The sequence below is a fragment of the Streptomyces sp. NPDC101225 genome, assembly GCF_044767585.1.
GTDB lineage: Bacteria > Actinomycetota > Actinomycetes > Streptomycetales > Streptomycetaceae > Streptomyces.
On sequence record NZ_JBIWOE010000009.1, the window covers coordinates 1 to 56,748 of the forward strand.

Sequence of the window (56,748 nt, forward strand, 5' to 3'; positions counted from 1 at the left end):
CAGCCCCGCGCGGATCTCGTCCTCGGTGCGCCAGGCACGCTCGTTCTCCAGCATCAGCGCGGAGATCGACAGGCCCGTCTCCCGGGTCAGCCGCAGCAGCTCGTCGCCGGTGCGGAAGGGGTACTTGAGCACCGTGTCGTCGAGCTTGATGCGGTCCGCGCCGACCGCGTCCTCGTCGACGACGAAGCCGCCGCCGACCGAGTAGTACGTCTTGGACAGCAGCTCCGCGCCGTCCGCGTCGGTGGCCCACAGCGTCATGCCGTTGGCGTGGTAGGGCAGCGCCTTGCGGCGGTGCAGCTTGAGGTCGTCGTCGAAGGAGAACGGGATCTCGTGCTCACCGAGCAGCCGGATGCGCCGCTCCGTCTTGATCTGCTCGACCCTCTCGTCGGCCCCCTCCACGTCCACCGTGCGAGGCGAGGCGCCCTCCAGGCCCAGGAGCACCGCCTTGGGGGTGCCGTGGCCGTGGCCGGTCGCGCCCAGGGAGCCGTAGAGCTCGCAGCGCACCGCGGCGACCGAGCCGAGCAGCTCCTCGTTGCGCAGCCTGCGGGCGAACATGCGGGCCGCGCGCATCGGGCCCACCGTGTGGGAACTGGACGGGCCTATGCCGATCGAGAACAGATCGAACACCGAGATGGCCACGGGAAATCCTCCTGAGAGGGCGGGGGCACACGGCGTCGGGTGCCCCCGCCATGGAACTACTTGTTCAGACCCGGGTAGAGCGGGTGCTTGTCGGCGAGCGCCCTGACCCTGGCCTTCAGCGCCTCGGCGTCGGCCTCCCGGAAGGGGGCCGGTGCCTTCAGCGCCTCGGCGATCACGTCCGCGACCTCGGCGAAGTCCTCCGCGGTGAAGCCGCGGGTGGCCAGCGCCGGGGTGCCGATCCGCAGACCCGAGGTCACCATCGGCGGGCGCGGGTCGTTCGGCACGGCGTTGCGGTTGACCGTGATCCCGACCTCGTGCAGCCGGTCCTCGGCCTGCTGCCCGTCCAGCTCGGACTCGCGCAGGTCGACCAGGATCAGGTGCACGTCGGTGCCGCCGGACAGCACGTTCACCCCGGCCGCACGGGCGTCCGGGGCGGTCAGCCGCTCGGCCAGGATGCGCGCGCCCTCCACCGTACGCCGCTGGCGCTCCTTGAACTCCTCGCCCGCGGCCACCTTGAAGGACACCGCCTTCGCGGCGATCACGTGCTCCAGCGGGCCGCCCTGGAAGCCGGGGAAGACCGAGGAGTTGAGCTTCTTCGCGAAGTCCTTCCTCGCCAGGATGATGCCGCCGCGCGGCCCGCCCAGGGTCTTGTGCGTGGTGGAGGTGACCACGTCGGCGTGGGGCACCGGGTTGGGGTGCAGCCCGGCGGCGACCAGGCCGGCGAAGTGCGCCATGTCCACCCACAGGTAGGCGCCCACCTCGTCGGCGACCCGGCGGAACGCGGCGAAGTCCAGCTGCCGCGGGTACGCCGACCAGCCGGCGATGATCACCTTCGGCCGGTGCTCCTTGGCCAGCCGCTCCAGCTCGGCCATGTCGACCAGGCCGGTGGCCGCGTCCACGTGGTAGGCGACCACGTTGAACTGCTTGCCGGAGAAGTTCAGCCGCATCCCGTGGGTGAGGTGCCCGCCGTGGGCCAGGTCCAGGCCGAGGATGGTGTCCCCGGGCTGGGCGAGCGCGAACAGCGCCGCCTGGTTGGCGGAGGCGCCGGAGTGGGGCTGCACGTTGGCGTACTCGGCGCCGAACAGCTCCTTGATCCGGTCGATGGCGATCTGCTCGGCGACGTCGACGTGCTCGCAGCCGCCGTAGTAGCGCCGGCCCGGGTAGCCCTCGGCGTACTTGTTGGTCAGGACCGAGCCCTGGGCCTCCATGACGGCCAGCGGCGCGAAGTTCTCGGAGGCGATCATCTCCAGGGTCGACTGCTGGCGCACCAGCTCGGCGTCGACCGCGGCGGCGATCTCCGGGTCCAGCTCGTGCAGGGACGTGTTCAGGACAGACATGCGTCTACGGCTCCTCAGCCGGCGTTCTGGGCGGTGTACTCGTCGGCGGAGAGCAGGTCGGCCGGCTCCTCGGCGAGCCGGACCTTGAACAGCCAGCCGCCCTCGAAGGGGGCCGAGTTCACCAGGGACGGGTCGTTGACGACGTCCTCGTTGATCTCGGTGACCTCACCGGTGACGGGGGAGTACAGGTCGCTGACCGACTTGGTCGACTCCAGCTCGCCGCAGGTCTCGCCCGCGGTCACCGCGGAGCCGACCTCGGGAAGCTGGGCGTAGACGACGTCGCCGAGCGCGTTCGCCGCGAACTCGGTGATGCCGACCGTCGAGACGCCGTCCTCGGCGGCCGACAGCCACTCGTGCTCCTTGCTGTAGCGCAGCTGCTGGGGGTTGCTCATGGCCTGAATTCTCCTGTACGCGCGAAGGTGCTGGTGAAGGGGGGACTGCTGGATGCGTGAGGGAACAGGGGGATGTGCGCGGAGTCACGTCCGTGGCCCCGGCCGTACCCGTCCAGTGTCTACTTCCGCCGCTTGTAGAACGGCAGTGCCACGACCTCGTACGGTTCGTGGCTGCCCCGGACGTCCACGCCGACCCCGGCCGTGCCGGGCGCCGCGTGCGCCGCGTCGACGTACGCCATCGCGATCGGCTTTCCCAGCGTGGGGGAGGGAGCGCCGGAGGTGACCTCGCCGATCACCGCGCCGCCGGCGACGACCGGGTACCCGGCGCGCGGGACCCGGCGGCCCTCGGCGACCAGGCCGACCAGGACGCGCGGCGGGTTCTCCTGCGCGCGCTCGGCGGCCGCCTGCAGCGCGGCGCGCCCCACGAAGTCGCCGTCCTTCTCGAACTTCACCACCCGGCCGAGCCCGGCGTCGAAGGGGGTCAGCGAGGTCGACAGCTCGTGCCCGTACAGCGGCATGCCGGCCTCCAGGCGCAGGGTGTCCCGGCAGGACAGCCCGCAGGGGACCAGGCCGGCGCCCTCGCCGGCCTTGGTCAGCGCCTGCCACAGCTCGACGGCGTGCTCCGGCTTCACGAACAGCTCGAAGCCGTCCTCGCCGGTGTAGCCGGTGCGCGCGATGAGGGCGGGGACACCCGCGACGGTGCCGGGCAGGCCCGCGTAGTACTTCAGGCCGTCGAGGTCGGCGTCGGTCAGCGAGGCGAGGATCCCGGGCGACTCGGGGCCCTGCACGGCGAGCAGCGCGTAGGCGTCGCGGTCGTCGCGCACCTCGGCGTCGAAGGCCGCCGCCCGCTCCGTCAGCGCGTCCAGGACGGTCCGGGCGTTGGAGGCGTTCGCCACGACCATGTACTCGGTCTCGCCGAGCCGGTAGACGATCAGGTCGTCCAGGATGCCGCCGTCGGCGCGGCAGATCATGGTGTAGCGGGCGCGGCCGAGGCCCACGGAGGCGATGTTGCCGACCAGGGCGAAGTTCAGCAGGGCGGCGGCCTCGGGGCCGGTGACCGTGATCTCGCCCATGTGCGAGAGGTCGAAGAGCCCGGCCCGGGTGCGCACCGCGAGATGCTCGTCGCGCTCGGAGCCGTAGCGCAGGGGCATGTCCCAGCCGGCGAAGTCGGTCATCGTCGCGCCGAGCGAGCGATGCAGGGCATCGAGCGCGGTACGGCGCGGTTCGGTACTGCTCATCGGTCCGTCTCCCAAGTCATGACAGATGGTCGTTCCTCCCCATCTGTCATCGGAACCTGAGAGGTTCGCCCTGATCGCGCGGCGATCGGAGCTTGCACCTTGGGTGGAGCCACTGACGCAGCGGCCCGCTTTTCAGATGTGCCTCGCCCGCGCGGTAACGGGGCCTGAGAGATTCAAGGGAGGAACTTGCTCCTTCGGCGCCCCAGTGGTCTGGGGACTCTCCCGCGCGGATTCAAGCGGCCGGTATGCAGTTGGCGCGCACATCATTGCACGCCTTCTCCACGGGTGGCAGGTCCGCATCTGTAACCGGCCTGTGGCAGAGCGATCACGAAAACGCGAGGCGCGGCGCATTACCTTCTCTTTACACTCGACGGGCGGGGAATCCGCGCCCGGCCCAGGGGAGGACGATCACGGTGAACAGGCCCACGGCGTACGCCACGACCTCGGCCCTCGCGCTGCCGAAGCAGTCCGCGGCCCCGGCCCGGGAGGCCCGCGGCGGCCGGGCCCCCGTGGTCCGCGACCTGCGCGACCGCTCGGGTCGCAGCCCGCACGCCCTGCTCTTCGGCCCGAGCGACCTCGTGGTCGTCACCGGCCTGCCCGGCAGTGGCAAGTCGACGCTGATGGAGCGCGCCGTGCGGGGCCCGCGCGTCGACTCCCAGGACACCCGCGACCGATGGGCCGCCCGGGTGCCGCGCATGCTGCCGTACGCGGTCTACCGCCCCCTGGTCCGCCTCGCGCACTTCGCCGGCCTGCGCCGGGCCCTCGCCGCCGGTGGGGGCGCCGTCGTGCACGACTGCGGCACCCAGGCCTGGGTGCGCGGCTGGCTGGCCCGGGAGGCCCGCCGCCGCGGCGGCGCCCTGCACCTGCTGCTCCTGGACGTCGCACCGGGCACGGCACTCAGGGGCCAGCGCGAGCGCGGCCGCGGCGTCTCCCGCTACGCCTTCCTGCGGCACCGCACGGCGGCCGCGCGGCTGATCCGCTCCGTGGAGCGCGGTGACCTGCCCGCGGGCGTGGGCTCGGCGGTGCTGCTGGACCGGGACGCGGCGGACGTGCTGCGCAGGATCGGCTTCACGGCCTGGGCCGGGTCCCCGCGCCCTCCCACCCGCTAGCCTTTCCAGCCTCAGCAGTGCTTTCTCGGCAGCACCGGCTCCCATCAGCGGTGGTTCTCAGCAGCAGCGGTTCTCAGCAGGCGGTCGGACACAGATGGACTTCCCGGCGGATCTTCCCGCGGACTTTCCCATGCAGGCGCACCCCCATCCGCACGGCGGATGGCCCGGCAACGAACTGGAGGAGGTGCTGTCGGCCTCGCTCGGCATTCCCCACGCGGGCGGCCGCATCATCGAGGTGCTCGGCCGCAGCTTCCTCTGGGTGCCGCTGCCGAGCGGCGGCGGCCCGCACAGCGGTCCCCTTGACCTGCCCTCGCTGGAGATCGAGGGCCAGGCCTACGTCCCGGTCTTCAGCTCCGAGGAGCAGTTCCGGCACGTCGTCGGCGCCCACATGGCGTACACGATCGCCCCGGCGGTCGAGTTCGCGCGCGGCCTGCCGCCGCAGGTCGGTCTGGCGATCAACCCGGACGGCGTGGTGGGCGTCCCGCTCCCGCCGGCCGCCGTCGCCGAACTGTGCCGGGCGGGCCGCACCCCGCTGGACGGCCCCGCCACCGGCGCCCGCGTCCGCCTCTACGAACCGGACTGGCAGGACGACCCGGTGGACTTCCTGGCCGCCGCGTCCGCCGAGTTCGCGGCGACGGGCGTGGTCGTCTCGGCCCGCCGCTGCCTGGCGGCCGTGGAGACCTCGGACCCGGTGATGTTCGTCGGCGTCGAACTCTCCCACCGGGAGGGCGACCTCAGGGCGCTTCCCCTCCAGGCGCTGGAACGGGCCGTGACCAGGATCCCGGCCCCGTGGCCGGTCAACCTCGTCCTCCTGGACGTCACGGACGACCCGGTGGCGCACTGGATGCGCGAACAGGTACGGCCCTTCTACACGGGGGATCATCCGTAGCCGCCGCCGGTGGCGCACTCGCCGCAGGGGCAACCGGTCCCGGGCCACCGGGCGCTTAAGCTGTCACAAGAACGCGGGGCATTCTTCGAAGGGGCGGTACGACACGTGAGCGCGAGCCTCAGCGGCAGCGTCGAGCAGATGCTGCGCCAGGTGACGCCAGGGCGCTACGACGCCTACGAGGCACTCCTTCGCGCACTCGCGACCCCGGGCTCCGGCCAGGTCTGGATGCTCCTGTGGCACGGCCAGGCGGGCTCCCCGGACGCCCAGTACGGAAACATGGAGGTCGAGGGCTTCGGCTACGCGCCGTGCGTCACCTCCGCCCAGGAGCTCTCGGCCAGCGGCTGGAACCGGTCGTACGAGGTGGTCGACGGCCTGGACGTCGCCCGCACCCTGTACCCCGACCACTACGGCCTCTGGCTCAACCCGCACGCCCCGGGCGGCGGCGTGGGCATCCCCTGGCTGGACCTGCGCCGGATCGCCACCGGCCTGGAGCGCCAGGCCGCAGGCCCGCTGCGGCTGTCCGAACCCGCCCTGGAGATCCCGCAGTTCTACGCCCTGCTCACGCAGAACGCCCACCGCACCCCGGCCGTCCGCTCGTTGCGCCGCGCCTGGGTGCAGCCGGCGCTCGGCGCGCCGTACCTCGCCATCGGACTGGACGTGTACGACACGAGCCCGCCCGCCGTGGACTCGGTGCGGGCGATGATGCAGCAGTCGATCGGCGCGGTCCCGGACGGGCTGCCGGTGTCGACGGTGGCGATGTCGGACGAGTACGACCCCGTGGCCCTCTGGATGCGCGCGAGCGCCCGCCCCTTCTACGACCGCGAGGCCCACGCGGCGGCCCCGGCACAGGCCCCGGCGGGCGGCTACGGCTACCCACCGGTGCATGGCGGATACTGAGACGGCATCTTCGGTCCTTGCCGGACCCCGGGATGATCTCCGCGCGTAGACTCGCCCGGAACAATCTGATGTTTCCGCCAATGTCCGAATTAACCCATGTCCGGCGGTCGTGATCTGCTGTTCGGATAACGGAATCCTTCGATCGTCATCACGGTTGCGCATACTTTCTCCATCAGACCTGGCGCGTGATCGCAACCGCATTGAAGACTCGCCTCTCAGACGCGAGGTCATCGATCCTGTGAGCGGGTACCGACCGGTACCAACTCAAGGATCGCCTGGACAGTCGGGCCGCAACCAACGCGGCCACCGCGCAGCAGGCAAGGGAACCAAGCCGCCCACAGCGGCGGACAAAGGCCGGTCACCACCGGCGAGAGGGGTCAGGTCATTGTGACCGCACCGATCGAGACCACGGGGGCGGAAGCCGGAGCGCAGCCCGAGGCCGTGCTCGCCGGGGCCAAGAAGAGCCAGATCGAAGGGCGTTCACTCACCCAGATCGCCTGGGCACGGTTCAAGCGCGACAAGGTGGCCGTGGCCGGCGGCATCGTCGTCATCGGCCTCGTGCTGATGGCGGTGCTCGCCAAGCCGATCGAGTGGGTCTTCGGGCTCGACCCCAACAAGTTCAACCAGAACCTGATCGACCCGGCGCTGCTGGCCCCCAAGGGCGGCTGGGGCGGCATGAGTTGGGACCACCCGCTCGGTGTCGACCCGCAGTACGGCCGCGACATGCTGGCCCGCATCATCGACGGCTCCTGGGTGTCGCTCCTGGTCGCGGTCGGCGCCACGCTGCTGTCCGTGATGATCGGCACGGTCCTCGGTGTCGTCGCCGGGTACTACGGCGGCTGGGTCGACAGCATCGTCAGCAGGCTGATGGACACCTTCCTGGCCTTCCCGCTGCTGCTGTTCGCGATCGCCATCTCGGCCTCGGTGCAGGACGGTTTCTTCGGCTTCGAGGGCCTCACGCTGCGCATCGGCGTCCTGATCTTCGTGATCGGCTTCTTCAGCTGGCCGTACATCGGCCGCATCGTGCGTGCCCAGACGATGACCCTGCGCCGACGCGAGTTCGTCGAGGCCGCCCAGAGCCTGGGTGCGCGCGGGCCGCACGTTCTGTTCCGGGAGTTGCTGCCCAATCTCGTCGCGCCGATCCTCGTCTACTCGACGCTGATCATCCCGACGAACATCCTCTTCGAGGCGTCGCTGAGCTTCCTCGGAGTCGGCATCGCCCCGCCGCAGGCCTCCTGGGGCGGCATGCTCAGCAACGCCGTGGATCTCTACACAGCGGATCCGCAGTACATGTTCGTGCCCGGACTGGCGATCTTCGTCACCGTCCTGGCCTTCAACCTGCTGGGTGACGGGCTGCGTGACGCGCTCGACCCTCGCAGCAAGTGATCCATCGATAGAGGGGCTTTCCTCACGTGAAGACGAGAAGGGTGACCGCCGCCGTCGCGACGGCCCTGGCGCTCTCGCTGGGTGCCGCCGCATGTGGCGGCGGTGGCGGCAACAACAACAGCAGTGGTGGCGGCAACGCCAAGAAGGACGCGGCGCTGGACTCCATCGTCAACGCGTCGAGCAAGAAGGGGGGGACGGTCTCGCTGGAGGAGTCCGACGTGCCGGACTCCCTGGACCCGGGTAACACCTACTACGGGTTCGTGCAGAACTTCTCCCGTCTCTATGCGCGTACGCTCGTGACGTTCAAGCCCGCCGCGGGCAAGGACGGCCTCACGGTCGTCCCCGACCTGGCGGACTCCCTGGGCAAGCCCAGCGCCGACGCCAAGACGTGGACGTACCACCTGCGCGCGGGCCTGAAGTTCCAGGACGGCACGCCGATCACGTCGAAGGACGTCAAGTACGCCGTCGAGCGCTCCAACTTCGCGCCCGAGGCCCTGTCCAACGGCCCCACGTACTTCAAGCAGTACCTGGTCGGCGGCGACAAGTACAAGGGTCCCTACAAGGACAAGTCGCCCGACGGCATCAAGTCCATCGAGACGCCGGACGCCCGTACGATCGTCTTCAAGCTGAACCAGCCGTTCGCCGACTTCGACTACCTGGCGACGTTCTCGCAGACGGCCCCGGTGCCGCAGGCGAAGGACGACGGCGCGAAGTACGTCCAGCACATGGTGTCCTCGGGCCCCTACCAGTTCCAGTCGTACCAGGAGGGCGCCAGCGCCGTCCTCGTGCGCAACAAGAACTGGGACCCGAAGACGGACCCGATCCGCAAGGCGCTGCCGGACAAGATCACGGTCAAGTTCAAGGTCAACGCGGTGACGGTCGACAACGACCTGCTCGCCGACAAGATCACGGCCGACCTCGCCGGCACGGGTGTGCAGCCGCAGACCCAGCCGAAGGTGCTGACCGGCAAGAACGCCAAGCAGACGGACAACCCGTACGCCGGTGCGCTGTCGTACATCGCGCTGGACGTCAAGGTGAAGCCGTTCGACAACATCCACTGCCGCAAGGCCGTGCAGTGGGCGATCGACAAGCAGTCGATCATCGACGCCCAGGGCGGCGCGCCCAAGGGTGACGTGGCCTCCACGCTGCTGCCGCCGTCGGTCAACGGCTACACCAAGTTCGACAAGTACCCGTCCGCGGGCAACAAGGGCGACATCGCCAAGGCCAAGGCCGAGCTCCAGGCGTGCGGCAAGCCGAACGGCTTCTCCACCACGCTGACGGCCCGTTCCGACCGTCCCACCGAGATCGCTCAGGCCACGGCCATCCAGAACTCGCTGAAGAAGGTCGGCATCAACGTCGACATCAAGCAGTTCCCCTCCGGCAAGTACTTCTCCAACTTCGCCGGTGTCCCGAGCTACGTGCACCAGCACAAGCTCGGCATGCTGTCCATGGCGTGGGGCGCCGACTGGCCGACCGGCTACGGCTTCCTGGAGCAGATCGTCGACGGCGCGGCCATCAAGCCCTCGGGCGGTACCAACCTGATGGAGCTGAACGACCCGCAGATCAACAAGGCGCTGTCCGACGCGATCGCCAACACGGACAACACGGCCCGCACCAAGGCGTGGGGTGACATCGACAAGATGGTCATGGACAACGCCTCCGTCGTCCCGCTCGTCTACCGCAAGAACCTGCTGTACAGGCCGACGTCCGCGACGAACGTCACTGTGACGCAGGCGTACCTCGGCATGTACGACTACCTGCTGCTCAGCTCCTCGAAGTAACAGCAGGCCGGATATTCCTGAAAGGCAGGTGAAGGCACCGGGTGGCCGGGACGCACCCTCGTCCCGGCCACCCGGAGCCGCACAGCTGTGGCTGCGTACATGATCCGACGCGTCTTCGGCGCCTTGGTACTGCTGCTGGTGGTCAGCGCAGTCACCTTCGCAATTTTCTTCCTGGTCCCCCGCCTGGGCGGCCAGACAGCCACTCAGCTGGCCACCCAGTACGTCGGCAAGGACGCCAACCCCGAGTCCATCGCCGCGATCAAGAAGAACCTGGGTTTCGACCAGCCCATCTACATCCAGTACTGGGACTACATCAAGGGCCTCGTCGTCGGCGCCGACTACAAGTTCGGACCTGACGCGACGCACTGCAGTGCTCCCTGCTTCGGGTACTCCTTCAAGAGTCACATCGAGGTATGGCCCCAGCTCACCGAGCGCATCCCGGTCTCCTTCTCGCTGGCCGTCGGCGCGGCCGTGATCTGGGTGATCTTCGGAGTGACGACCGGTGTGATCTCGGCGCTGCGCAAGGGCAAGCCGGTCGACCGCGTGGCGATGTTCATCGCCCTGGCCGGCGTCTCGCTCCCGATCTTCTTCACCGGCCAGATCCTGAGTGGGCTCTTCGTCTACCAGTGGCCGGTCTGGGACAGCACCGACTACGTCCCGTTCACCCAGAACCCGGCGGACTGGGCCTGGCATCTCCTGCTGCCCTGGATCAGCCTCGCGTTCCTCTTCTCCGCCCTCTACGCCCGGCTCACCCGGGCGGGCATGCTGGAGACCATGGGCGAGGACTACATCCGCACGGCGCGGGCCAAGGGCCTCAAGGAGTCCGTCGTGGTCTCGAAGCACGGCCTCAGATCCGCGCTGACGCCGATCGTCACCATCTTCGGCATGGACTTCGGCATTCTCATCGGCAGCGCGGTGCTCACCGAGACCGTGTTCTCCCTGCAAGGGATCGGGGCGTACTCGATCCAGGCGATCCGGGACAACGACCTGCCCATCGTCATGGCTGTGACGCTGGTCGCGGCGTTCTTCATCGTCTTCTGCAACCTGATCGTCGACCTGGTGTACGCCGCCATCGACCCCCGCGTGAGGTACTCGTGAGCAAGCTCGACAAGGCGGCGCTCGGCGAACCGACCACCGTCACCGCCCAGCCCGACGCCGACGCGTTCCTCTCCGTCCGCGATCTGCGCATCCACTTCCAGACCGACGACGGCCTGGTCAAGTCCGTCGACGGAGTGAGCTTCGATGTGCGGCGCGGCAAGACCCTCGGCATCGTGGGCGAGTCCGGCTCCGGCAAGTCGGTCACCTCGCTGGGCCTGATGGGCCTGCACCGGTCCGCGGTCAACGCCAGGGTCTCCGGCGAGGTCTGGCTGGACGGCCAGGAGCTGATCGCGGCCGACCCCGACGAGGTACGCCGGCTGCGCGGCCGGAAGATGGCGATGATCTTCCAGGATCCGCTGTCGTCCATGCACCCCTACTACACGGTCGGGCAGCAGATCGTGGAGGCGTACCGCGTCCACCACGACGTCACCAAGAAGGCCGCCAGGAACCGCGCGGTCGAGATGCTGGACCGCGTGGGCATCCCCGAGCCGGACAAGCGCGTCGACGGCTACCCGCACGAGTTCTCCGGCGGTATGCGCCAGCGCGCGATGATCGCGATGGCGCTGGTGAACAACCCGGAGCTGCTCATCGCCGACGAGCCCACCACGGCGCTGGACGTCACCGTCCAGGCCCAGATCCTTGACCTGATCCGGGATCTGCAGAAGGAGTTCGGCTCCGCGGTCATCATGATCACGCACGACCTCGGTGTCGTCGCCGAGATGGCTGACGACCTGCTGGTCATGTACGCGGGCCGGCCCGTGGAGCGCGGCGAGGCCGAGTCGGTCTTCTCCCAGCCCCGCCACCCCTACACCTGGGGCCTGCTCGGCTCGATGCCGCGACTCGACCGCGAGCAGACCGACCGCCTCATCCCGATCAAGGGAGCCCCGCCCTCCCTGATCAATGTCCCCTCGGGCTGCCCCTTCCACCCGCGCTGCCCGTACGCGGACATCCCGAAGGACAACGTCACCCGCACGGTCCGCCCGGAGCTGACCGAAGTCGGCGGCCAGCACTGGGCCGCCTGCCACATGAGCAAGGAGCAGCGGGAGCGTATCTGGAACGAAGAGATTGCGCCGAAGCTGTGAGCGAGGACAAAGCAGTGACGATTCCTGCACAGAGCGAAGGCCAGGATGCCGCCGAGGGCGCGACCTCCAGCGAGACGCTGCTGAAGGTGACCGGTCTCCAGAAGCACTTCCCGATCCGCAAGGGCCTGCTTCAGCGGCAGGTGGGCGCGGTGCGCGCCGTCGACGGGATCGACTTCGAGGTCCGCAAGGGCGAGACGCTCGGCGTCGTGGGCGAGTCGGGCTGCGGCAAGTCGACGATGGGCCGGCTCATCACCCGGCTGCTCGAACCGACCGCGGGAAAGGTCGAGTTCGAAGGAAGGGACATCACACATCTCGGTGTGGGCAGCATGCGCCCGATGCGCCGCGACGTGCAGATGATCTTCCAGGATCCCTACTCCTCGCTGAACCCGCGGCACACGATCGGCACGATCGTCGGCGCTCCGTTCCGGCTCCAGGGTGTCGAGCCGGAGGGCGGGGTGAAGAAGGAGGTCCAGCGGCTGCTGTCGGTGGTCGGCCTCAACCCCGAGCACTACAACCGCTATCCGCACGAGTTCTCCGGCGGTCAGCGTCAGCGCATCGGTATCGCCCGGGCGCTGGCACTGAACCCGAAGCTGGTCGTGGCGGACGAGCCGGTCTCGGCGCTCGACGTGTCGATCCAGGCCCAGGTGGTGAATCTCCTGGACGACCTCCAGGAAGAGCTCGGCCTGACCTACGTGATCATTGCGCACGATCTCTCGGTCGTGCGGCACGTCTCCGACCGGATCGCGGTGATGTACCTCGGCAAGATCGTCGAGCTCTCCGACCGGGAGTCGCTCTACGCCGCGCCGTTGCACCCGTACACCAAGGCGCTGCTGTCGGCGGTGCCGATCCCGGACCCGAAGCGCAGGGCGACCAAGAGCGAGCGCATCCTGCTCAGGGGCGACGTCCCCTCGCCGATCTCCCCGCCGAGCGGTTGCCGTTTCCACACCCGGTGCTGGAAGGCGACCGAGATCTGCCGGACGACCGAGCCGCCGTTGCTGGAGCTCAGGCCGGGCCAGCAGGTCGCCTGTCATCACCCGGAGAACTTCGAGGACCAGGCGCCGCAGGACACCGTCCTGCTGACCGCGGCCAAGGAAGCGGCCGAACCGGTCTCGGGCAAGCCCGCGGAGCCGGGGCAGACGTCGGCGGCGGTGGCGGCCGAGGGCGCGGAGGGCGGCGACGAGGCCGGCGCCGGCGAGACCCCGGACGCGGCCTCCGACGGTCAGGAGTCAACGGACAAGTAACGCATGACAAGTTGGCAAAGTCATGTACATGCATGAACGGGAGAGTGCAGAGTCGGGCGTATCCGTCTGATCGGACCACGCACCGAAGGGACGACCCCATGTCACTCTCCCGTTCGGCACGCTTAGGGGCCCTCGCGACCGCGGCGGCCTCTTTCCTTGTCATCGCCGCCTCCTCCGCCCCCACCCACGGCGCCCCCGGCATCGGCGACACCTACTTCCCCCGGCTCGGCAACGGCGGCTTCGACGCCCGCCACTACGCCCTCGACGTGGCGTACAACCCGGACACCGACCGCCTCGACGGCCGCACGACGCTCACCGCGCGGGCCACCGAGTCCCTCTCCTCCTTCGATCTCGACCTGCAGAAACTTGAGGTCACCAGGGTCGAAGTGAACGGCAGACGCGCCGAGTTCACCCGCGACGGCGACGAACTGCGCGTCATCCCGCACGGCGTGCTCCGCAAGAACAGGACCTTCCGGGTCACGGTCACCTACGGCGGCGTTCCCGAACCCCTCGGCGGCCCCATCGTCTTCGGCTCCAGCTACGGCTGGATGAAGACCGCCGACGGCGTCTTCGTCGCCTGCGAGCCCAACGCCGCCTCCACCTGGTTCCCGTCCAGCGACCACCCCTCCGACAAGGCCACCTACGACATCCGCATCAAGGCCCCCAAGGGCCTGACCGGCGTCTCCAACGGCCGGCTGGTCTCGACGTACGACAAGGGCGGCTCGACGTACACCCACTGGCGCGAGAGCCGGCCCATGGCGACCTATCTCGCGACCGCCACGATCGGGAAGTTCGACGTGAGGACCGGGAGGACCCCGTCCGGGATCCCGATCTACGTCGCCATCGACCCGGTGCTGGCGAACAGCAACAGCGTCGACGTGTACGCCGTCACCGCCGCGGCCACCGACTACTGGCAGCAGGTCTTCGGTCCGTACCCCTTCGAGGAGACCGGCGCGATCGTCGACGACATGCCGCAGGCCGGGTTCTCGCTGGAGGTGCAGAGCAAGCCCGCCTACTCGGCCGTGCGCAACGAGACCACGATCGTGCACGAGCTGGCCCACCAGTGGTTCGGCGACTCGGTCTCGGTGGAGCGGTGGAAGGACATCTGGCTGAACGAGGGCTTCGCCACCTACGCCCAGTGGCTGTGGGCCGAGCACCAGGGCACCCGCAGCGCCCACGACTCGTTCCTGGCCGGCTACGACGCGCGCCCGGCCGACAGCTCCTTCTGGCAGACCGTCGTCGCCGACCCGCAGCGCGACACCATGTTCGCCTCCGCGGTCTACCAGCGCGGCGCGATGACCCTCCAGGCGCTGCGCGAGCGGATCGGCGACAAGGCGTTCTTCAGGCTGCTGCCGGCCTGGACGCACCTGCACCGGTACGGCAACGCGAACACGCGGCAGTTCATCCGGCTCGCCGAGCAGGTCTCCGGCCAGAAGCTCGGCGACCTGTTCCACACATGGCTCTACACGACGGGCAAGCCCGCCCTCTAGTACCCCCTGCGTAAGAATGTGGGGTGCTCCAGCAACTGTTCAGCCCCTCCGTCCAGCACACGCTCGACCTCATCGGCATCTTCGTGTTCGCCATCTCCGGCGCGCTGCTGGCCGTCCGCAAGAACTTCGACGTCTTCGGCATCGCCGTCCTCGCCGAGGTCACCGCGCTGGGCGGAGGGCTGCTGAGGGACGTGATCATCGGTGCCGTGCCGCCCGCCGCCTTCACGGACTTCGGCTACTTCGTCACCCCGCTGCTCGCCGCACTCATGGTCGTCTTCCTCCATCCGCACGTCGAGCGCATCCAGGTCGGCGTGAACGTCTTCGACGCGGCCGGCCTCGGCCTGTTCTGCGTCGCCGGGACGACCAAGGCGTACGAGTACGGGCTCAGCCTCACCTCGTCGGCCACCCTCGGGCTCGCCACCGCGGTGGGCGGCGGCGTGCTCCGGGACGTCCTGGCCAACGAGGTGCCCTCCCTGCTGCGCTGGGACCGCGACCTGTACGCGGTCCCCGCCATGGTCGGTGCCACCATGGTCGTCCTGTGCATCCGCTACGACGTCCTGACCCCGTTCACCAGCGGACTCGCCGTGGTCACCGCCTTCGTACTGCGCCTGCTCGCGATGAAGTACCACTGGCGAGCGCCGCGCGCCTGGAACCGGCGCTCGACGGTGCGGGAGGAGTAGTGCCCCGGCCCCGGGCGTGGTGCCGGCCCATCTCCACCGAGAGCCAGCGGAAGGACGGGACCACCTGCGGCCGCCACAGCGCCATGGTGTGGCCGCCGGCGGCTTTCGGGATGAAGACCACGTGCACGGTCGTCGGTGCCTTCGCGGCCTGTTCGAGGCCGATGCCGGCCTCGTAGCCGTCGTGCGGCTGGCCGGAGAGGTACAGCGCGATCCGGGGCGGGCTGAGGGCCTTCCTCAGCAGCAGGTAGGGGTTGTTCTCCGCCCTGAGCCGGAGGCTCTGCGCGGCGAGCGAGGTACGTTCGCCGATCGGGTCGTTGTAGCCGGACATGCTGATCGCGGCCATGTAGCGCCCCGGGTGCGCGACGGCCAGCTTCACCGCGCAGTGCGCGCCCGCCGAGTAGCCCGCGACCGCCCAGCCCCGCGGCGCGGGCGCGGCGCGGAAGTTGTCCGTGACCATCCGGGGGACGTCGATGCTGAGCCAGCTGTCGGCGTCGACCGTGCCCGGGATGTTGGCGCAGCCCGTGTCCACGCCGGCCAGCAGGTTGGTGCGCGGGGCGACCAGGATGAACGGCGCGACCTCGCCGTCGCGCATCAGCGGTGCCAGCTGCCGTGCCGCCTTCATCGACCCGAACCATGCCTTCGCCGAGCCCGGGTAGCCCGGGAGCAGCTCCACGACCGGGAAGGTGCGGTGCCGGTAGCGCGGCTCGCCGTACTGCGGCGGCAGCCAGACGTAGACCTCTGCGTTCACGCCGGAGACGCGGCCCTTGAGCTGGGTCTCGCGTACGCCGTTCATCCCGGGGCCGGTGGCCGCGGTGAAGTCCTGCCTGACCTTGGGGAGTCGTTGCAGCGCCAGGCCGCCGGTGCCGTCGGCGCCCAGGTTCGCGGCCCGCTGCACATGGTTGCCCGTGCCGAGGAGGTCGGCCCAGTTGTCGTACAGGCTGTTGGCGTTGTTGACGAGGACGAAGACCAGTGCGACCGCCGTCCCCTGGGCGAACAGCAGCATCAGCATGCGGCCCGCCGTGCGCAGGGCTCGCGGCCCGCGCAGGCGTGACCACAGGACGAGCGGCAGTACCAGCGCGATCGCGAACAGCACGATCAGCGTGTAGAGGAACGGAGTCCCGGTGAGGCTCATGTCCCCATAGAGGGGGCCGCCGGGGCCCGGGTTTCGGACGAGTGGGGACACTTACCAAGAAATTGCCGGAACCTCACCCGCAAGGACGGAGACAGCGGCCGGTGCGCCGGCCGCCCGCACGCCAGAAAGCTACCGCTTAGTAGTTTCTCGTTGTACGGTTCAGGCATGCCAGAAGCAGCTTCCGCAGCGGCCACGAAGGCCGCCGTCGGCGACAGCGAGTTCGACCGGGACACCGCGCTCACCCTGCGCGAGCCCGGCGTCTACGACATCGACCTCTCCGCCGGCTGGACCATCATCAACGCCGTCAACGGCGGCTATCTGCTGGCCGTCCTGGGCCGCGCCCTCGGGGACGCCCTGCCGCACCGCGACCCGTTCACCGTCTCGGCGCACTACCTCACCGCGTCTCGGCCGGGCCCGGCGGTGGTCCGCACGGAGCTGGTGCGCGGCGGCCGCACCCTCTCCACCGGCCAGGCATCCCTCTTCCAGTACGACGAGGAGGGCCGCGAGGTCGAGCGCATCCGCGTCCTCGCCTCCTACGGCGACCTGGACGCGCTGCCCGACGACGTGCGCACGACCGCCGTGCCGCCCGCGTTCCCGCCCATGGACCGGTGCTTCGGCCCGCAGGACACTGCGTCCGATGTCCGACTACCGTCGGGTGGCGCGCCCGTCGACGGCAGCTCGGCGATCGCCGACCGGCTGATGATCAAGCTCGATCCCGCCACCCTCGGCTGGGCGCTCGGCGCCCCGTCGGGCAAGGGCGAGATGCGCGCCTGGTTCGGCCTCGCCGACGGGCGCGACGCCGACCCGCTCTCGCTCCTGCTGGCGGTGGACGCGCTGCCGCCCACCGCCTTCGAGATCGGTCTCTCCGGCTGGGTCCCCACGGTCGAGCTCACCGTCCACATCCGCACCCGCCCGGCCCCCGGCCCGCTCCGCGTCTCCATCACCACCCGCAACCTGGCGGGCGGGTTCCTGGAGGAGGACGCGGAGGTGTGGGACAGCGAGGACCGGCTGGTGGCGCAGTCCCGCCAGCTGGCCCGCGTCAGGCTCGGCTGAGGGGCTCCCGGCCCAGCCAGGCCGCCAGCTGCCCGTAGACGTCGGCCGTCTCGGGGGCCGGCCGGGCCGAGGCGAACGGCGTGTCCGCGTCGCGCTCCGGCGCGGAGAGGACGCGGCGCGCGGTGGCGAGGGCGAACTCGGCGAGCTCCGGGTCGAGTTCCAGGGGGTGGCCGAGGGACTCGGACAGGTCCCAGGTGTGGGTGACCAGTTCCATCACGTACCCGGAGAGGGCGGCACGGCCCGGGACCTCGCCCCAGGGCACCCGGACCGGCGCCGCCATGCGGTCGTCGGCCGCCCAGGCGGCGAGGACCCGCGCGCGGACCTCCTCGTACGCGCTGGGCCAGCCGTCGTCCTCGACGCCGTCGGTGACGGGGCGTACGGCCATGCCGTCGCCGCCCTCGCCGACGACCGCGATACGCCGGGTGCCGCCGACGACATGTCCGAGCAGGGCCCGCACGTCGAACTCGGCGCAGGGCGTGGGGCCGTTCAGCTGCTCGGGGCGTACGGTCCTGATCAGCGCCGCCGCCTGCTCGGTGGCGCGGGTGTAGACGGGGCGCGGGTCGACGGTGTTCATGGGGTGACCTCTCTCTGCCGGGCTGTCGGGGGAGAGCGTGCCCGCATAACCTGACAGTTTCCGTCATCATTTGCCGCGGCCCGCGACGGGCGCGACTCTGGTCCCGTGAAGTCCGACCGCCTGCTCTCGATCCTGCTGCTCCTGCAGACCCGCGGCCGCGTCCCCGCGCGTGAACTCGCCGGGCGGCTGGAGGTGTCCGTACGCACGATCTACCGCGACGTGGAGGCCCTGTCGGCCGCCGGCGTACCGGTCTACGCCGAGCGCGGGCGGCACGGCGGCATCGAACTGCTCGCGGGATTCCGTACGGACGTCACCGGGCTGACCGCCGACGAGTCCCGTGCGCTGTTCGTCCTGGCCGCGCAGGGCGCGCACGCCGCGCTCGGCCTGGACGCGGCGCTCGGCTCCGCGCTGCGCAAGGTGATGGCCGCGCTGCCGGCGCCGCACCGCCCGGCCGCCGAGGTGGCCTCCCGCCGCATCCTCGTCGACGCCACGCGCTGGAAGGGCGGGCCGCAGGCCGCGGTCGACCTGGACACCCTGCAGGACGCCGTCTTCGCCGACCGCCGGCTGCGGCTGCGCTACCGGCACGGCGGACAGCGGGAGCCGCGGACGTACACCGTCGACCCCTACGGTCTCGTCTCGAAGGCGGGTGTCTGGTACCTGGTCGCCGACCGCCGGGCGGCCCCCCGGCTGTTCCGCGCGGACCGGGTGCGGTCGGCCACGGTCCTCGGCGACGCCGTGCGCCGGCGGCCGGGTGTCGAACTCTCCGACGTCTGGGAGGTGTTGCGCCGCCAGGTGGAGGAGCGGCCCGGCGGGCTCGACGTCACCGTCCGCGTCCGGCGCGACCGCCTCGACATGTTCCTGCGCCTGAACGCCGCGCAGCTGGCCGAACTGCCCGACGCCGACGCCGGAGGCGCCGAGGGCGAGGACGCGTGGGTGAGCGTGCGGCTGTCGTACGGCGTCGTGCGCGAGGCCCGTCAGCTCCTTCCGTTCGCCGACGCCGTCGAGGTGCTGGAACCGCCCGAGGTGCGCGCGGAACTGGCCGCGGCGGCCGCCTCCGTGACGCGTCTGTACCCCTCTTTGCCCGAACCACAGGCCCCGGACAGGCCGTCCCCAAGGAAGCCCTAAGCGCCGTTGATTGAGTGCCGGTCTCAGAAGTCCCTCATTCTTCCTGGAGTTGCCTCTCATGAAGCGCGTGCGTCTCGTTCCCGCGACGGCCCTGCTGCTGCTCTCACCGCTGGCCCTGGCGGCCTGCGGCTCCGGCGACTCGTCGTCGTCCTCGGGCAGCGGCGACTCGGGCCGGCAGCAGGCGTGTTCGGCGGCCGGCGGAAACCCGTCGGGGATGCCGTCCGGCGCGCCGTCGGGGCGCCCGTCCGGCGCCCCGACCGGCAAGGCCGCCGCCAGGCCGTCCGGCACGCCCACGGGGATGCCGTCGGGGATGCCGAGCGGTGGGCCGTCCGGGATGCCGGGTGGCGGCCAGGGCGGCCCCGGCGGCGGTTGCGGCGGACCGGGCGGGAGCCGGGCCGCGGCACAAGGGTGACCGCGTCTCTCGTACGACAGGGGCGGCACACCCGGTGAACGGGGGTGCCGCCCCTGCGTGTTGCTCAGTCCAGCCAGTGACGGCGCCCGATGCTGATCAGCCGCATCTGCCGGGAGGCGACCTGCGCCACCCGCTCCCGATCGTCGTCCGTGCCCTCCATGGCCTCCAGGAACAGCGAGGCGGTGATCAGCATCTGGTCCACGTACAGATGGGCCAGCATCAGCAGGTCGTCGCCGCTCCAGCCCGTGGACTGCGGGTCCTTGGCGAGTTCGTCCCGCACCTCCTCGGCGAACCGGGCCAGTTGGTCCCGGATGGCGTCCCGCACCGGCTGGACCCCGCCGTGCCGCTCCCGCGCGATGAACCGGACGTGGGAGGGGTACGCGTCCACGTGGCCGGCGATCAACTCGATGGCGCGCGTGATGCGTTCCTCGCTGTTGTCCGCCGAGGTCACCGTCGTCCGGATCATCGGGTGCAGGCTGCCCAGTGCCTCCTCGACCAGGGCCACGCCGAGATCCGGGATGGAGCGGAAGTGCCGGTAGAAGGCGGTGGGGGCGACGCCGACGGCACGGGTGACCTCGCGCAGGCCCAGGCTGCTCAGGCTCTGCTCCTCCAGCAGACCGAGCGCCGCGTCGAGGAGCGCCTGCCTGGTCTTCTGCTTCTGGGCCTGCCGGATGCCGAGGGTGTGACTCATGTCATCCAGTTAACAACTGTTCTCTGGATTTGGAAAGCCGTACGGCGCGCTAGACTCTGGAGTCAGTGAACAACTGTTACTACAACTGTTCACCGAAACGTAACCGGAGGGGGATCCATCCCATGCTGTTCCTTGTCGCCGCACTGCTGCTGTTCGGCGCGGTGCTGGGCACCGTGGCCCACGCGCCGTTCGCGTTCACGCTCGTCGCCGCCACCGTCATCGCCGCCTGGCTCGGCATCTTCGCGCTCCGCGAGCGCAACGGCCGCCGCCGCCACTCGTCCACGCACTGACCGACCGTCCCTACGGCTTCCTGGAGCTGACCCGTCATGCACCTCACCGCACCGGCCGCCGGCCGCACCACCGCCACCCCGCGGCGTGACGCCGACGGCATGGCCGTCGCGTCCTTCATCCTCGGCCTGCTCGGCCTGCTGGTCCTCAACCTCTTCCTCGGCCCGATCGCCATAGCCCTGGCCGCCGTGGCCCTCTGGCGCGGCACGGCCCGCCGCGGACGCGCCCTCCTGGGCCTGACGCTCGGCATCGCCGATCTCGCCGTCCTCGCGATCGCGATGCAGCTCTCCAACACGGTGTCCTGGAGCCTGTAGGCCACCCTCGCCGTGGGCAGTCGTTCCGCAGGGCGGAACGGACACGGCCTGCAACGCCGGGTCCCTTGCCGACGACGTCAAGGGCGGCGCGGGTCAAGGGCAACCTCGCCGCAGCACAGGGCGACCTTGACGCCAGGTCCTCTTCTCAGGCCCCGTAGAATCGGGGCACCATGGCTTACCTCGACCACGCCGCGACCACCCCGATGCTCCCCGAGGCAGTCGAGGCGATGACCGCCCAGCTGAGCGTCACGGGCAACGCCTCCTCCCTCCACGCCTCGGGCCGGCGGGCCCGCCGTACCGTCGAGGAGGCCCGCGAGACCCTCGCGGAAGCGCTCGGCGCCCGCCCCAGCGAGGTCGTTCTCACCTCCGGCGGCACCGAGGCCGACAACCTCGCCGTGAAGGGCCTGTACTGGTCCCGCCGTGCCGCCGACCCGGCCCGCACCCGCGTCCTGTCGAGTCCCGTCGAGCACCACGCGGTCCTGGACGCCGTCCACTGGCTCGGCGAACACGAGGGCGCCACGGTCGAGTACCTTCCGGTCGACTCCCACGGACGGGTCCACCCCGAGGCGCTGCGCGAGGCGATCGCCCGCAACCCCGACGACGTCGCCCTGGCCACCGTGATGTGGGCCAACAACGAGATCGGCACGATCCTGCCGGTACGCGAACTGGCCGACGTGGCGCGGGAGTTCGGCATCCCGCTGCACTCCGACGCCGTCCAGGCCTTCGGCCAGGTCCCCGTCGACTTCACCGCCTCCGGCCTCGCGGCGATGACGGTCTCGGGCCACAAGATCGGCGGCCCGTACGGCATCGGCGCCCTGGTCCTCGGCCGTGAGCACACCCCCGTGCCCGTCCTGCACGGCGGCGGCCAGGAGCGCCACGTCCGCTCCGGCACCCTCGACGTCCCGGCCGTCGCCTCCTTCGCGGTGGCCGCACGGCTGGCCACCGAGCAGCGCGCGTGGTTCGCGAGCGAGATCGGCGCCCTGCGCGACAGCCTGGTCGAGGCGGTCCGCGCGGCCGTCCCGGACGCGATCCTCGGCGGCGACCCGGTGGACCGTCTGCCGGCCAACGCCCACTTCACCTTCCCCGGCTGCGAGGGCGACTCCCTGCTGCTCCTCCTCGACGCCCAGGGCATCGAGTGCTCCACCGGCTCCGCCTGCACCGCGGGCGTCGCTCAGCCCAGCCACGTCCTGCTGGCCACCGGCACCGACCCCGACCTGGCCCGCGGCACCCTGCGCTTCTCCCTCGGGCACACCTCCACGGAGGCGGACGTCGAGGCGCTGGCGAAGACGATCGGCCCGGCGGTCGAGCGGGCGCGGGCCGCGGGACTGACCTGACGCGCCCGGGAGTTGTCCTACGACTTCGCGGCCGAAGGCGACGGCGATGCCGAGGCCGCGGCCGACGCCCGGTGCACGAGACGCAGGTAGCGGTCCCAGTCCCAGTAGCGCCCCGGGTCGGTGTGGTCCGCCCCCGGCACCTCGGAGTGCCCGATGATGTGCGTCCGGTCGATCGGTATGCCGTAACGCCCGCATATCCCCGCCGTCAGGCGCGCGGAGGCCGTGTACATCGCGTCCGTGAACGAGGACCGGTGCTCCACGAAGCCCTCGTGCTCGATGCCGACGCTGCGTTCGTTGTACGCGCGGTTGCCGGAGTGGAAGGCCACGTCCAGCTCGCGGATCATCTGCGTGATCTCGCCGTTCTGCCGGACGATGTAGTGGGCCGCGGCCTGGTGGGCCGGGTTCAGGAAGGCCTTGACCGCGCTCGCGAAGCTGCCCTGGGTGACATGGACGACGACCCGGTCGATCGGGTAGTCGGCGGGACGGTCCGCGCGGCGGTAGTTCGCCGAGGAGGCCGCGAGCCAGCGCGCGCCCCGGAAGTCGACCGCACCCGGCGTGCGCGGCTTCTCCACCCCGGGCATCCGCCACCACAGATGCGACAGCTCCTCGCGCGCCAGGACGGCCGTGCCGACGGCGGCCGCCGCACCGCCGACCAGCAGTGCGCGGCGCCCGATCCGCCGGTCCGAGTCGCTCCTCGTGTCCCCCATGTGATCGTCAACGGATACGCGTGGGCTCCGGTTCCCGCGCCCCCGTACTCTTGAAGGGTTATGACTGACACCTCGCCGCGCCCCCGCCCTCTTCGCGTACTCGCCGCCATGTCCGGCGGAGTGGACTCCGCCGTCGCCGCCGCCCGCGCCGCCGAGGCCGGCCACGACGTGACCGGTGTCCATCTGGCGTTGTCCGCGAACCCGCAATCTTTCCGCACGGGCGCGCGCGGCTGCTGCACCGTCGAGGACTCGCGCGACGCCCGCCGGGCCGCGGACGTCATCGGCATCCCGTTCTACGTCTGGGACCTCGCCGACCGCTTCCGCGAGGACGTGGTCGAGGACTTCGTCGCCGAGTACGAGGCCGGCCGCACCCCGAACCCCTGCCTGCGCTGCAACGAGAAGATCAAGTTCGCCGCCCTGCTGGACAAGGCGCTGGCCCTCGGCTTCGACGCGGTCTGCACCGGCCACTACGCCAAGGTGATCGTGAACGAGGACGGCACGCGCGAGCTGCACCGCGCCTCCGACATGGCCAAGGACCAGTCGTACGTCCTCGGGGTCCTCGACGACCGGCAGCTGGCGCACGCCCTGTTCCCGCTGGGCGACACGGTGACCACCAAGGACGAGATCCGCGCCGAGGCCGAGCGCCGCGGCCTCGCGGTCGCCAGGAAGCCCGACTCGCACGACATCTGCTTCATCGCCGACGGCGACACCCAGGGCTTCCTGGCCTCCCGCCTGGGCAGGGCGGAGGGCGACATCGTCGACGAGTCCGGCACCAGGCTCGGCACCCACGAGGGCGCGTACGGCTTCACCATCGGCCAGCGCAAGGGACTGCGCATCGGCACCCCGGCGCCCGACGGCAAGCCGCGCTACGTGCTCGACATCTCGCCGGTCGACAACACGGTCACGGTCGGCCCGGCCGCGGCCCTGGACGTCAGCGCGCTCACCGCCGTCAAGCCGCGCTGGTGCGGAGCGCCACCCGCCGGCCCCGGCACCTACACCGCCCAGCTGCGCGCCCACGGCGGCGAGAGCGAGGTGCGGGCCGAACTGGCGGACGGCACCCTCGAGGTGTCCTTCACCGAGCCGGTCCGCGGCGTCGCGCCCGGCCAGGCGATCGTGCTCTACGACGGCACACGCGTGGTGGGCTCGGCGACGATCGCCTCGACCACGCGCGCGACGGCGACCGTGGCCTGAACCGCGTCACCCCTCCGGGGCGAGGAACTCCGCCAGCACCGGCGCGAGCACGTGCGGATCCACCCGGTGGGTCTGGCCCGCCAGGCTCCGGTACGTGCCGCGCGGCACCGCGTCGGCGACGGCCCGGGCGGCCTCGCCCAGCCAGGCGGGGCTCGCCGAGCCGGAGACCGACAGCACGGGCACGCCGATCGTGGCCAGCCGCGCGCGGGGCACCGTCGCGTCCCCCAGGACGGCGTCGTCGTACGCGAGGCTCGGCGCGAGTGCCTCCATGGCGGCCCACATGGGGGACTGGCGGGCGCCTTGGATCATCTCCTCGGCCAGACCCGTCAGCCTCAGGAACAGCTCGACCGCGTCCCCGCGCCGGTTCTCGCGCAGCGCCTCGGTGAGGCGTGCGGTGTACTCGGTGCGTTCCCTGACGGCGTCCTCGGACAGGGCGAACGGCACCTCGTAGACGGCGGCCCGGGGGACCGGCAGCCCGCTCGCCACCGCCTCCAGGACGAGCGCGCCGCCCGAGGAGATGCCGTACAGCGAGGCCTCGCCGCCCGCCACGTCGATCAGCGCCGCGAGGTCCTCGACCTCACGGGCCACCGCGTAGGGCGCCGTGTCGCCGCTCTCGCCCCGGCCGCGGCGGTCGTGGACGAGCACGTCGAAGCGGTCGGAGAGAGCCGCGGCGAGGGGGACCACCGTGGCACTCGTCGACATCGCACCGCTCACGAGGACGACCGCCGGGCCCTGTCCGAACCGTTCGTACGCGACGGGGGTGCCGTCACGTGAAAGGGTCTTCTTCTCCATGCCTTCGGAGACTGCCCCACCACGCGCGGATATGCGCGCTCAACCGCTCACGACACGTCCACTTCGTAGAAGCAGAGGTGGTCCTTGATCGCGGTGACGTCGGGCTTGGGGTCGGGATAGGACCAGACGACGTCCGCCGCGTCCGGGAGGGACCAGTACGAGGCGGTGCCCTTGAACGGGCAGTAGGTGTGCGTGTCGGACGGCGTCAGCAGGTCGAGGCGTACGTCCTCGGCCGGGATGTAGTACCGCACCGGACAGCCGGTCTCGCGCAGCAGCAGCGGCCGGTCGCTCTCCGCCAGAACCTGGTCGCCGTGCACCACGCGCACGTGCTGGTCGCCTTGCTCGATGGTGATCGTGTGTCCTTGGGCCATACCTGGGCAGCGCTCGCGGGCCCCCGGTTCTTCCCGCGTACGGTTGCCTCATGCGTATCTGCGTCTTCCTCTCCGCCGCCGACCTCGACGACCGATACACGCGGCCCGCGCGCGACTTCGCGAAACTCCTGGGCAAGGGCGGGCACACGCTCGTCTGGGGCGGTTCGGACGTCGGGCTGATGAAGGTGGTCGCCGACGGCGTGCAGGAGGCGGGCGGCCGGCTCTGCGGGGTGTCCGTGGACTTCCTGGCGGCCAAGGCGCGCCAGGGCGCGGACGAGATGGTGATCGCCCGCGACCTCGCCGAGCGCAAGCGGCTGCTCCTGGAGAAGGCCGACGCGGTGGTGATCATGGTGGGCGGCACCGGCACGCTCGACGAGGCCACCGAGATCCTGGAGCTGAAGAAGCACGGGCACACCGACAAGCCGGTCGTCCTGCTCAACACCGCGGGCTTCTACGACGGCCTCAAGGAGCAGTTCCGGCGCATGGAGGACGAGGGGTTCCTGCCCCGCCCGCTCACCGAGCTGGTGTTCTTCGCGGAGGAGCCGGTGGGCGCGCTGGCCTACCTGGAGGAGAGCCAGGGCCTCGGGTGAGGTGCGGCGGGACCGGCGTGCGGTGAGCGGGGGAGCCGGGCGGAGCGACGCGCGGCACCCGTGTGGTGCGAGCATGTCGGCATGGCTACACATGTGATCACCGGAGCGGGCTCCGGCATCGGCGCGGCCGTCGCCCGCCGCCTCCACGCGCGCGGGGACGAACTCGTGCTCCACGTGCGCGACGCCGGCCGTGCGAAGGAGCTGGCGGCGGTGTACCCCGGTGCGAGGACCCTGGTGGGTGACCTGGCCGACCCGGACAGGCTGTCCTGGGCCTTCTCCCACCAGACGCTTCCCGAGCGTGTCGACTCCCTGCTGCACATCGCCGGAGTCGTCGACCTCGGACCGGTCGGCGACCTCACCCCCAAGTCCTGGCGCCACCAGCTCAACGTCAACCTGATCGCCCCGGCCGAGCTGACCCGGCACTTCCTGCCGCAGCTCCGCGCCGCCCGCGGTCACGTCGTCTTCGTCAACTCCGGCGCGGGCCTGAACGCCGGCGCCGGCTGGTCCGCGTACGCCGCCTCCAAGCACGGGCTCAAGGCCCTCGCCGACTCCCTGCGCCAGGAGGAGCACGCGGGCGGCGTCCGCGTCACCTCGGTCTACCCCGGCCGCACCGCCGGCCCCATGCAGGCCAAGGTCCACCAGCAGGAGGGCAAGGAGTACGACGCCTCGCGGTGGATCGACCCCGAGTCGGTGGCCACGACGATCGTGATGGCCCTCGACCTGCCGAGGGACGCCGAGGTCAACGACCTGACGGTGAGGCCGGGTCGGTGACCGAGGCGTACTTCGGCCCCGCCACCGGCGTCGGCTCCATGCCGGGCGGCGACGCCCGCGAGGCCGCCAAGACCGTCACCGGGACCTTCGAGGACTTCCCTTTCCTGCCCGAACTGCCCGCCCGCGGCCCCGGCGCGGACATGATCGGCCGCACCGCGGGCCTGCTCGTGGACCTGTACGCGCGCGTGGAGCCCAGCGGCTGGCGGATCGGCGACCGGCCCGGCCGGGACACCAGGCGCGCCCGGTCCTGGCTCGGCGAGGACCTGGACGCCCTGGAGGAGTTCACCCAGGAGTACGAGGGGCCGCTGAAGGTCCAGGCGGTGGGCCCCTGGACGCTCGCCGCCGCGCTGGAGCTGAGGAACGGCGAGGCGGCCCTCTCCGACCAGGGCGCCTGCCGGGACCTGGCCGCCTCGCTCGCCGAGGGCCTGCGCCTGCACCTGGAGGATGTCCGGCGCCGCGTCCCGGGCGCCCGCCCCGTCCTCCAGCTCGACGAGCCCTCCCTCACCGCGGTGCTCCGCGGCCGTGTGCGCACCGCCAGCGGCTACCGCACCCACGGGGCCGTCGACCGCCAGCTCGTCGAGGCCACCCTCCGCGACGTCGTCGGGGTTCACACCGGTGGCCCCGCCGTGGTCCACTCCTGCGCACCGGACGTCCCGTTCGCCCTGCTGCGCCGGGCGGGCGCGGCGGCGGTCTCCTTCGACTTCTCGCTCCTCACCGAGCGTGACGACGAGGCGATCGGTGAGGCGGTGGAGGGCGGTACCCGGCTCTTCGCCGGTGTCGTGCCCGGCACGGACGGCCGATTGTCAGACCCTGCCGGTAGCGTCATGGGTGTCAGGACGCTGTGGCGCAGGCTGGGGCTGCAACCGGAGCTTCTCGCGGAGGCGGTCACGGTCACGCCGTCGTGCGGACTCGCGGGGGCCTCCCCGGATTACGCGCGCCGGGCTCTCGCCCACTGCGTCAAGGCGGCGAGATCCCTCGCGGACGACCCAGAGTAACGGGAGGACAACACGGTGGCCGGCGACAAGCAGGCGGAGACGGCAGTGCCCGCCGAGGCACGGGAGCGGCACGCGAAGATCGCTGAGCAGATCGAGGAGCACCGCTTCCGGTACTACGTGAAGGACGCTCCGGTCGTCAGCGACGCGGAGTTCGACAAGCTCCTGCGCTCCCTGGAGGCGCTGGAGGAGGAGTATCCGGAGCTGCGCACGCCGGACTCGCCGACGCAGAAGGTGTCGGGGTCGTACGAGACCGAGTTCACGGCGGTGCGGCACGCCTCCCGGATGCTCTCCCTGGACAACACCTTCAACGACGAGGAGCTCGCCGCCTGGGCCGACCGCATCCACCGCGAGCTGGGCGAGCAGGAGTACCACTTCCTGTGCGAGCTCAAGGTGGACGGCCTCGCGGTCAACCTCACCTACGAGCACGGCCGCCTCGTCCGCGCGGCCACGCGCGGCGACGGGCGCACGGGTGAGGACATCACCCCCAATGTCCGGACGATCGCGGAGATTCCCGACCGCCTGCACGGCGAACGGGTCCCGGACCGCGTGGAGATCCGCGGCGAGGTCTACTTCCCGATGGAGAAGTTCGAGGAGCTCAACGCCCGTCTGGTGGAGGCCGGCGACAAGCCCTTCGCCAACCCGCGCAACGCGGCGGCCGGTTCGCTGCGCCAGAAGGACCCCCGCGTCACCGCCACCCGCCCGCTGCACATGGTCGTCCACGGCATCGGCGTGCTGGAGGGCTTCGAGGGCCTCACCCGCCTCTCCCAGGGCTACGACCTGCTGAAGACCTGGGGCCTGCCCACCTCCCCGCACAACAAGGTGGTCGACGGCCTCGACGGCGTGCGGGAGTTCATCGCGTACTACGGCGACAACCGCCACTCCGTGGAGCACGAGATCGACGGAGTCGTCGTCAAGCTGGACGAGATCCCCCTCCAGGGACGGCTCGGTTCCACCTCCCGCGCCCCGCGCTGGGCGATCGCGTACAAGTACGCGCCCGAGGAGGTCAACACCAAGCTCGTCAACATCCGCGTGGGCGTGGGGCGTACCGGCCGGGTCACTCCGTACGCCCAGGTCGAGCCGGTCACGGTGGCCGGTTCGGAGGTGGAGTTCGCCACCCTGCACAACCAGGACGTGGTCAAGGCCAAGGGCGTCCTCATCGGCGACACGGTGGTGCTGCGCAAGGCCGGAGACGTCATCCCGGAGATCCTCGGCCCGGTCGTCGACCTGCGCGACGGCAGCGAGCACGCGTTCGAGATGCCCGCCGAGTGCCCCGAGTGCGGTACGCCGCTCAGGCCGATGAAGGAGGGCGACGTCGACCTGCGCTGCCCCAACGCGCGCGCCTGCCCGGCCCAGTTGCGCGAGCGCCTGTTCTACCTCGCCGGCCGCAAGGCGCTGGACATCGAGCACTTCGGCTACGTCGCCGCCGCCGCCCTGACCAAGCCGCTGGAGCCCGCCGACCCGCCGCTGAGGGACGAGGGCGACCTCTTCGACCTCACCGTCGAGCAGCTGCTGCCCATCAAGGCGTACGTCCTCGACCAGGACAGCGGCCTGCCCAAGCGCGACCCGAAGACCGGCGAGGAGAAGATCGCCACGGTCTTCGCCAACCAGCAGGGCGAGCCGAGGAAGAACGCGGTTGCCATGCTGGAGAACATCGCCGCGGCCAAGGAGCGCCCGCTCGCCCGCGTACTGACCGGTCTGTCGATCCGTCATGTCGGCCCGGTCGCCGCCGAGGCGCTGGCCAGGGAGTTCCGGTCCATCGAGCGCATCGAGCAGGCGAGCGAGGAGGAGCTGGCGAACACCGACGGCGTCGGCGGGATCATCGCCGCCTCCCTCAAGGAGTGGTTCGCCGAGGAGTGGCACCAGGAGATCCTGCGCAAGTGGCGGGCGGCCGGCGTGCGCATGGAGGAGGAGGGCTCGGGCGAGGACGAAGGGCCGCGCCCGCTCGAAGGCCTGACGCTCGTGGTCACCGGCACCCTCGAGCACTTCACGCGTGACGGAGCCAAGGAGGCGCTGCAGAGCCGCGGGGCGAAGGTGACCGGTTCCGTCTCCAAGAAGACGTCGTTCGTGGTCGTGGGGGACAACCCGGGTTCGAAGCACGACAAGGCGATGCAGCTCAAGGTGCCCGTGCTGAACGAGGACGGATTCAACGTCCTGCTGGAGCAGGGCCCGGACGCGGCGGCCGAAGTTGCGCTTCCCACAGAGGAATAGCGATTGAAGGCCACCCGATCGGTGCATACCAGATGCATACGGGTGGCTGGGGTGCATTCGGGCAACCGTCGACGACCGCTGCCCGTGGAAGCCTTCTGCGGCCTACTGTTGAGATGTGCACCTGCCGTGCCCAGCTGCGGTCGGGGCATCCCCTTGCTCTTGGTGAGCAAGGGGAAGGGTTTTCCAACGCGGTGCCGTTGAGGGATGTCGGGCATCGGGCCGCGTGGCGCGGGCACCGCCGGCTGTGAGAGGGACGGGAATGGAACCGACCGAGAGCGCCGCCCCTGACTCAGGGCTGCGTCTGCGCCGGGTCGCCGGCGTATGGCGGGCGACCCGGTGGGCCGCGCGGCCTTCGGACCGTCCGGGTGCGGAGGGGCGCGCCCCAGGACAGTACACCGCGACCGACGGCCGTGCCCCGCACCTCACCACGGACCACCCGGCGGGGCCGGAGGACGCCGACCTCGAACGGCACGCGTCCTGGCCCGCGCTGCCCGCGGCCGTCGTGGGCTCGGCCGCCTTCGTCCTGGGAGCCGGCTTCTACCGGGCGTTCAGCGGGAGCCACGCGCTCTTCCCGTGCGGCACCGTCGGCTGGTCGCTGGCCCTGCTGACCGGCATCATCGTCGGCCACCTGGTCATGCTCGGCCGCTCCCGCTGGTGGGGCGGCACCGGCTCCGGCGCCGCCCTCACCCTCGCCGTCCTGCTGCTCTACGGCTGGGTGCCCGCCGGAATGGTCAGCCTCACCGTCGTCGTCCTGGTCGGCATCGCCCGCCGCAACCGCTGGCGCCAGGGGGTGCTGCACGGCTCGGTCGACATCCTCGGCATCGGCGCCGGGGCCCTGGTGCTGGGCGCCTTCGGACGGGTGCCGTCCGTCGAGTCGCCCTGGGACCCGGGCACCTGGACCCTCTACACCGCCCCCGCGGTGGTGCTGGTCGCCGCCGCCTACCTCCTGGTCACCCGCACCCTGCTGTGGTATCTGCACGCCCCGCGCCGTGAAGGTCTGCCCACCGTGGCCCGGACCGCCCTGGTCAGACAGGGACTTGTCGCGGTCGCGCTGCTCGGCATCGCCCCGCTGGTCTGCGTGGTCGCGGTCGCCCAGCCGGTGCTGCTGCCGCTGTTCGCCATCCCGCTGATCGCGCTCGACTCCACCCTGTGGATAGCGCGGGCCCGGGCGGAGGAGCAGCTGCGCGACCCGCTGACCGGGCTGCCCAACCGGCAGTGGCTCCAGGAGCGCATCTGGACCGCGCTGGACGACGCCGAACGCGTCGGCGCCCGCGCCGCCCTGATGCTGATCGACCTGGACCGCTTCCGGTCGGTCAACGACACACTCGGGCATCTCGCGGGCGACCGGCTGCTGTTGCAGATAGCCGACCGGCTGCGTCTCGCACTGCCGCGCGGAGCGGAGGCCGCGCGGCTGGGCGGTGACGAGTTCGCCGTCCTGCTGCCGGTCGCCGACTCCACGACGTCCGCGACCCGGGTGGCCCGCAGCCTGGTCACCGCGCTCAGCTCCCCGCTCGACCTCGACGGACTCACCCTCGTCCTGGAGGCCAGCGCGGGTGTCGCCGTCTTCCCGGACCACGCCCTGGACGCCGAGGGGATGCTGCGGCGGGCCGACGTGGCGATGTACCAGGCGAAGCGCGACCGCACCGGCGTCGAGGTCTACGAGTCCAAGCGGGACTCCAACACCCCGGACCGGCTCGGTCTCCTCGGTGACCTGCGCCGGGCCCTGGACGCGCAGGAGGTGGAGCTGCACTACCAGCCCAAGGTCCGCTTCGACGGGCAGGTGGCCGGGCTGGAGGCGCTGGTGCGCTGGGTGCATCCCGAGCGGGGGAAGGTGCCGCCGGACGAGTTCATAGCGATCGCCGAGTCCTCGGGGCTGATGCCCCACCTCACCGAGTACGTCCTGGAGACGGCGCTCGCCCAGGTGGCCCGGTGGCGCGCCCAGGGCCTGCGGGTGCCGGTCGCCGTCAACGTCTCCCCGCGGGACGTGCACACCCCCGGCTTCGCGGGCTCCGTCGCCGCGCGGCTGGCCCGGCACGGAGTTCCGGCGGGAGCGCTCCAACTCGAGATAACGGAACACGTCCTGCTGGAGGACCCGCAGCGTGCCGCGGACACCCTGGCCGGTCTGACCGGGCACGGCGTGAAGATGTCGCTGGACGACTTCGGCACGGGGTACTCGTCGCTGGTGCACCTGCGCCGTCTGCCGGTGAGCGAGCTGAAGATCGACCGCTCCTTCGTGGCGCGGCTGGCCGTGGACGCGGAGGACGCGGAGATCGTCCGCTGCACCGTGGACCTGGCCCACTCGCTGGGCCTCCTGGTCGTCGCGGAGGGCGTCGAGGACGACGAGACCTGGGAGCGCCTGCGCGACCTGGGCTGCGACGCCGTACAGGGCTGGCTCGTGGCGGCCGCGATGCCGGCCGAGGAGACGACGGCCTGGCTCCTGGCCCGCGGGACGCGCGGCTGGCAGCGCCCGCGCGCGGCGCTCCCCGCCGCCGCCACCGACGAATAGACCCCGGACCTCCGCCGGCCGTGTTCCGGCGGCTTCCCGGCGGCGTGCTCAGCCCCCGCACCCCGCCATGGAACGGCCGATCAGCAGCGCCGGCCGTGCCTCGTGCGCCGGCTCCGGCAGCCGTCCGCTGCGCATCAGCGTCACCAGGCCGTGCAGGCCCGCCGGGTACGTCTCCGTCAGCAGGCCCACGTCGTCGTCCTCCGCCGCGATCGGGGCCACGGCCGCCACGAGTTCCACGAACCCTTCCCGCAGCGGCGCCGGTGCCTGGGCCGCGGCGAAGGGGAGGTCGACGGCGTGGGGGGCACATCGCGTCGTGGAGGGCCGGGCGGCGGCGGGCGAAGGCGGCGTGGGCGCGGCCCACCCCGGCCAGTGCCCCGCGGGTGCCCATCGCGGCCGTGCGGGCCGTGCGCAGCTCCCCGGCCCGTTCCGCGAAGCCCTGCGGCGCGACGGCCGCCATGATCGCGTCCTTGCCCGTGAAGTGGCTGTAGAGGACCGGCCGGCCGTACTCGATCTCCGCCGCCGGCCGGCGTGTGGTCACCGCGTCCCAGCCCTCCGGCTCGGCGCGTTCCCGTGCGGCCGTGACGATCAGCCGCTCGCGTTCCGCTCGTTCGCGCTCCCGGCGCGTCTGGATCGGCATGACACGAATTCTAGCAGCGCTAGGCAATCTGTCGATGCTCTGCTAGCTTCGCTCCCACATCCAGCGCCGCTAGTGACCGACCAAGGAGATGGAGACATGACCGCCACCGCCTACACCCTGGCCGTCCTGCTCGACCTGTTCTGCGTGTTCCTCGGCTACCGGTTCCTCTTCCGGCCGGACCCCGCCGCCGCCGGCTACGGCGTCCCCGCCCGCGCGGACGGCGACGCCGGTGCCTACCTCTCGGTCAAGGGCCTGCGGGACGGCACCTTCGGCCTGATGGGCCTGGCCCTGCTGGCGTTCGCGGGCGCCCGGGCCGAGGCCTGGTTCATGCTGGTCGTGGCACTCGTGCCGCTCTGCGACACGCTCATAGTCCTGCGGCACGGGGGTGCCAGGGCGGTGGCGTACGGGGTCCACTTCGCGACGGCCGTCGTCGTCCTGATCAGCGCCGCCCTGCTGTTCCTCGTCTGAGCACGTCAACGTCCGCACCACCATCACCGGGGGTTCGAAGATGTCGCTGATCGTTCCGAAGTTCGACGAGTCCGTGGTCGTGCGCGAGGCCGAGGCCGAGGTCGTCGGCCGCGCCCCGACCACCGTGCGCCTGCTGGCCGACAGCAGCAGCACCGGTGGTGCGCTGTCCACCCAGCGGGTCACCCTCACGGGCGGCGCCGACGGCGCCGCACCGCACCGGCACGACAACTCCGCCGAGATGTTCTTCCTGCTCGACGGCGCCGCCGAGATCCTCTGCGGCGACGAGGTCCTCACCGCCGGCCGCGGCGACCTCGTCGTCGTCCCGCCCGGCAGGCCGCACGCCTTCGCCGCCGTGCCCGGCGCCGACGCCGACCTCCTCATCGTGCTCGCGCCCGGCGTCGAGCGCTTCGAGTACTTCCGCCACCTCCGGCGCATCGCCCTCGGTGAGGCCACCCGCGAGAGCCTGCTGGAGGTCCAGGACCTGTACGACAACCACTTCATGAGCAGCCGGGCCTGGGACGGCCGCCGTCCCTGACGGCCGGGGCCCACCCCCGGGCGGCAGGGGGCCGGGGAAACCGTTTAACGGCCCGGGGCCCGCGCCCCATAGGATTGGGGCCAGTCGTCACCTTCCCGTCCGTCGTGCGACGCCCGGCCCGCACACGCGCACCGGACGCCGCGCGACCCGCCCTCCGGGCGGACGACGGGAGCGTGACGACTGGCCCCGGCCCCCAAACCACACACTCACCCCAGAGGATCGCTGCATGCCTGGCATTACGCGCGAGGAGGTCGCCCACCTCGCCCGGCTGGCGCGTCTGGAGCTGAAGCCCGAAGAACTCGATCACTTCGCGGGCCAGCTCGACGACATCATCGGCGCGGTCGCCCGCGTCAGCGAGGTCGCCGACCAAGACGTGCCGCCGACCTCGCACCCGCTGCCGCTGACGAACGTCATGCGCAAGGACGAGGTCCGTCCCTCGCTCACCCCCGAGCAGGCGCTCTCCGGCGCCCCGGCCCAGGAGCAGCAGCGTTTCAAGGTGCCGCAGATCCTGGGGGAGGACTGATCCCATGACGGACAGCAACATCATCAAGCTCACCGCCGCCGAGACGGCCGCGAAGATCGCCTCCGGCGACCTCACGGCCGTCCAGGTCGCCGAGGCGCACCTCGCCCGGATCGAGGCCGTCGACGAGAAGGTGCACGCCTTCCTGCACGTCGACCGCGAGGGCGCCCTGGCGCAGGCCCGCGCCGTCGACGAGAAGCGCGCCAGGGGCGAGAAGCTCGGCCCCCTCGCCGGTGTCCCGCTGGCGCTCAAGGACATCTTCACCACCGAGGGCGTTCCGACGACCGTCGGCTCGAAGATCCTCGAGGGCTGGATCCCGCCGTACGACGCGACGCTCACCAAGCGGCTGAAGGCCGCCGACGTCGTCATCCTCGGCAAGACCAACATGGACGAGTTCGCCATGGGGTCCAGCACCGAGAACAGCGCGTACGGGCCCACCGGCAACCCGTGGGACCTGACCCGGATCCCCGGCGGTTCCGGCGGCGGTTCCTCCGCGGCCCTCGCCTCCTTCCAGGCCCCGCTCGCCATCGGCACCGACACCGGCGGCTCCATCCGCCAGCCGGCCGCCGTCACCGGCACGGTGGGCGTGAAGCCGACCTACGGAGCCGTCTCCCGATACGGCATGGTGGCGTTCAGCTCCAGCCTCGACCAGGGCGGGCCCTGCGCCCGTACGGTCCTGGACGCGGCGCTGCTGCACGAGGTCATCGCCGGCCACGACCCGATGGACTCCACCTCGATCGACGCCCCGGTCCCGCCGGTCGTCGAGGCCGCGCGCAACGGCAGCGTCGAGGGCATGCGCGTCGGCGTCGTCAAGCAGTTCCGCGGCGAGGGCTACCAGCCCGGCGTCATCCAGCGCTTCGACGAGTCCGTGGCCCTCCTCAAGGAGCTGGGCGCCGAGATCGTCGAGCTGGACTGCCCGTCCTTCGACCTCGCGCTGTCGGCGTACTACCTGATCGCCCCGTCCGAGTGCTCCTCCAACCTCGCCCGTTTCGACGGCCTGCGCTACGGCCTGCGGACCGGCGACGACGGCGGCCACTCGGCCGAGGAGGTCACCTCCCTCACCCGTGAGGCGGGCTTCGGGCCCGAGGTCAAGCGCCGCATCATGCTGGGCACGTACGCCCTCTCCAGCGGCTACTACGACGCCTACTACGGCTCCGCGCAGAAGGTCCGCACGCTCATCACGCGCGACTTCGAGAAGGCGTTCGAGCAGGTCGACGTGATCGTCTCCCCGACCACGCCGACCACCGCCTTCGCGATCGGCGAGCGCGCCGACGACCCCATGGCGATGTACCTGGCCGACCTGTGCACCATCCCGACCAACCTGGCGGGCAACGCGGCCATGTCGCTGCCCTGCGGTCTGGCCCCGGAGGACAACCTCCCGGTCGGCCTGCAGATCATCGCCCCGGCGCTCAAGGACGACCGGCTGTACAAGGTCGGCGCCGCGGTCGAGGCCGCCTACGTGGAAAGGTGGGGGCACCCGCTCCTGGAGGAGGCTCCGTCGCTGTGACCAAGACACTGACCAAGGCTCAGGACTTCAAGAAGTCCAAGTCCGGCATGTACGTGTCCATCGCCACCACCGCCTTCGGCGCGTTCGGTGTCGCCAAGCGGATCAAGAAGGCGCGTTCCGAGCAGGACACGCTGCGGCTGATCGACGCGACCGTGGCCGCCGTCGGCATCGTCACCGGCCTCGCCGTCCTGTACCGCGAGCTGAAGCGGCTCGGCGACGACGACGTCCTCCTGGGCTGAGAGGGAAGTTTCACCGTGACCACCACGACCGACCTGGTGTCGTACGAGGACGCGCTGGCGTCGTACGACCCCGTCATGGGCCTCGAGGTCCATGTCGAACTCGGCACCAAGACCAAGATGTTCTGCGGGTGTTCGACCGAGCTGGGCGCCGCGCCAAACTCGCAGACCTGCCCGACCTGCCTCGGCCTGCCCGGCGCGCTCCCGGTCGTCAACGCGACCGGCGTCGAGTCCGCGATCAAGATCGGTCTCGCGCTGAACTGCGAGATCGCCGAGTGGTGCCGTTTCGCCCGGAAGAACTACTTCTATCCGGACATGCCGAAGAACTTCCAGACCTCCCAGTACGACGAGCCGATCGCCTTCAACGGCTACCTCGACGTACAGCTGGAGGACGGGGAGACCTTCCGCGTGGAGATCGAGCGCGCCCACATGGAGGAGGACACCGGCAAGTCGACGCACGTCGGCGGTGCCACGGGCCGTATCCACGGCGCGTCCCACTCCCTGCTGGACTACAACCGCGCCGGCATCCCGCTCATCGAGATCGTCACCAAGCCGATCGAGGGTGCGGGCGAGCGCGCTCCCGAGGTCGCGCGGGCCTACGTCCGTGAGCTGCGCGAGGTCATCCGGGCGCTCGGTGTCTCCGACGCCCGCATGGAGATGGGCCAGATGCGCTGCGACGTGAACCTGTCGCTGCGCCCGAACGGCACCGAGAAGTTCGGCACCCGCTCGGAGACGAAGAACGTCAACTCGCTGCGCTCCGTGGAGCGTGCGGCCCGCTTCGAGATCCAGCGGCACGCGGCCGTGCTGTCCTCCGGCGGCACGATCGTCCAGGAGACCCGCCACTTCCACGAGGACACCGGGTCGACGACCTCGGGCCGCGTGAAGGAGGAGGCCGAGGACTACCGGTACTTCCCCGAGCCGGACCTGGTTCCGGTGGCTCCCTCGCGCGCGTGGGTCGAGGAGATCGGGGGTGCGCTGCCCGAGCTGCCGCTGGTGCGCCGCAGCCGGCTGCGCGAGGAGTGGGGCATCTCCGGCACCGAGATGCAGGCGATCCTCAACGCCGGTGCGCTGGACCCGATCGTCGCCACGATCGACGCCGGTGCCGACGCCGCCTCCGCCCGCAAGTGGTGGATGGGCGAACTCGCGCGCAGCGCCAACGAGTCGGGCACCTCGCTCGACGAGCTGGCGATCACCCCGGCGCAGGTCGCGCGGGTCACCGAGCTGGTCTCCGAGGGCGACCTGAACGACAAGCTGGCGCGCCAGGTCATCGAGGGCGTCCTCGCGGGCGAGGGCACCCCGGACGAGGTCGTCGACAAGCGGGGCCTGAAGGTCGTCTCCGACGAGGGCGCGCTGACCGCCGCCGTCGAGGAGGCCATCGCCGGCAACCCCGGCGTCGCCGACAAGATCCGCGGCGGCAAGGTCGCCGCGGCCGGCGCGCTCGTCGGCGCGGTCATGAAGGCGACCCGCGGCCAGGCCGACGCGGCCCGCGTCAAGGAGCTGATCCTGGAGAAGCTCGGCGTCTCCGAAGGCTGAGCGCCCGTACGCGACACGGCCCCGGAGGGGTGACCTCCGGGGCCGTTCCGCTGTTCCGGCTCCCCGGGCCGCCTACGTACGGCGTCCCACGACCCGTACGAAGCCGAGCACGCGGCCCTCGTCCGCCCGCACCATCTCGCCGACCCGGCGGGCCATCGTGCGGTGGAACTCCTCCGGGCTCTCCTCCGCGACCACCTCGCACCACCGCAGCCAGTCCCGCCAGCCGTCCGGCTGCCAGTCGGCCGCCTCGACCTCGACGGCCCCGCTGCGGGTCCAGTGCCGCCGCCACCAGCCGGCGGAGTGGAAGCACCAGAAGTCGGGCTCCCACCAGGGCCTGAGGTGCTCGGGAGGCCGGTCGCCGGCCGGCTCCTCGCGCAGGGCCGGCACGACGACGCCGACGCGGCCGCCGGGCTTCAGCAGCCGGGTGAGCGTGGGCAGATAGAGGTCGTCGGTGCCGAAGTACTGATAGGCGTCGATGCTCACGATCGCGTCGAAGCTCCCCTCGGCGAAGGGCAGTGCATGAGCTTCCGCGCGCACGGGCAGCACACGGTCGGCGAACCCCGCCTCGGTGACGCGCCGGGCGTTGTCGTCCGGCGCGACCCAGAGGTCGGCCGCGGTGACCTGGGCGTGGAACTCCCGGGCCAGGAAGACCGACGTCATCGCGCGGCCGCAGCCGAGGTCGAGCACCCGGGCACACGGGCGCAGCGTGTCCAGCCCGAGGGCGGGTGCCAGCCACTCCAGCAGCCACAGGGCGTTGGGGCCCATCTGGTTGTCGACCGTCCAGCGCGCGTCGTACTGGCCGCTGCGCGGATAGGCCGGGTGGGTCACACGGTCAGCGAGAGGGTCGTTCGAGGTCCTGGAGGCGATGTCGGACATCGGTGAACGGGCTCCTTGGGATCTTCGTAGGGAAAGGTGATGCGCAGGAGCTCGGTCGGACCTTCAAACAATGCACCCGCTTCGGTCGTCGGCGCAGGGCCGGTGAGGGCTGACCCGCGGAAGCTAGCACCCGGCCGGGGCGGACCGCAGGCGGTTTCCCAGCCGGACGCGCTACCCTCGCCCGCCATGAGTGGACGCGCCGATTCCGAGACGACGGACGACGGCGGCAGCGGCATCGCCGACGCCGTGGATCCGGCCGGGGACGCGCGGCGGGCCCGCTGGGCCGCGGCCGGCACCGGGGTGCTCCTGGCCCTCGCGGGGCTGGCCGCCTCCGTGCTGCGGGCCGCCGGCTCCTCCCCGGCGCTCGTGCCGGCCGCCTACGGCTTCGGCGCCGCCGTCTGCGCGGCGGCCGCGGTGCTGGGCTCCCGGGGACGTACCCGGTGGGCGCTGTGGCTGCTGATCGTGGGGGTCTCGGTGATGGCGGTGGGGGATCAGTTCGACTGAGGTGACAGAGTCGCCGTTACTGTCCTGTGATCTGCCTCGCACTCCTGTGAATAAGACCACGAACCGCATAAACGATCATTTCTGCCTGCAAGAGTGGTCCATGCATTGCTCATGCGTTCTTTGCGGGCCGTTCATCTCCTGAACCACTGTTCCCGGTCAAAGATCCACAAATCGTCCCCCGGGAGCTCGTTAGTGGCAGCCCTTGCACGCTGGTGTGTCCGCAACCGCCTCCTCGCTGTTCTGCTGTGGCTCCTCGCCCTCGGCGGGGTCGGCGCGGCCGCCGCCGTGACGGGTGCGGCGTACTCGAACAACTACGAGGCCCCCGGCACCGAGTCGGGTGCCGCCACCCAGCTGCTGCAGCAGGGCTTCCCCGGGATCGGCGGCGACAGCGACACCGTCGTGTGGCACGCCGCCACCGGTACGGTCCGGGACGCCGACGTCGAGCAGACGATGACCCAGACCCTCGACAAGATCACCGATCTGCCGGGCGTCGCCTCCGTGAGCAGCCCCTACGACGGCCAGGGCGGGGGCCGGATCAGCTCCGACGGGCACACCGCGTACGCCACCGTCACCTTCCGCGACCGCGCCGAGGACATCACCAAGTCCGAGGCCCAGACCGTCGTGGGCACCGCCAAGGCCGCCGAGACCGACGGGCTCCAGGTCGAACTGGGCGGCAGCGCCGTCGCCCTCACCGAGCCGGCCGGCGGGCACGTCGCCGAGATCGTCGGCGTGGTCGTCGCGGCGGTCGTCCTCTTCCTCGCCTTCGGCTCCTTCGCGGCCTCGGCGCTGCCCATCGCGACCGCGCTGGTCGGCGTCGGCACCGCGTACGCCGGAATCGTGCTGCTCGGGCACGCCATGACCGTCGCCGACTTCGCGCCCATGCTGGGCATGCTGATCGGCCTCGGCGTGGGCATCGACTACGCGCTCTTCATCGTCACCAGACACCGCCGCGGCCTGAAACGCGGACTGTCCGTCGCCGAGGCGGCCACCCGTGCCGTGGCGACCACGGGACGCGCCGTGGTCTTCGCGGGTGCCACCGTTTGCATCGCCCTGCTCGGGATGCTGATCCTCAGGCTGAGCTTCCTCAACGGCGTCGCGGTCGCCGCCTGCCTGACCGTGATCCTCACGGTCGCGGCCTCCGTCACCCTGCTGCCGGCCCTGCTGTCGTACATCGGCCCGCGCGCCCTGAGCCGGCGCGAGCGGCGGCGCCTGGCGGAGCACGGACCGCAGCCCGAACTGCCGACCGGGCTCGCCCACCGGTGGTCCGCGTTCGTCGAGCGCCACCCCCAGGTGCTGGGCGTGGTCGCGCTGGCCGTGATGACCGTCCTGGCGCTGCCCACCCTCTCCCTCCACCTGGGCACCTCCGACCAGGGCAACGATCCGAAGACGTCGACGACCAGGCAGGCCTACGACATCCTCGCGGACGGCTTCGGGCCCGGCGTCAACGGCCCGCTCACCCTGGTCACCAAGGTGAACGGCGCCGAGGACCGGCTCGCCCTGGACAACCTCGACGCCACCATCCGCACCACCGAGGGCGTCGCGTCGGTGACCCCCGTGACGTACAACACGGGCGGCGACACCGCGTACTTCACCATCGTCCCGACCTCCGCGCCCCAGTCGCAGCGGACCAGCGACCTCGTCGACCGGCTGCGCACCGAGGTGCTGCCGCGCGCCGAGACCGGCACCTCGCTGGACGTGCACGTCGGCGGCGTGACGGCCAGCTACGACGACTTCGCGGACGTCATCATCGGCAAGCTGCCCCTGTTCGTCGGCGTCGTCATCGGCCTCGGCTGTCTGCTCCTGCTGCTCGCCTTCCGCTCCCTCGGCATCCCCCTGAAGGCCGCCGCGATGAACGTCGCCGCGGTCGCCGCCGCCTTCGGCGTCGTGGTCGTGATCTTCCAGTGGGGCTGGGGGAGCGAGCTGCTGGGCCTCGGCCGGGCGGGCCCCATCGAGCCCTTCCTCCCGGTGATCATGGTGTCCGTCCTCTTCGGGCTCTCCATGGACTACCAGGTCTTCCTGGTCAGCCGGATGTACGAGGAGTGGCTGGAGACCGGCGACAACCGGCGCGCCGTCCGCGTCGGGCTCGCCGAGACCGGCCGGGTGATCAACTCCGCCGCCGTCATCATGATCTCGGTCTTCCTCGCCTTCGTCCTCAGCGGCGACCGGGTGATCGCCATGTTCGGCATCGCGCTCGCCTCCGCCGTGGCCCTCGACGCCTTCGTGCTCCGCACGCTGCTGGTCCCGGCCCTGATGCACCTGCTCGGCGGCGCCAACTGGTGGCTGCCCCGCTGGCTGGACGCCCGCCTGCCGCGCATCAGCATCGAACCGCCCGAGTGCCGTGCCGCCCATGAAAGGCTGGCCGCGGCCACGGACGCAGAGGTGGCGGACGTACTGGCGAAGGGGCAGGACGAGGATGTACGCGATATCCCTGGGTGACGACGGAGCGCAGCTGCGGCCGCTGGAGCCCTGGCACGCCGAGGAGTTCCTCGCACACCTGGAGCGCGGGCGGGAGTTCATCGGGCAGTTCATCCCGTTCGGCTCGAACGCCGTCGACGTGCTCTCCGCACGCCAGACGCTCCAGCGCTACGCCGAGATGCGCGCCGCCGACACGGCCTCGTACCACGGCATCTGGCTGGACGGAAAGCTCGTCGGCGGCGTGCTCACGCTGAACTTCGACGCGCAGACCGGCACCTGCGAGGTCGGCTGCTGGCTGGAGCCCGCCGCCACCGGCCGCGGGCTGATCACCCGGGCGATGCGGGTGCTGATCGACTGGGCGGTCGAGGAGCGCGGCATCCACCGCGTCGAATGGGTGGCCGCGTCCGGGAACGTGCCGAGCCTGAACGTGGCCCGCCGCCTCGGAATGACCCGCGACGGGGTACGGCGCGAGGCGCACCCCTATGGTGGGGTGCGGCACGACCTCGAGGTGTGGTCGATCCTCGCCCCGGAGTGGCGTGCGGTCCGCACGCGTGCCGAACACACAGATCAGTAGGAAGAGGCTCGACGGATCGCCTCGGCGATCTTTCAGAGACTTCTCAGACAACGTCCGTACGGTGCGAGGTATGGGAACCAGCAAGACTCTTGACGAGGCCGGAACCGAGGCCACCGAAGTGAAGCCCGACGAGGAGACGGCGGACACCGCCGCGACCGAGGCGACCGAGGCGACCGGGGCGGACGCGGCCGGGGCGGACGAGACCGCCGACGCCGCTCCCGAGGAGGCGAGCGCGCAGGCGGACCCCGCCGAGTCCGCTGCCGACGGCGAGGCGTCCGGCGTCGGCCAGGGCGCGGGAGCCGTCGTCTCCGCCGCGCTCGGCGTCGTCTCGCTGACCGGCAGCTGGGTGGGCACCGTGGCCTCCGCGCGCCAGTCGCTCATCGGCCAGCTGCACGCCCAGAGCTCCCAGAACTCCAGCGTGTCCAAGCTGCTCGACGAGGGCTACGGCAACGCCTGGCAGGCCACCGCGATGTGGGGCGGCATCTTCGCCCTGCTCGCGCTGGTCGTCGGTGTCGTGGTGCTGGCCCGGCCCGCCTTCGGGGCCCCGGGCAAGCCGCAGGCCGCGTGGATCAAGTCGGTCGCCTGGGGCGGCGTCGCGCTCGGCGTCATCGGGCTGCTCCTGGCCGTGCTCAAGTACACCGACATCCTGCTCGGGCTGCCCTCCGCGGGCTGAACCGCCGCAGCTCCTGAGGGGTCTTAGTGCGTCCGTAAGCACCTTACGGACGCACTAAGACCCCTCACGCACGTCTAAGGCCCCGGGCCCCGCCGAAGATGCGGAAGTCTCCCGATGTGGCGCACCCCCCTTGGAGACGAAGGTTGAGGCATCGCAGCAAGCGAAGCCGCAACCGACTCACCCGAGGGACACACACCATGTATGCGTACGAGCTCTCCCAGATGCGTTCCGCCGAACTGATCCGCGAGGCCGAGCGGGAGCGCCAGGCCCGCGAGGTCGTTCGCGGCCGCCGCGCCGCCCGCCGCGAGGCCGCCGCGGAGCACGAGACCCATACCGCGCGCCTGCGCCGGCTCCGGTCGTCCGCCCGCGCCGCGTGAACGCGGGGCTCCGGGAGGGCGGCCGCACGGGGGACGGCCGCCCTCCGAAGGACCACGAACGCACCGCACCGACCCCGCCCGCGCCCTCACCGCACCTCCCCGCGGTGGGGGCCGCGGTGCGTCCGGCCGCGGCCCTCCCGGCGAAAACCGGTGCCGCGCCGCCGCACCCCCGTGCGATGCTCGGGCTCGTGGAGACCAGGTCCGTCAGTCCGGTGTTCGTCGGCCGTGCCGAAGAGCTGAAAACCCTGAACGATGCGCTCGCCCGCGCCGCCGGGGGCGAGCCGCAGGCGCTGCTGATCGGCGGGGAGGCCGGGGTCGGCAAGACCCGGCTGGTCGAGGAGTTCGCCACCGCGGCCTCGCAGGAGGGCGCCGTCTTCGCGCTCGGCGGCTGTGTGGAGATCGGCGCCGACGGCCTGCCCTTCGCGCCCTTCTCCACCGCCCTGCGCGCGCTGCGCCGCGAGCTGCCCGAGGCGCTCGCCGGCGCGGCCGCCGGGCAGGAGGAGGAGCTCACCCGCCTGCTGCCCGAGCTCGGCGAGTCCAGCCAGGGGCGGCACGACGAGGAGGGCATGGCCCGCCTCTTCGAACTCACCGCCCGCCTGCTGGAGCGCGTCGCCGCCGACCGCCTCGTCGTCGTCGCCCTGGAGGACCTGCACTGGGCCGACACCTCCACGCGCCATCTGCTCGCCTACCTCTTCCGCACCCTGCGCACCGGCCGCCTCGTCGTCCTCGCCACCTACCGCGCCGACGACATCCACCGCCGCCACCCGCTGCGCCCCCTGCTCGCCGAACTCGACCGGCTGCGCACCGTCCGCCGCCTGGACGTGGCCCGCTTCACCCGCGAGGAGGTCGGCCGCCAGCTCGCCGGCATCCTCGCCGCCGAACCGGACCCCACCCAGGTCGACGACATCTTCGAGCGCTCCGACGGCAACGCCTTCTTCGTCGAGGAACTCGCCGTCTGCGCCTCCGAGGGCTGCGGCACCGGCCTCACCGACTCCCTGCGCGACCTGCTCCTGGTCCGCGTCGAGGGACTGCCCGAGAGCGCGCAGCGGGTCGCCCGGGTCGTCGCCGAGGGCGGCTCCACCGTGGAGTACCGGCTGCTCGCCGCCGTCGCCGGACTCGCCGAGGACGACCTCATCGAGGCGCTGCGGGCCGCCGTGAACGCCAACATCCTGCTCGCCACACCCGACGGCGACGGCTACCGCTTCCGCCACTCCCTGGTCCGCGAGGCCGTCAGCGACGACCTGCTGCCCGGGGAGCGCTCCCGGCTCAACCGCCGCTACGCCGAGGCCCTGGAGGCCGACCCCACGCTCGTCCCCGCCGACCAGCGCGTCATGCGCCTGGCCAGCTACTGGTACCACGCCCACCACCCCGCCAAGGCCCTCCCCGCCGTCCTGGACGCCTCCGTCGAGGCCCGCCGCCGCCATGCCTACAGCGAGCAACTGCGGCTCCTGGAGCGGGCGATGGAGCTCTGGGACACCGCCCCCGAGGACGTCCGCGACCGGCTGCGCCCCATCGAGGACTCGCGCGACGCCCGCGATCCCGCCACCCCCCTGTGCTACCTCGACATCCTCGCCGAGGCCGCCGTCGCCGGCCGCCTGTCCGGGGAGCGGGAACGCGCCCTGAAGATCACCAAGCGCGCCCTGCACCTGCTGGAGGACGAGGGCGACCCGCTGCGCGCCGCCTGGTTCTGGGTCCAGCGCTCCCGCCTGGTGCAGGCACTGGCCCGCGGCGACGGCTGGCAGGAACTCGGCACCGCCCAGCAGCTCGTGCGCGGCCTGCCGCCCTCCGAGGTGCACGCCGAGGTGCTCGCCAACGTCGCCACCTGGTCCTCGCTCCACGAGCCCGGCCCCGACGCGCTCTCCGCCGCCGAGCGCGCCGTCGAGTACGCGCGCATGGTCGGCGCCCGCGAGATCGAACTCAACGCCCGTATCACCCTCGGCGCCCTCATGGTCGACTCGGGCTCCGCGGAGCCCGGCCTCGCGGAGATGTACGAGGTCAAGGAGCGGGCGCTGGCCGAAGGCGTCCCGATCGTCGCCGGGCGGGCCTACGTCAACCTGCCCAGCGAGCTCGACGCGGTCGGCCGCACCCGCGAAGCCGTGCCCATCCTGCGGGAGGGCCTCACCTACACCAGGAAGTTCGGCCTGCTGGACTCCGAGGCCTGGGCGTGGGCGAACCTGTCGGAGGCGCTGTACTCCCTCGGCCGCTGGGACGAGGCCGCCGACGCCGCGGCGGGCGCCCTGCGCGTGGGCCTCAGCGCCAAGCCCCAGGGCGGCGGCGCGATATGCCTGGCACACGTCGCCCTGGGCCGCGGCGACCTGCCCGAGGCCGCCCGCCACCTGGCCGCCGCCCGCGCCCATCTGGGCACCCACGACCCCATGCCCCAGCACTCCCTGCCCCTGTCCCGCATCGAGGTCGGCGTGGCCGCAGGCGAAGGCCGCTTCCTGGACGCGCGAGCCGAGACCCTCCGCGCCCTGGCCGCCGGCCTCGCGCCCGGAACCCAGCGCTACGGCTGGCCCCTGCTGCTCGCCGCCGCCACCGCCGAGGCGGACGCCCGCACCGTGCCGTCCGCCGCCGAGGGCCGCGCCGACGTCCTCGAACGGATCCGCGAGACCGCCAGGAAGACCACCACCGACGCCCCCATCTGGCTCGCCCACGAGCAGTGGGTGCGCGCCGAACTCGCCCGCGCCGTCGGCAAGGACACCGTCGGCACCTGGTCGGACGTGGTCACCTCCTTCGAATGCCTGGAGCGCCCCTACGACCTCGCCCGCGTCCGCCACCGCCTGGCCGAGGCCCTGCTCGCGGCCGGCGGTGACGAGGAACGCGACCGCGCCGCCGAACTGCTCCGCCTGGTCCATGCCGTCGCCGACCATCTCGGCGCCCGCCCGCTCGCCGCCTCGGTGGCCCTGCTCGCCCAGCGCGCCCGCCTCCCGCTGAGCCGCCTCCCGGCCCGCCGGCCCGCCGACCCCGCCGAGGCCCTCGGCCTCACCAGCCGGGAGCGCGACGTCCTGCGCCTGGTCGCCGCCGGCCGCACCAACCGCCAGATAGCCGAGGAACTCTTCATCTCCCCGAAGACGGCCAGCGTCCATGTCTCGAACATTCTGGGCAAGCTGGGCGTCTCAGGGAGAGGGGAGGCCGCCGCCGTGGCCCACCGTCTGGATCTGTTCGCGACGACGGGGGACGGGGAGCGGGCGGCCGCCGGATGAGAGAGGGGACACCGTGTTCAACGCCTTCGAGGAACTCTTCTCCCCGGGCCGCAAGCACACCCGCGACGAGCAGAACCGCCTGGAGCTGACCCGCGAGGACGTGGGGGACGCCGACCCCGGACGCGGCCCGATAGACCTGGCGTCCGGGAAGGTCGTCGTACGGCGGCCGAAGGCTGAGGACGCCGAGGACGCCGAGGACGACGAGGAGCCGGGGGAGTCCGGGGCGTCTGAGCAGGGCGGAGGGCCGTCGGAGCCGGAGCCGGAGCCGGAGCCGGAGCCCGGCCAGGCGTGAGCGTCGGCTACGTCACCTCCAGTTCCAGAATGCGGTCGTCGCCGTTCTTCGGGTTGCCGCGGCCGTCGGTGTTGCTGGTCGTCAGCCACAGCTTGCCGCCGCCCGCCGAGACCACCGTGCGCAGCCGGCCGTACGTGCCGGTGAGGAAGGCCTGCGGCTCGGCCGAGGCCGCCGTGCCCTTCAGGGGGATGCGCCACAGGCGCCCGCCCTTCAGGCCCGCCATCCATATCGAGCCCTCGGCGTAGGCGACACCGCTGGGCGAGGCGTCGTCCGTGTGCCACTGGGCTATCGGGTTCTGGTACCGGGAGTCGGACGACTTGCCCTCGGCGTCCGGCCAGCCGTAGTCGGCGCCCGGCTTGATCGCGTTCAGCTCGTCCCAGGTGTCCTGGCCGAACTCCGAGGCGAACAGGCGCTGTTTGCCGTCCCAGGCCAGCCCCTGCACATTGCGGTGGCCGTAGCTGTAGACGGGGGAGTCCGGGAACGGGTTGCCGGGGGCCGGGTCGCCCTCCGGGGTCAGCCGGAGGATCTTGCCGCCCAGCGACTTCCTGTCCTGCGCCAGGCCCCGGTCGCCGCTCTCGCCCGTGCCCGCGTACAGCATCTTGTCCGGGCCGAAGGCGATGCGGCCGCCGTTGTGGATGTAGCCCTTGGGAATGCCCTTGAAGATCGTGTCCGGAGCGCCCAGTTGCTCGCCGGCCGGCTTCTTCGTGTCGTACAGCATGCGGGCGATGCGGTTGTCCGAGGCGGTGGTGAAGTACGCGTAGATCATGTGATCCGAGGCGTAGTCCGGGGAGAGGGCGATGCCGAGCAGGCCGCCCTCGCCGGCCGGGGAGACCCCGGACACCGTGCCCAGGTCCGTCTTCCGGCCCGTCTTCGCGTCGACCCTGGTGATCGTCCCCTGGTCCCGCGAGGCGACGAGCAGGCTGCTGTCGTCGGGCAGCGGGGCGACGCCCCACGGGGTGTCCAGACCCGTGGTCACCGTGCGCACCACCTTGACCGAGCCCTTGGCGGGCGGGGCCTGCTCGGCGGAGCCGTCCGACGGGGACGCGCTCGGGGGTGTGCTCCCCGCGGCCTTGCCGTCACCGCCGCCCGCGGACCCGTCGCCCCCGCCGCCGGAGGAACAGCCCGCCGTCAGCAGCAGCGCGGTCGCGGCCAGCACGGCCGGCACAGCTCGTCGTAGCACGATCTTGGTCCTCTCGGGCGGCGGTCCAGCGGCAGGTTCGGCAGGTCCTTCTTGTCATACACCGCTCGCGCCCCGCGGGTTCCCGATCGACCGATCCCGTTCCGGGACCTCCCGGGGCCCTTCAGTCCCAGGATCCCCGAGCCCCCGGCAGCCCCGCGACCTCCGCGAGGTCGTCCGGCGTCAGCCGCAGCGCCGCGGACGCGGCGTTCTGGGCCGCCCAGCGTTCCTGCTTGGTGCCCGGGACCGGGACGACGTGGCGGCCCTGGGACAGGACCCAGGCCAGGGCGACCTGGGCCGGGGTGACCTCGGCGCCGTGGCGGGCGGCGATGCGGCGCAGCCCCACCACGATGGGCTGGTTCGCGGCCATCATCTCCGCGGTGAAGCGGGGGTGGCGGGCGCGGACGTCGTCCGGTTCGAAGCCCTCGCCGGGCGTGAGCGTGCCGGTCAGGAAGCCGTTGCCGAGCGGCATCGCGGCCAGCAGGCCGACCCCGCGCGCCTCGCACCACGGCAGCAGCGACTCGAGCGCCTCCGGCGACCACACCGACAGCTCGGCCTCCACCGCGCTCACCGGGAACACCTGCTGCACCCGCTTCAGCTGCCTGATCGTCGCGTCGTGCAGCCGGGTGCCCGAGCGCCGGCCGCCGCGCGCACCGACCGCGCACAGTCCCAACGCCCGTACCTTTCCCGCCCGGACGAGCTCCGCCATCGCGCCCCAGGTCTCCTCGACGGGCACCTCGGGGTCCTCGCGGTGCAGTTGGTAGAGGTCGATGACGTCGGTCTGCAGACGCCGGAGCGACGCGTCGCAGGCACGTTTCACATAGCCGGGGCGGCCGTTGGCCACGACGTGCTGCTCGCCCACCAGCAGCCCCACCTTCGTCGAGACGAAGGCGTCCGCGCGCCGCTCCTTCAGCACCCGCCCCACCAGCAGCTCGTTGGTGAAGGGGCCGTACATGTCGGCGGTGTCCAGGAGCGTCGAACCGGCGTCGAGTGCCCGGTGCACCGCCCTGAGCGATGCGTCACCGCGCTGCCGCGATCCGCTGTACGCCCAGCTCATCGGCATGCACCCGAGGCCGACGGCCCCCACCTCGAGCGCCCCCGCGCCGATCGTCCTGCGCTCCACCTGCTCGTGACCCTCCCTCGCCAGGCTCCCCAACCTAACCTCTGCGCCGGCGCGGGCCTGACATAGCCTCCTGACATGACTGCTGACGTGTGGCTTCCCATCCCGCCGGACACCATCGAGGGGCTGCCGGAGGGGCCGCGATACCGCTTCTGGGACGGCGCCGACGCGTTCCCCGCCGACCCGGCCGACTGCGCGTACTACGTCGTCCCCTACATGAAGCCCGCCGAGGTGGGCGTGCGCCCCCTGCCCGAGTTGAGCGGCGTGCGGGTGGTGCAGACCCTGTCGGCCGGCATCGACAGCCTGGAGCCCGGCCTGAAGCATCTGCGTCCCGGTGTGCAGGTGTGCAACGCGCGCGGGGTGCACGAGGCGAGCACCGCAGAGCTCGCGCTCACCCTGATCCTCGCCTCGCTGCGCGGCGTCCCCGACTTCGTGCGCGCACAGGAACGCGGCGAGTGGTGCGGCGGGTTCCGGCCGGCCCTCGCGGACAAGAACGTGCTCATCGTGGGCTACGGCTCGATCGGTTCCGCCATCGAGGAGCGGCTCGTTCCGTTCGAGGTGGCGCGGGTCGCGCGCGTCGCGCGCTCTGCCCGCACGACGGCGCGCGGGCCCGTGCATCCGCTCACCGAACTGCCCGCCCTGCTCGCGGAGGCCGACGTCGTCGTCCTGATCACGCCCCTGAACGACACCACCCGGCACCTGGTCGGCGCCGACTTCCTCGCGCGCATGAAGGACGGCGCCCTGCTGGTGAACGTCTCCCGCGGCGCGGTCGTCGACACCAAGGCCCTGCTCGCGGAGGTGGAGACCGGCCGCATCAGCGCCGCCCTCGACGTCACCGACCCCGAGCCCCTGCCCCGCGAACACCCGCTGTGGCGCGCGCCCGGCGTCCTCATCAGCCCCCACGTCGGCGGCCCCACGTCCGCCTTCCTGCCCCGCGCCAAGCGGCTCCTCGCGGACCAGTTGACCCGCTTCGTGAACCGGAAGCCGTTGCGCAACGTGATCCTTACGACAGGTACGACCAGCGCGTGACACCGCGGCTTCCGCGCGGCTCGCGCGTGACCCGCGCGACCGGCGCAGCAGGCGCGTAGTCCGCTTCCGGCACCCTCCGCAATCCTCCGGACGCGGTCCGTGCCCGTATTCCCGCTGGTCGTCACGGAGCGTAGAGGAACTATGTCCCTGAGTGACGAGACTGGTGTATCGTCCGGAGCAGGGGCTGCGCCGTGCACCGTTCGGCGCCGGGGATGGACATTGCAGACTGTGAGGGGGGCGACGGGCGATGCACGGCCTATGGACGAGCGATCCGACGCGACGGGGCCGCCGATGGCGACCCTGGCGTACGGCCGCGTGCAGACGCGGTCACCGCGGCAGTCACGGCTGCCGTCACAGCCACCACCTCGAGCAGGACGACCGCCGCAGGCATGGACATCCCGCCCCCCGGGGCCCGTGGGACCCGGGAGCGGAGCGGACCGGGAGGGCCCGGTGAGCCCGCCGCTGCCTGCGCCGACCACCTTCGAAGGAGCGCTGCGGGCGCAGCCTTCGCCAGGGCCGCTGCTGCCCCGTCCGCCGTCCCTCGGCGGCCGGCCCGGCCTGGTCCATCAACTTGCCCTGGCCCTGGTCTGCGCGGGATACGCCGTCGGTTCCGCGCTCGACTGGGGTTCCGGAGAAGTCGCGCTGATCATGGGTGATTTCGGGCTGGCCGCCGCCGCGGCGACCGCCGCCGTGTCGCTCTTCCTGTACGCCCGCAGCCGCCGCATCCGCTTTCGACCCGCCTGGCTGCTGTTCGCCCTCTCCTCGGCGATGGCGGCCCTGGGCAACGCGGTCTGGGGATGGTACGAGGTCGTCCTGGGCGAGCAGGTGCCCACCCCCAGCTACGCCGACCTGTTCTTCCTGTGCTTCGCGCCACCCGCGATCGTGGGTCTGCTGGTGCTCGCCAAGCGCCCGGTGACGAAGGCGGGTTGGGTCTGCCTGGCGCTCGACGCCTGGCTGATCGGCGGCTCGCTGCTCACGCTGTCGTGGAGCCTCGCGCTCGCCCAGGCGGCCAAGTTCGACGGGCCGAGCGTGGCGCACACCGCGCTGTCCCTGGCGTATCCGCTGCTCGACATCGCTCTGGTCAGCATGGTGCTCGCACTGCACTTCCGGCGCTCGGCGGTCAACCGCACCGCGGTCAACACCGCCATCGGCGCGCTGGCGCTCACGGTGATGTGCGATGCCCTGTTCACCTCGCCCCTGCTGCACAACAACTACCACTCGGGCCAGCTGCTCGACGCGGGCTGGTTCGCCGGCTCGCTGCTCCTCGCCTACGCCCCCTGGGCCGCGCCCCGGCCGGGGCAGCCGCCCGCGGAGGACGAGGGGCACACGCGCGTGGTGCGCGAGCACCTGCCGGGCCCGCACGGCGGCACCCACCAGCACCACACGGCGCCGCAGCAGGGCGAGCACACCCGCTACCCGGCCGCCCGGCCCATCGCGGGCTCCCTGGCCGCCCTCACGCCCTATCTCGCCGCCGCCGTCTGCACCCTGGGGATTCTCTACAACGTCCTCAACGGCCGCAGCGTCGACCGCGTGGTGCTCCTGACGGGCGGCACGGTCGTGCTCGCGCTCGTGGTGCGCCAGGGCATCATGCTGCTCGACAACATCACCCTCACCCAGGAGCTGGCGCAGAAGGAGAACCACTTCCGCTCCCTGGTGCAGGGCTCCAGCGACGTCATCATGATCGCCGCGCCCAGCGGCATCCTCAGGTACGTCTCCCCGGCCGCCGCCGGGGTCTACGGACGTCCGGCGGAGGAGCTGGTGGGCACGGAACTGGCCAATCTCATCCACCCGGAGGATCTGGGCCGGGTGGTGCACGAGGTGCGCCGCTTCCTCGCCGCCAGCCCGCTGGAGGAACCCACCACGCGCATCGAGTGCCGCTTCCGGTCCGGAGGCGCAGGCACCTCCCGCTCGGGCGAGACCGAGAGCGCGGGAGGCTGGCTCAACGTCGAGTCGACCGTCAACCGTCACCACGGCGGCCTCATCTTCAACAGCCGGGACGTGACCGAACGGGTACGCCTCCAGGCGCAGTTGCAGCACAATGCCGAGCACGACCCGCTCACCGACCTGCCCAACCGCGCCCTGTTCACCCGGCGCGTCCAGCAGGCCCTGTCCGGCCGCCGCACCAGCGACCGGGGCACGGCCGTGCTCTTCATCGACCTCGACGGCTTCAAGGCCGTCAACGACACGATCGGGCACCAGGCCGGGGACGAGCTGCTCGTCCAGGCCGCCCGCAGACTCGAGGACGCGGTCCGGAAGGGGGACACCGCCTCCCGGCTCGGCGGTGACGAGTTCGCGGCCCTGATCGTGGGGGACGGCACCCGTGACCGCTCCGCGCGCGAACGGCACATCCTGGAGCTCGCCGACCGGCTCAGGCACACGCTGTCACAGCCCTACGTCATCGACGGCAACGATGTCCGGGTGGCCGCCTCCATCGGTGTCGCCTTCGCCGAACCGGGCCTCGGAGCGGGCGAGTTGCTGCGCAACGCCGACCTGGCGATGTACCGCGCCAAGGCGGCCGGCAAGGGCCGCGTCGAGCTGTACGCCCCGCAGATGCAGCAGGACGTCGTACGCAAGGCGGAGCTGGCCACGCGCCTGCGGGCCGCACTGCACGACGGCGAGTTCGCGCTGCTGCACCAGCCCGTCGTCGGCCTGGAGGACGGCCGGATCGCGTCGGTCGAGGCCCAGGCGCGCTGGCGCTCCTCGCAGGGCGTGCTGTTCACCCCCGCCGAGTTCCTGCGCGTCGCCGAGGACAGCGACCGCACCGCCGAGCTGGGCCGCTGGATGCTGGAGGAGGCGGTCGAGCAGGCCGCCGAGCGCACCGCGACGGGCCTTGCCGTGCCCGTGGCGGTCCGCGTCAGCGCCCGGCGGCTGCTGGACCGGTCGATGCCGCTCGGCTCGGTCGAGGCTCTGCTGACCCGGCACGGACTGCCGTCCGGATCGCTGGTGATCGAGCTGACCGACGCCGATCCGCGGATCTCCCTGGACGAGCTGGAGCGGAGACTGGGCGCCCTGCGCAGGCTCGGCGTCCGGATCGCCCTGGACGGGTTCGGCAGCGGCCACGCGGCGATCACGGCGCTGCGCAGACTCCCCGTCGACGTGCTGAAGCTCGATCGCAGCCTGGTCGAGGGCGTCGTCGAGTCCGCGCGGCTGCACAAGATCACCAGTGGGCTGCTGCGGATCGCGACCGACCTGGGGCTGCAGTCGGTGGCCGACGGGGTGGACCTGCCCGAGCAGGTGGTCGCGCTGCGCGCGATGGGCTGCACGCACGGGCAGGGCATGGCATTCTCCGGTCCGCTGGACGAGTACCGGCTGCGCCGGGCGCTCGCTTCCGGCCATTTTCCGGTGCCGCACGGCCCGATCGAGCCCGCTTTCGCGGGTGGCGGAGCGGGGGCGTACTCCGGCGGTGTCGCCGTCATGGGAGGCGGAAGCGCCCTCCGCTCACATCATGAGACTCCCGTCCCACCCACTTGACACGTGGTGCGTGCCGGGGGGAGGGTCAGTGCCATGCGCACCCGAATTCTCGTACTTGGAAAGCGCGTCGGCTGAGCTGGTGATGTCCGGATCGAACCGGAACTCCCAGCGACCACACCCGGCGCGCTCCCCTCGCTTGCCTTATGGCACGAGGGGTTTTTTGTTGCACAGGTGACCCCCGTGCAGCGCCCGAACACCGCACAAACCTCGCAAAAACCCTCAGCATCGAGAAGAGAATGCCGATGACCGAGCAGGCCACCGGGGCCCACCATCCGCAGCCGCGGCCCCGTTCCGGAGGACAGCAGTCCGCACCCGAGCACGTCACGGGCGCGAAGTCCCTCATCCGCTCTCTCGAGGAGGTCGGGGCCGACACGGTATTCGGCATTCCCGGCGGTGCGATCCTTCCCGCGTACGACCCGATGATGGACTCCACCCGGGTGCGCCACGTCCTGGTCCGGCACGAGCAGGGCGCCGGTCACGCGGCCACGGGGTACGCGCAGGCCACCGGCAAGGTCGGCGTCTGCATGGCGACCTCCGGCCCCGGCGCGACCAACCTGGTGACGCCGATCGCGGACGCGCACATGGACTCGGTGCCGCTCGTGGCGATCACCGGCCAGGTCGCGTCCAAGGCGATCGGCACGGACGCCTTCCAGGAGGCGGACATCGTCGGCATCACGATGCCGATCACCAAGCACAACTTCCTGGTCACCAAGGCGGAGGACATCCCGCGCGTCATCGCGCAGGCCTTCCACATCGCCTCCACCGGCCGCCCGGGCCCGGTCCTGGTCGACATCGCGAAGGACGCGCTGCAGGCGCAGACGACCTTCTCCTGGCCGCCCGTGATGGACCTGCCCGGCTACCGCCCGGTGACCAAGCCGCACGCCAAGCAGATCCGCGAGGCCGCGAAGCTGATCACCTCCGCCAGGCGGCCCGTCCTCTACGTCGGCGGCGGTGTCATCAAGGCACACGCCACCGCGGAGCTCAAGGTTCTCGCCGAGCTCACCGGAGCGCCCGTCACCACCACCCTGATGGCGCTCGGCGCATTCCCCGACAGCCACCCGCTGCACGTGGGAATGCCGGGCATGCACGGTGCGGTCACCGCCGTCACCGCGCTGCAGAAGGCCGACCTGATCGTCGCCCTCGGAGCCCGTTTCGACGACCGCGTCACCGGCAAGCTGGACAGCTTCGCCCCGTACGCGAAGATCGTCCACGCCGACATCGACCCGGCGGAGATCGGCAAGAACCGCGCCGCGGACGTGCCGATCGTCGGGGACGCCCGCGAGGTGCTGGCCGACCTGATCCAGGCCGTCCAGAAGGAGCACAGCGAGGGCAACCAGGGCGACTACAGCGCCTGGTGGAAGGACCTGTCCCGGTGGCGGGACACCTACCCGCTCGGCTACGACCAGCCCGAGGACGGCTCGCTGTCCCCGCAGCAGGTCATCGAGCGCATCGGCCAACTCGCCCCGGACGGCACGATCTTCGCGGCGGGCGTCGGCCAGCACCAGATGTGGGCCGCGCACTTCGTCCAGTACGAGAAGCCCGCGACCTGGCTGAACTCCGGCGGCGCCGGGACGATGGGCTACGCGGTCCCGGCCGCGATGGGCGCCAAGGCCGGCGCGCCGGACCAGGCGGTCTGGGCGATCGACGGCGACGGCTGCTTCCAGATGACCAATCAGGAGCTCACCACCTGCGCCCTGAACAACATCCCGATCAAGGTCGCCATCATCAACAACGGCGCCCTCGGGATGGTCCGCCAGTGGCAGACCCTCTTCTACAACCAGCGCTACTCCAACACCGTGCTGCACTCCGGCCCGGCCGAGGTGAACAGCGGCTCCGCCGTGGGGTCCGGCAGGCAGCCGAGCGCCGGCACGCGCGTGCCGGACTTCGTGAAGCTGTCGGAGGCGATGGGCTGCCACGCGATCCGCTGCGAGTCCCCCGACGACCTGGACAAGGTCATCGAGGAGGCGAACTCCATCAACGACCGCCCGGTCGTCGTCGACTTCATCGTCCACGAGGACGCGATGGTCTGGCCGATGGTCGCCGCCGGCACCTCGAACGACACGATCATGGCCGCCCGGGACGTCCGCCCCGACTTCGGCGACAACGAAGACGACTGAGCGAGAGAGACGTAAAAAGACCATGTCCAAGCACACGCTCTCCGTCCTGGTGGAGAACACCCCGGGCATCCTGGCCCGGATCGCCGCCCTGTTCTCCCGCCGCGGCTTCAACATCGACTCGCTCGCGGTCGGCGTCACCGAGCACCCCGACATCTCCCGCATCACCATCGTCGTGGGCGTCGAGGACCTGCCGCTGGAGCAGGTGACCAAGCAGCTCAACAAGCTCGTCAACGTGCTGAAGATCGTCGAGCTGGAGCCGACGCAGGCCGTTCAGCGCGAACTCGTTCTGGTGAAGGTGCGTGCCGACAACGAGACACGCTCCCAGATCGTCGAGATCGTCCAGCTGTTCCGCGCCAAGACCGTCGACGTGTCCCCGGAGGCCGTGACGATCGAGGCCACCGGCAGCAGCGAGAAGCTGTCCGCCATGCTCAAGATGCTGGAGCCGTACGGCATCAAGGAGCTCGTCCAGTCCGGCACGATCGCGATCGGCCGCGGCGCCCGTTCGATCACGGACCGTTCGCTGCGGGCCCTCGACCGGTCGGCGTAGCGGTGGAACCGGGCGGCCGGGTGACCGCGGCCGCCCGTATACCGAGACCCCGAAACGTCCCTTCCGCCCGCCGTCATACGGTGGGACGCAACACCTGCACACAAGGAGAGAACCCAAAGTGGCCGAGCTGTTCTACGACGCCGACGCCGACCTGTCCATCATCCAGGGCCGCAAGGTCGCGGTCATCGGTTACGGCAGCCAGGGCCACGCCCACGCGCTGTCGCTCCGTGACTCGGGTGTCGACGTGCGTGTCGGTCTGCACGAGGGCTCCAAGTCCAAGGCCAAGGCCGAGGAGCAGGGCCTGCGGGTGGTGACCCCGGCCGAGGCCGCCGCCGAGGCCGACGTCATCATGATCCTCGTCCCGGACCCGATCCAGGCCCAGGTCTACGAGGAGTCCATCGCCCCGAACCTGAAGGACGGCGACGCGCTGTTCTTCGGCCACGGCCTCAACATCCGCTTCGACTTCATCAAGCCCCCGGCGAACGTGGACGTCTGCATGGTCGCCCCGAAGGGCCCCGGCCACCTGGTGCGCCGTCAGTACGAGGAGGGCCGCGGCGTTCCGTGCATCGTGGCCGTCGAGCAGGACGCGACCGGAGGCGGCTTCGCGCTCGCGCTGTCGTACGC

The 56,748-nt window shown here is 71.6% G+C and carries 53 protein-coding genes, 1 pseudogene and 1 riboswitch (1 of these 55 only partly in view); of the genes and pseudogenes, 40 read left to right on the plus strand and 14 right to left on the minus strand.

Features of this window, described 5'->3' with window-relative positions:
- The 4 genes from ACIRPX_RS15170 to gcvT all read right to left on the minus strand — a co-directional run.
- A partial coding sequence (locus ACIRPX_RS15170) for a serine dehydratase beta chain (RefSeq protein ID WP_404193646.1) occupies positions 1-639 on the minus strand: 639 nt, incomplete at its 3' end.
- 56 nt (positions 640-695) lie between these two features.
- Positions 696-1,976: a serine hydroxymethyltransferase gene (glyA, locus tag ACIRPX_RS15175; protein WP_404193649.1), complete on the minus strand. Its 1,281-nt coding sequence runs from the start codon at positions 1,974-1,976 to the stop codon at positions 696-698.
- A 14-nt stretch (positions 1,977-1,990) separates the two neighbouring features.
- Entirely contained in the window at positions 1,991-2,368 is a 378-nt protein-coding gene (gene gcvH, locus ACIRPX_RS15180; RefSeq protein WP_404193652.1) for a glycine cleavage system protein GcvH, read from the minus strand.
- A gap of 119 nt (positions 2,369-2,487) precedes the next feature.
- Positions 2,488-3,606 (minus strand): glycine cleavage system aminomethyltransferase GcvT, encoded by a 1,119-nt coding sequence (gene gcvT, locus ACIRPX_RS15185; protein ID WP_404193655.1) that lies wholly within the window; start codon positions 3,604-3,606, stop codon positions 2,488-2,490.
- Between the two features lie 142 nt (positions 3,607-3,748).
- Positions 3,749-3,841: riboswitch (glycine riboswitch) on the minus strand.
- Between the two features lie 172 nt (positions 3,842-4,013).
- Between gcvT and ACIRPX_RS15190 the strand changes: the two genes are divergently transcribed.
- From ACIRPX_RS15190 to ACIRPX_RS15235, 10 genes are all read left to right on the plus strand, one after another.
- The gene (locus tag ACIRPX_RS15190; protein WP_404194245.1) at positions 4,014-4,715 is read left to right on the plus strand and encodes an AAA family ATPase; all 702 of its coding nucleotides are present in this window, start codon (positions 4,014-4,016) and stop codon (positions 4,713-4,715) included.
- A 94-nt stretch (positions 4,716-4,809) separates the two neighbouring features.
- Positions 4,810-5,604, plus strand: coding sequence for an enhanced serine sensitivity protein SseB (locus tag ACIRPX_RS15195; protein WP_404193657.1), 795 nt, complete (start codon positions 4,810-4,812; stop codon positions 5,602-5,604).
- 138 nt (positions 5,605-5,742) lie between these two features.
- Positions 5,743-6,501 carry an enhanced serine sensitivity protein SseB C-terminal domain-containing protein gene (locus ACIRPX_RS15200; protein ID WP_404194247.1) on the plus strand — a complete coding sequence of 253 codons (759 nt, stop codon included), beginning with the start codon at positions 5,743-5,745 and terminating at the stop codon, positions 6,499-6,501.
- Between the two features lie 387 nt (positions 6,502-6,888).
- Positions 6,889-7,887: an ABC transporter permease gene (locus tag ACIRPX_RS15205; RefSeq protein WP_404193660.1), complete on the plus strand. Its 999-nt coding sequence runs from the start codon at positions 6,889-6,891 to the stop codon at positions 7,885-7,887.
- Positions 7,888-7,913: 26 nt separating this feature from the next.
- On the plus strand, positions 7,914-9,668 hold the full coding sequence (locus ACIRPX_RS15210; RefSeq protein ID WP_404193663.1) for an ABC transporter substrate-binding protein: 1,755 nt from the start codon (positions 7,914-7,916) through the stop codon (positions 9,666-9,668).
- Between the two features lie 87 nt (positions 9,669-9,755).
- Entirely contained in the window at positions 9,756-10,766 is a 1,011-nt protein-coding gene (locus ACIRPX_RS15215) for an ABC transporter permease (protein ID WP_404193666.1), read from the plus strand.
- Positions 10,763-11,848 carry an ABC transporter ATP-binding protein gene (locus ACIRPX_RS15220; RefSeq protein ID WP_404193669.1) on the plus strand — a complete coding sequence of 362 codons (1,086 nt, stop codon included), beginning with the start codon at positions 10,763-10,765 and terminating at the stop codon, positions 11,846-11,848. Before ACIRPX_RS15215 ends, ACIRPX_RS15220 begins: the two co-directional genes overlap by 4 nt.
- A gap of 14 nt (positions 11,849-11,862) precedes the next feature.
- Positions 11,863-13,089, plus strand: a complete 1,227-nt coding sequence (locus tag ACIRPX_RS15225; RefSeq protein WP_404193671.1) for an ABC transporter ATP-binding protein — start codon at positions 11,863-11,865, stop codon at positions 13,087-13,089.
- Between the two features lie 98 nt (positions 13,090-13,187).
- The gene (locus tag ACIRPX_RS15230; RefSeq protein ID WP_404193674.1) at positions 13,188-14,579 is read left to right on the plus strand and encodes a M1 family metallopeptidase; all 1,392 of its coding nucleotides are present in this window, start codon (positions 13,188-13,190) and stop codon (positions 14,577-14,579) included.
- Between the two features lie 23 nt (positions 14,580-14,602).
- A complete protein-coding gene (locus ACIRPX_RS15235; RefSeq protein ID WP_404193677.1) occupies positions 14,603-15,259 on the plus strand; it encodes a trimeric intracellular cation channel family protein in 657 nt (218 codons plus the stop codon).
- Here the strand turns inward: ACIRPX_RS15235 and ACIRPX_RS15240 are convergent.
- Positions 15,168-16,391 (minus strand): alpha/beta hydrolase, encoded by a 1,224-nt coding sequence (locus tag ACIRPX_RS15240; RefSeq protein WP_404193680.1) that lies wholly within the window; start codon positions 16,389-16,391, stop codon positions 15,168-15,170. The genes ACIRPX_RS15235 and ACIRPX_RS15240 overlap by 92 nt on opposite strands.
- Before the next feature lie 165 nt (positions 16,392-16,556).
- Here ACIRPX_RS15240 and ACIRPX_RS15245 point away from each other — a divergent pair, with 165 nt between their 5' ends.
- Complete coding sequence (locus tag ACIRPX_RS15245) at positions 16,557-17,444, plus strand: thioesterase family protein (protein WP_404193682.1); 888 nt, start codon at positions 16,557-16,559, stop codon at positions 17,442-17,444.
- On the opposite strand, the gene ACIRPX_RS15250 is transcribed toward ACIRPX_RS15245, so the two are convergent.
- Positions 17,431-18,018: a TIGR03086 family metal-binding protein gene (locus tag ACIRPX_RS15250; RefSeq protein ID WP_404193685.1), complete on the minus strand. Its 588-nt coding sequence runs from the start codon at positions 18,016-18,018 to the stop codon at positions 17,431-17,433. The two genes, ACIRPX_RS15245 and ACIRPX_RS15250, sit on opposite strands and share 14 nt — an antisense overlap.
- Before the next feature lie 105 nt (positions 18,019-18,123).
- Here ACIRPX_RS15250 and ACIRPX_RS15255 point away from each other — a divergent pair, with 105 nt between their 5' ends.
- Both ACIRPX_RS15255 and ACIRPX_RS15260 read left to right on the plus strand, forming a co-directional pair.
- Positions 18,124-19,143, plus strand: coding sequence for a helix-turn-helix transcriptional regulator (locus ACIRPX_RS15255; protein ID WP_404193688.1), 1,020 nt, complete (start codon positions 18,124-18,126; stop codon positions 19,141-19,143).
- A 58-nt stretch (positions 19,144-19,201) separates the two neighbouring features.
- Positions 19,202-19,555, plus strand: a complete 354-nt coding sequence (locus ACIRPX_RS15260; RefSeq protein WP_404193691.1) for a hypothetical protein — start codon at positions 19,202-19,204, stop codon at positions 19,553-19,555.
- A gap of 64 nt (positions 19,556-19,619) precedes the next feature.
- Here the strand turns inward: ACIRPX_RS15260 and ACIRPX_RS15265 are convergent, their stop codons facing one another.
- Positions 19,620-20,246, minus strand: a complete 627-nt coding sequence (locus tag ACIRPX_RS15265; RefSeq protein WP_404193694.1) for a TetR family transcriptional regulator — start codon at positions 20,244-20,246, stop codon at positions 19,620-19,622.
- A 122-nt stretch (positions 20,247-20,368) separates the two neighbouring features.
- On the opposite strand from ACIRPX_RS15265, the gene ACIRPX_RS15270 reads away from it, so the two are divergent.
- The 3 genes from ACIRPX_RS15270 to ACIRPX_RS15280 all read left to right on the plus strand — a co-directional run bounded on the left by ACIRPX_RS15270 (position 20,369) and on the right by ACIRPX_RS15280 (position 22,182).
- Complete coding sequence (locus tag ACIRPX_RS15270; protein ID WP_404193697.1) at positions 20,369-20,536, plus strand: hypothetical protein; 168 nt, start codon at positions 20,369-20,371, stop codon at positions 20,534-20,536.
- A gap of 36 nt (positions 20,537-20,572) precedes the next feature.
- On the plus strand, positions 20,573-20,848 hold the full coding sequence (locus ACIRPX_RS15275) for a DUF4190 domain-containing protein (protein WP_404193700.1): 276 nt from the start codon (positions 20,573-20,575) through the stop codon (positions 20,846-20,848).
- A 170-nt stretch (positions 20,849-21,018) separates the two neighbouring features.
- Positions 21,019-22,182, plus strand: coding sequence for a cysteine desulfurase family protein (locus tag ACIRPX_RS15280; RefSeq protein ID WP_404193703.1), 1,164 nt, complete (start codon positions 21,019-21,021; stop codon positions 22,180-22,182).
- Positions 22,183-22,199: 17 nt separating this feature from the next.
- Here ACIRPX_RS15280 and ACIRPX_RS15285 read toward each other — a convergent pair whose 3' ends face one another.
- Complete coding sequence (locus tag ACIRPX_RS15285) at positions 22,200-22,889, minus strand: N-acetylmuramoyl-L-alanine amidase (RefSeq protein WP_404193706.1); 690 nt, start codon at positions 22,887-22,889, stop codon at positions 22,200-22,202.
- Positions 22,890-22,949: 60 nt separating this feature from the next.
- Between ACIRPX_RS15285 and mnmA the strand changes: the two genes are divergently transcribed.
- Complete coding sequence (gene mnmA, locus ACIRPX_RS15290; RefSeq protein ID WP_404193709.1) at positions 22,950-24,080, plus strand: tRNA 2-thiouridine(34) synthase MnmA; 1,131 nt, start codon at positions 22,950-22,952, stop codon at positions 24,078-24,080.
- Positions 24,081-24,086: 6 nt separating this feature from the next.
- On the opposite strand, the gene ACIRPX_RS15295 is transcribed toward mnmA, so the two are convergent.
- Complete coding sequence (locus ACIRPX_RS15295; protein WP_404193712.1) at positions 24,087-24,872, minus strand: alpha/beta fold hydrolase; 786 nt, start codon at positions 24,870-24,872, stop codon at positions 24,087-24,089.
- Between the two features lie 47 nt (positions 24,873-24,919).
- On the minus strand, positions 24,920-25,243 hold the full coding sequence (locus tag ACIRPX_RS15300) for a DUF427 domain-containing protein (protein WP_404193715.1): 324 nt from the start codon (positions 25,241-25,243) through the stop codon (positions 24,920-24,922).
- 50 nt (positions 25,244-25,293) lie between these two features.
- On the opposite strand from ACIRPX_RS15300, the gene ACIRPX_RS15305 reads away from it, so the two are divergent.
- The 5 genes from ACIRPX_RS15305 (at position 25,294) to ACIRPX_RS15325 (ending at position 32,313) form a co-directional block, all read left to right on the plus strand.
- Positions 25,294-25,833 (plus strand): TIGR00730 family Rossman fold protein, encoded by a 540-nt coding sequence (locus ACIRPX_RS15305; RefSeq protein WP_404193718.1) that lies wholly within the window; start codon positions 25,294-25,296, stop codon positions 25,831-25,833.
- An 81-nt stretch (positions 25,834-25,914) separates the two neighbouring features.
- Complete coding sequence (locus ACIRPX_RS15310; RefSeq protein ID WP_404193720.1) at positions 25,915-26,604, plus strand: SDR family oxidoreductase; 690 nt, start codon at positions 25,915-25,917, stop codon at positions 26,602-26,604.
- The gene (locus ACIRPX_RS15315; protein ID WP_404193723.1) at positions 26,601-27,599 is read left to right on the plus strand and encodes a methionine synthase; all 999 of its coding nucleotides are present in this window, start codon (positions 26,601-26,603) and stop codon (positions 27,597-27,599) included. The genes ACIRPX_RS15310 and ACIRPX_RS15315 overlap by 4 nt, the downstream gene beginning before the upstream one ends.
- Before the next feature lie 15 nt (positions 27,600-27,614).
- A complete protein-coding gene (ligA, locus tag ACIRPX_RS15320) occupies positions 27,615-29,807 on the plus strand; it encodes an NAD-dependent DNA ligase LigA (protein WP_404193726.1) in 2,193 nt (730 codons plus the stop codon).
- Between the two features lie 259 nt (positions 29,808-30,066).
- Positions 30,067-32,313 carry a putative bifunctional diguanylate cyclase/phosphodiesterase gene (locus ACIRPX_RS15325; RefSeq protein WP_404193729.1) on the plus strand — a complete coding sequence of 749 codons (2,247 nt, stop codon included), beginning with the start codon at positions 30,067-30,069 and terminating at the stop codon, positions 32,311-32,313.
- A 48-nt stretch (positions 32,314-32,361) separates the two neighbouring features.
- Here ACIRPX_RS15325 and ACIRPX_RS15330 read toward each other — a convergent pair.
- Positions 32,362-32,950: pseudogene (locus tag ACIRPX_RS15330) on the minus strand (helix-turn-helix domain-containing protein).
- Between the two features lie 96 nt (positions 32,951-33,046).
- Here ACIRPX_RS15330 and ACIRPX_RS15335 point away from each other — a divergent pair.
- The 6 genes from ACIRPX_RS15335 (at position 33,047) to gatB (ending at position 37,749) form a co-directional block, all read left to right on the plus strand.
- Positions 33,047-33,418, plus strand: a complete 372-nt coding sequence (locus tag ACIRPX_RS15335) for a DUF4267 domain-containing protein (RefSeq protein WP_404193732.1) — start codon at positions 33,047-33,049, stop codon at positions 33,416-33,418.
- A 40-nt stretch (positions 33,419-33,458) separates the two neighbouring features.
- Positions 33,459-33,953: a cupin domain-containing protein gene (locus tag ACIRPX_RS15340; protein ID WP_404193735.1), complete on the plus strand. Its 495-nt coding sequence runs from the start codon at positions 33,459-33,461 to the stop codon at positions 33,951-33,953.
- Positions 33,954-34,179: 226 nt separating this feature from the next.
- The gene (gene gatC / locus ACIRPX_RS15345; protein ID WP_016432511.1) at positions 34,180-34,476 is read left to right on the plus strand and encodes an Asp-tRNA(Asn)/Glu-tRNA(Gln) amidotransferase subunit GatC; all 297 of its coding nucleotides are present in this window, start codon (positions 34,180-34,182) and stop codon (positions 34,474-34,476) included.
- 4 nt (positions 34,477-34,480) lie between these two features.
- Entirely contained in the window at positions 34,481-35,980 is a 1,500-nt protein-coding gene (gene gatA, locus ACIRPX_RS15350; protein ID WP_404193737.1) for an Asp-tRNA(Asn)/Glu-tRNA(Gln) amidotransferase subunit GatA, read from the plus strand.
- 47 nt (positions 35,981-36,027) lie between these two features.
- On the plus strand, positions 36,028-36,219 hold the full coding sequence (locus tag ACIRPX_RS15355) for a hypothetical protein (RefSeq protein WP_404194250.1): 192 nt from the start codon (positions 36,028-36,030) through the stop codon (positions 36,217-36,219).
- A gap of 15 nt (positions 36,220-36,234) precedes the next feature.
- On the plus strand, positions 36,235-37,749 hold the full coding sequence (gene gatB / locus ACIRPX_RS15360; RefSeq protein ID WP_404193740.1) for an Asp-tRNA(Asn)/Glu-tRNA(Gln) amidotransferase subunit GatB: 1,515 nt from the start codon (positions 36,235-36,237) through the stop codon (positions 37,747-37,749).
- Positions 37,750-37,821: 72 nt separating this feature from the next.
- On the opposite strand, the gene ACIRPX_RS15365 is transcribed toward gatB, so the two are convergent.
- Entirely contained in the window at positions 37,822-38,625 is an 804-nt protein-coding gene (locus ACIRPX_RS15365) for an SAM-dependent methyltransferase (RefSeq protein WP_404193743.1), read from the minus strand.
- Between the two features lie 186 nt (positions 38,626-38,811).
- Between ACIRPX_RS15365 and ACIRPX_RS15370 the strand changes: the two genes are divergently transcribed.
- From ACIRPX_RS15370 to ACIRPX_RS15400, 7 genes are all read left to right on the plus strand, one after another.
- Entirely contained in the window at positions 38,812-39,129 is a 318-nt protein-coding gene (locus ACIRPX_RS15370) for a hypothetical protein (protein ID WP_404193746.1), read from the plus strand.
- Between the two features lie 192 nt (positions 39,130-39,321).
- Complete coding sequence (locus ACIRPX_RS15375) at positions 39,322-41,565, plus strand: MMPL family transporter (RefSeq protein ID WP_404193749.1); 2,244 nt, start codon at positions 39,322-39,324, stop codon at positions 41,563-41,565.
- The gene (locus ACIRPX_RS15380) at positions 41,543-42,118 is read left to right on the plus strand and encodes a GNAT family N-acetyltransferase (RefSeq protein WP_404193752.1); all 576 of its coding nucleotides are present in this window, start codon (positions 41,543-41,545) and stop codon (positions 42,116-42,118) included. Before ACIRPX_RS15375 ends, ACIRPX_RS15380 begins: the two co-directional genes overlap by 23 nt.
- A 70-nt stretch (positions 42,119-42,188) precedes the next feature.
- The gene (locus ACIRPX_RS15385) at positions 42,189-42,791 is read left to right on the plus strand and encodes a hypothetical protein (protein WP_404193755.1); all 603 of its coding nucleotides are present in this window, start codon (positions 42,189-42,191) and stop codon (positions 42,789-42,791) included.
- Positions 42,792-42,988: 197 nt separating this feature from the next.
- Entirely contained in the window at positions 42,989-43,168 is a 180-nt protein-coding gene (locus ACIRPX_RS15390; RefSeq protein WP_404193758.1) for a hypothetical protein, read from the plus strand.
- 176 nt (positions 43,169-43,344) lie between these two features.
- Positions 43,345-46,371 (plus strand): AAA family ATPase, encoded by a 3,027-nt coding sequence (locus tag ACIRPX_RS15395; protein WP_404193760.1) that lies wholly within the window; start codon positions 43,345-43,347, stop codon positions 46,369-46,371.
- Between the two features lie 13 nt (positions 46,372-46,384).
- The gene (locus ACIRPX_RS15400; RefSeq protein WP_404193763.1) at positions 46,385-46,663 is read left to right on the plus strand and encodes a DUF6191 domain-containing protein; all 279 of its coding nucleotides are present in this window, start codon (positions 46,385-46,387) and stop codon (positions 46,661-46,663) included.
- 7 nt (positions 46,664-46,670) lie between these two features.
- Here the strand turns inward: ACIRPX_RS15400 and ACIRPX_RS15405 are convergent, their stop codons facing one another.
- Both ACIRPX_RS15405 and ACIRPX_RS15410 read right to left on the minus strand, forming a co-directional pair.
- A complete protein-coding gene (locus ACIRPX_RS15405; protein ID WP_404193765.1) occupies positions 46,671-47,843 on the minus strand; it encodes a PQQ-dependent sugar dehydrogenase in 1,173 nt (390 codons plus the stop codon).
- Between the two features lie 121 nt (positions 47,844-47,964).
- On the minus strand, positions 47,965-48,963 hold the full coding sequence (locus tag ACIRPX_RS15410) for an aldo/keto reductase (RefSeq protein ID WP_404193768.1): 999 nt from the start codon (positions 48,961-48,963) through the stop codon (positions 47,965-47,967).
- A 75-nt stretch (positions 48,964-49,038) separates the two neighbouring features.
- Here ACIRPX_RS15410 and ACIRPX_RS15415 point away from each other — a divergent pair, with 75 nt between their 5' ends.
- The 5 genes from ACIRPX_RS15415 to ilvC all read left to right on the plus strand — a co-directional run.
- Positions 49,039-49,989: a 2-hydroxyacid dehydrogenase gene (locus ACIRPX_RS15415; RefSeq protein WP_404193771.1), complete on the plus strand. Its 951-nt coding sequence runs from the start codon at positions 49,039-49,041 to the stop codon at positions 49,987-49,989.
- Positions 49,990-50,439: 450 nt separating this feature from the next.
- Positions 50,440-53,460: an EAL domain-containing protein gene (locus tag ACIRPX_RS15420; protein WP_404193774.1), complete on the plus strand. Its 3,021-nt coding sequence runs from the start codon at positions 50,440-50,442 to the stop codon at positions 53,458-53,460.
- 236 nt (positions 53,461-53,696) lie between these two features.
- On the plus strand, positions 53,697-55,577 hold the full coding sequence (locus ACIRPX_RS15425; protein WP_404193777.1) for an acetolactate synthase large subunit: 1,881 nt from the start codon (positions 53,697-53,699) through the stop codon (positions 55,575-55,577).
- Between the two features lie 22 nt (positions 55,578-55,599).
- Positions 55,600-56,124, plus strand: a complete 525-nt coding sequence (gene ilvN, locus ACIRPX_RS15430) for an acetolactate synthase small subunit (protein ID WP_361274090.1) — start codon at positions 55,600-55,602, stop codon at positions 56,122-56,124.
- 118 nt (positions 56,125-56,242) lie between these two features.
- Positions 56,243-56,748, plus strand: the 5' portion of a protein-coding gene (gene ilvC, locus ACIRPX_RS15435) for a ketol-acid reductoisomerase (RefSeq protein ID WP_404193780.1). Its footprint extends 493 nt past the window's final position; 506 of the gene's 999 nt are visible here — the first part of the coding sequence; the start codon lies at positions 56,243-56,245; the stop codon falls past the right edge of the window.

Coding starts and splice junctions, on each gene's coding strand:
- glyA (WP_404193649.1), bottom strand. CDS start 1,976: ATGTCTGTCCTGAACACGTCCCTGCACGAGCTGGACCCGGAGATCGCC.
- gcvH (WP_404193652.1), bottom strand. CDS start 2,368: ATGAGCAACCCCCAGCAGCTGCGCTACAGCAAGGAGCACGAGTGGCTG.
- gcvT (WP_404193655.1), bottom strand. CDS start 3,606: ATGAGCAGTACCGAACCGCGCCGTACCGCGCTCGATGCCCTGCATCGC.
- ACIRPX_RS15195 (WP_404193657.1), top strand. CDS start 4,810: ATGGACTTCCCGGCGGATCTTCCCGCGGACTTTCCCATGCAGGCGCAC.
- ACIRPX_RS15200 (WP_404194247.1), top strand. CDS start 5,743: ATGCTGCGCCAGGTGACGCCAGGGCGCTACGACGCCTACGAGGCACTC.
- ACIRPX_RS15230 (WP_404193674.1), top strand. CDS start 13,188: ATGTCACTCTCCCGTTCGGCACGCTTAGGGGCCCTCGCGACCGCGGCG.
- ACIRPX_RS15240 (WP_404193680.1), bottom strand. CDS start 16,391: ATGAGCCTCACCGGGACTCCGTTCCTCTACACGCTGATCGTGCTGTTC.
- ACIRPX_RS15245 (WP_404193682.1), top strand. CDS start 16,557: ATGCCAGAAGCAGCTTCCGCAGCGGCCACGAAGGCCGCCGTCGGCGAC.
- ACIRPX_RS15250 (WP_404193685.1), bottom strand. CDS start 18,018: ATGAACACCGTCGACCCGCGCCCCGTCTACACCCGCGCCACCGAGCAG.
- ACIRPX_RS15260 (WP_404193691.1), top strand. CDS start 19,202: ATGAAGCGCGTGCGTCTCGTTCCCGCGACGGCCCTGCTGCTGCTCTCA.
- ACIRPX_RS15265 (WP_404193694.1), bottom strand. CDS start 20,246: ATGAGTCACACCCTCGGCATCCGGCAGGCCCAGAAGCAGAAGACCAGG.
- ACIRPX_RS15270 (WP_404193697.1), top strand. CDS start 20,369: ATGCTGTTCCTTGTCGCCGCACTGCTGCTGTTCGGCGCGGTGCTGGGC.
- ACIRPX_RS15275 (WP_404193700.1), top strand. CDS start 20,573: ATGCACCTCACCGCACCGGCCGCCGGCCGCACCACCGCCACCCCGCGG.
- ACIRPX_RS15280 (WP_404193703.1), top strand. CDS start 21,019: ATGGCTTACCTCGACCACGCCGCGACCACCCCGATGCTCCCCGAGGCA.
- ACIRPX_RS15285 (WP_404193706.1), bottom strand. CDS start 22,889: ATGGGGGACACGAGGAGCGACTCGGACCGGCGGATCGGGCGCCGCGCA.
- mnmA (WP_404193709.1), top strand. CDS start 22,950: ATGACTGACACCTCGCCGCGCCCCCGCCCTCTTCGCGTACTCGCCGCC.
- ACIRPX_RS15295 (WP_404193712.1), bottom strand. CDS start 24,872: ATGGAGAAGAAGACCCTTTCACGTGACGGCACCCCCGTCGCGTACGAA.
- ACIRPX_RS15300 (WP_404193715.1), bottom strand. CDS start 25,243: ATGGCCCAAGGACACACGATCACCATCGAGCAAGGCGACCAGCACGTG.
- ACIRPX_RS15305 (WP_404193718.1), top strand. CDS start 25,294: ATGCGTATCTGCGTCTTCCTCTCCGCCGCCGACCTCGACGACCGATAC.
- ACIRPX_RS15310 (WP_404193720.1), top strand. CDS start 25,915: ATGGCTACACATGTGATCACCGGAGCGGGCTCCGGCATCGGCGCGGCC.
- ACIRPX_RS15325 (WP_404193729.1), top strand. CDS start 30,067: ATGGAACCGACCGAGAGCGCCGCCCCTGACTCAGGGCTGCGTCTGCGC.
- ACIRPX_RS15335 (WP_404193732.1), top strand. CDS start 33,047: ATGACCGCCACCGCCTACACCCTGGCCGTCCTGCTCGACCTGTTCTGC.
- ACIRPX_RS15340 (WP_404193735.1), top strand. CDS start 33,459: ATGTCGCTGATCGTTCCGAAGTTCGACGAGTCCGTGGTCGTGCGCGAG.
- gatC (WP_016432511.1), top strand. CDS start 34,180: ATGCCTGGCATTACGCGCGAGGAGGTCGCCCACCTCGCCCGGCTGGCG.
- gatA (WP_404193737.1), top strand. CDS start 34,481: ATGACGGACAGCAACATCATCAAGCTCACCGCCGCCGAGACGGCCGCG.
- ACIRPX_RS15355 (WP_404194250.1), top strand. CDS start 36,028: ATGTACGTGTCCATCGCCACCACCGCCTTCGGCGCGTTCGGTGTCGCC.
- ACIRPX_RS15365 (WP_404193743.1), bottom strand. CDS start 38,625: ATGTCCGACATCGCCTCCAGGACCTCGAACGACCCTCTCGCTGACCGT.
- ACIRPX_RS15370 (WP_404193746.1), top strand. CDS start 38,812: ATGAGTGGACGCGCCGATTCCGAGACGACGGACGACGGCGGCAGCGGC.
- ACIRPX_RS15380 (WP_404193752.1), top strand. CDS start 41,543: ATGTACGCGATATCCCTGGGTGACGACGGAGCGCAGCTGCGGCCGCTG.
- ACIRPX_RS15385 (WP_404193755.1), top strand. CDS start 42,189: ATGGGAACCAGCAAGACTCTTGACGAGGCCGGAACCGAGGCCACCGAA.
- ACIRPX_RS15390 (WP_404193758.1), top strand. CDS start 42,989: ATGTATGCGTACGAGCTCTCCCAGATGCGTTCCGCCGAACTGATCCGC.
- ACIRPX_RS15395 (WP_404193760.1), top strand. CDS start 43,345: ATGCTCGGGCTCGTGGAGACCAGGTCCGTCAGTCCGGTGTTCGTCGGC.
- ACIRPX_RS15415 (WP_404193771.1), top strand. CDS start 49,039: ATGACTGCTGACGTGTGGCTTCCCATCCCGCCGGACACCATCGAGGGG.
- ACIRPX_RS15425 (WP_404193777.1), top strand. CDS start 53,697: ATGCCGATGACCGAGCAGGCCACCGGGGCCCACCATCCGCAGCCGCGG.
- ilvN (WP_361274090.1), top strand. CDS start 55,600: ATGTCCAAGCACACGCTCTCCGTCCTGGTGGAGAACACCCCGGGCATC.